At 60.7% G+C, this 56,215-nt stretch carries 55 protein-coding genes (1 of these 55 running past the window's edge); 38 read left to right on the top strand and 17 right to left on the bottom strand.

The window, feature by feature from the left end; translation table 11 throughout:
• Positions 1–386 precede the first annotated feature (386 nt).
• The 4 genes from rhtA to ACDZ94_RS14975 all read left to right on the top strand — a co-directional run bounded on the left by rhtA (position 387) and on the right by ACDZ94_RS14975 (position 3,207).
• Complete coding sequence (gene rhtA, locus ACDZ94_RS14960; RefSeq protein WP_259762787.1) at positions 387–1,274, top strand: threonine/homoserine exporter RhtA; 888 nt, start codon at positions 387–389, stop codon at positions 1,272–1,274.
• A 165-nt stretch (positions 1,275–1,439) separates the two neighbouring features.
• Entirely contained in the window at positions 1,440–1,721 is a 282-nt protein-coding gene (locus ACDZ94_RS14965) for a hypothetical protein (protein ID WP_064451705.1), read from the top strand.
• 114 nt (positions 1,722–1,835) lie between these two features.
• The gene (locus tag ACDZ94_RS14970) at positions 1,836–2,567 is read left to right on the top strand and encodes an SDR family oxidoreductase (RefSeq protein ID WP_432750384.1); all 732 of its coding nucleotides are present in this window, start codon (positions 1,836–1,838) and stop codon (positions 2,565–2,567) included.
• 49 nt (positions 2,568–2,616) lie between these two features.
• Positions 2,617–3,207 carry a 2-hydroxychromene-2-carboxylate isomerase gene (locus tag ACDZ94_RS14975; RefSeq protein ID WP_064451703.1) on the top strand — a complete coding sequence of 197 codons (591 nt, stop codon included), beginning with the start codon at positions 2,617–2,619 and terminating at the stop codon, positions 3,205–3,207.
• Positions 3,208–3,269: 62 nt separating this feature from the next.
• Here the strand turns inward: ACDZ94_RS14975 and ACDZ94_RS14980 are convergent, their stop codons facing one another.
• From ACDZ94_RS14980 to ACDZ94_RS14990, 3 genes are all read right to left on the bottom strand, one after another.
• Entirely contained in the window at positions 3,270–5,078 is a 1,809-nt protein-coding gene (locus ACDZ94_RS14980) for an aminopeptidase P family protein (RefSeq protein ID WP_064451702.1), read from the bottom strand.
• Positions 5,079–5,127: 49 nt separating this feature from the next.
• Positions 5,128–6,288, bottom strand: coding sequence for a cysteine desulfurase family protein (locus ACDZ94_RS14985; RefSeq protein WP_064451701.1), 1,161 nt, complete (start codon positions 6,286–6,288; stop codon positions 5,128–5,130).
• Positions 6,289–6,521: 233 nt separating this feature from the next.
• Positions 6,522–6,791 (bottom strand): hypothetical protein, encoded by a 270-nt coding sequence (locus tag ACDZ94_RS14990; protein WP_128590215.1) that lies wholly within the window; start codon positions 6,789–6,791, stop codon positions 6,522–6,524.
• Positions 6,792–7,188: 397 nt separating this feature from the next.
• Here ACDZ94_RS14990 and msuE point away from each other — a divergent pair, with 397 nt between their 5' ends.
• The 4 genes from msuE to ACDZ94_RS15010 all read left to right on the top strand — a co-directional run bounded on the left by msuE (position 7,189) and on the right by ACDZ94_RS15010 (position 11,354).
• Positions 7,189–7,752 carry an FMN reductase gene (msuE, locus tag ACDZ94_RS14995; RefSeq protein WP_262667469.1) on the top strand — a complete coding sequence of 188 codons (564 nt, stop codon included), beginning with the start codon at positions 7,189–7,191 and terminating at the stop codon, positions 7,750–7,752.
• Positions 7,753–7,761: 9 nt separating this feature from the next.
• Positions 7,762–8,904, top strand: coding sequence for an FMNH2-dependent alkanesulfonate monooxygenase (ssuD, locus tag ACDZ94_RS15000; protein WP_128590218.1), 1,143 nt, complete (start codon positions 7,762–7,764; stop codon positions 8,902–8,904).
• A gap of 147 nt (positions 8,905–9,051) precedes the next feature.
• On the top strand, positions 9,052–10,239 hold the full coding sequence (locus ACDZ94_RS15005) for an acyl-CoA dehydrogenase family protein (protein WP_064451698.1): 1,188 nt from the start codon (positions 9,052–9,054) through the stop codon (positions 10,237–10,239).
• Between the two features lie 11 nt (positions 10,240–10,250).
• Positions 10,251–11,354, top strand: a complete 1,104-nt coding sequence (locus ACDZ94_RS15010) for a sigma-54 interaction domain-containing protein (RefSeq protein WP_064451697.1) — start codon at positions 10,251–10,253, stop codon at positions 11,352–11,354.
• On the opposite strand, the gene ACDZ94_RS15015 is transcribed toward ACDZ94_RS15010, so the two are convergent.
• Complete coding sequence (locus ACDZ94_RS15015) at positions 11,343–11,708, bottom strand: antibiotic biosynthesis monooxygenase (RefSeq protein WP_221294357.1); 366 nt, start codon at positions 11,706–11,708, stop codon at positions 11,343–11,345. The two genes, ACDZ94_RS15010 and ACDZ94_RS15015, sit on opposite strands and share 12 nt — an antisense overlap.
• Positions 11,709–11,808: 100 nt before the next feature.
• Between ACDZ94_RS15015 and soxR the strand changes: the two genes are divergently transcribed.
• Complete coding sequence (gene soxR / locus ACDZ94_RS15020) at positions 11,809–12,258, top strand: redox-sensitive transcriptional activator SoxR (RefSeq protein ID WP_064451695.1); 450 nt, start codon at positions 11,809–11,811, stop codon at positions 12,256–12,258.
• Positions 12,259–12,290: 32 nt separating this feature from the next.
• On the opposite strand, the gene ACDZ94_RS15025 is transcribed toward soxR, so the two are convergent.
• The 3 genes from ACDZ94_RS15025 to ACDZ94_RS15035 are packed head-to-tail and all read right to left on the bottom strand — an operon-like array spanning position 12,291 to position 14,982.
• Positions 12,291–13,061 carry a MetQ/NlpA family ABC transporter substrate-binding protein gene (locus ACDZ94_RS15025; protein WP_221294356.1) on the bottom strand — a complete coding sequence of 257 codons (771 nt, stop codon included), beginning with the start codon at positions 13,059–13,061 and terminating at the stop codon, positions 12,291–12,293.
• Positions 13,062–13,089: 28 nt separating this feature from the next.
• The gene (locus tag ACDZ94_RS15030; RefSeq protein ID WP_064451693.1) at positions 13,090–13,755 is read right to left on the bottom strand and encodes a methionine ABC transporter permease; all 666 of its coding nucleotides are present in this window, start codon (positions 13,753–13,755) and stop codon (positions 13,090–13,092) included.
• 3 nt (positions 13,756–13,758) lie between these two features.
• Positions 13,759–14,982, bottom strand: a complete 1,224-nt coding sequence (locus ACDZ94_RS15035) for an SfnB family sulfur acquisition oxidoreductase (protein ID WP_432750385.1) — start codon at positions 14,980–14,982, stop codon at positions 13,759–13,761.
• A 225-nt stretch (positions 14,983–15,207) separates the two neighbouring features.
• Between ACDZ94_RS15035 and ACDZ94_RS15040 the strand changes: the two genes are divergently transcribed.
• The 4 genes from ACDZ94_RS15040 (at position 15,208) to ACDZ94_RS15055 (ending at position 19,185) form a co-directional block, all read left to right on the top strand.
• Positions 15,208–15,666 (top strand): VOC family protein, encoded by a 459-nt coding sequence (locus ACDZ94_RS15040; RefSeq protein ID WP_221294354.1) that lies wholly within the window; start codon positions 15,208–15,210, stop codon positions 15,664–15,666.
• Between the two features lie 250 nt (positions 15,667–15,916).
• The gene (locus ACDZ94_RS15045; protein WP_432750386.1) at positions 15,917–16,792 is read left to right on the top strand and encodes an alpha/beta fold hydrolase; all 876 of its coding nucleotides are present in this window, start codon (positions 15,917–15,919) and stop codon (positions 16,790–16,792) included.
• Positions 16,793–16,889: 97 nt separating this feature from the next.
• A complete protein-coding gene (locus ACDZ94_RS15050; RefSeq protein ID WP_064451690.1) occupies positions 16,890–18,191 on the top strand; it encodes a dicarboxylate/amino acid:cation symporter in 1,302 nt (433 codons plus the stop codon).
• A 79-nt stretch (positions 18,192–18,270) separates the two neighbouring features.
• A complete protein-coding gene (locus ACDZ94_RS15055) occupies positions 18,271–19,185 on the top strand; it encodes a LysR substrate-binding domain-containing protein (RefSeq protein ID WP_064451689.1) in 915 nt (304 codons plus the stop codon).
• On the opposite strand, the gene ACDZ94_RS15060 is transcribed toward ACDZ94_RS15055, so the two are convergent.
• The 3 genes from ACDZ94_RS15060 to leuC all read right to left on the bottom strand — a co-directional run bounded on the left by ACDZ94_RS15060 (position 19,166) and on the right by leuC (position 22,510).
• Positions 19,166–20,407: an MFS transporter gene (locus ACDZ94_RS15060; protein WP_432750387.1), complete on the bottom strand. Its 1,242-nt coding sequence runs from the start codon at positions 20,405–20,407 to the stop codon at positions 19,166–19,168. The two genes, ACDZ94_RS15055 and ACDZ94_RS15060, sit on opposite strands and share 20 nt — an antisense overlap.
• A 73-nt stretch (positions 20,408–20,480) precedes the next feature.
• Positions 20,481–21,095, bottom strand: coding sequence for a 3-isopropylmalate dehydratase small subunit (leuD, locus tag ACDZ94_RS15065; protein WP_064451687.1), 615 nt, complete (start codon positions 21,093–21,095; stop codon positions 20,481–20,483).
• The gene (leuC, locus tag ACDZ94_RS15070) at positions 21,092–22,510 is read right to left on the bottom strand and encodes a 3-isopropylmalate dehydratase large subunit (RefSeq protein WP_432750388.1); all 1,419 of its coding nucleotides are present in this window, start codon (positions 22,508–22,510) and stop codon (positions 21,092–21,094) included. Before leuC ends, leuD begins: the two co-directional genes overlap by 4 nt.
• Before the next feature lie 289 nt (positions 22,511–22,799).
• On the opposite strand from leuC, the gene ACDZ94_RS15075 reads away from it, so the two are divergent.
• Genes ACDZ94_RS15075 through ACDZ94_RS15110 form a run of 8 tightly spaced genes read left to right on the top strand, consistent with a single transcriptional unit; the run spans position 22,800 to position 28,953 of the window.
• Positions 22,800–24,002 (top strand): PepSY-associated TM helix domain-containing protein, encoded by a 1,203-nt coding sequence (locus ACDZ94_RS15075; RefSeq protein ID WP_432751505.1) that lies wholly within the window; start codon positions 22,800–22,802, stop codon positions 24,000–24,002.
• Positions 23,999–24,538, top strand: coding sequence for a hypothetical protein (locus ACDZ94_RS15080; protein WP_064451685.1), 540 nt, complete (start codon positions 23,999–24,001; stop codon positions 24,536–24,538). The genes ACDZ94_RS15075 and ACDZ94_RS15080 overlap by 4 nt, the downstream gene beginning before the upstream one ends.
• Complete coding sequence (locus ACDZ94_RS15085; RefSeq protein WP_432750389.1) at positions 24,535–24,864, top strand: hypothetical protein; 330 nt, start codon at positions 24,535–24,537, stop codon at positions 24,862–24,864. The genes ACDZ94_RS15080 and ACDZ94_RS15085 overlap by 4 nt, the downstream gene beginning before the upstream one ends.
• Entirely contained in the window at positions 24,861–25,421 is a 561-nt protein-coding gene (locus ACDZ94_RS15090; protein WP_064451683.1) for a DUF6162 family protein, read from the top strand. The genes ACDZ94_RS15085 and ACDZ94_RS15090 overlap by 4 nt, the downstream gene beginning before the upstream one ends.
• 19 nt (positions 25,422–25,440) lie before the next feature.
• The gene (locus ACDZ94_RS15095) at positions 25,441–26,361 is read left to right on the top strand and encodes a metal ABC transporter substrate-binding protein (protein WP_053255310.1); all 921 of its coding nucleotides are present in this window, start codon (positions 25,441–25,443) and stop codon (positions 26,359–26,361) included.
• Entirely contained in the window at positions 26,358–27,104 is a 747-nt protein-coding gene (locus ACDZ94_RS15100) for a metal ABC transporter ATP-binding protein (protein ID WP_432750390.1), read from the top strand. Before ACDZ94_RS15095 ends, ACDZ94_RS15100 begins: the two co-directional genes overlap by 4 nt.
• The gene (locus tag ACDZ94_RS15105) at positions 27,101–28,000 is read left to right on the top strand and encodes a metal ABC transporter permease (RefSeq protein WP_432750391.1); all 900 of its coding nucleotides are present in this window, start codon (positions 27,101–27,103) and stop codon (positions 27,998–28,000) included. The genes ACDZ94_RS15100 and ACDZ94_RS15105 overlap by 4 nt, the downstream gene beginning before the upstream one ends.
• On the top strand, positions 28,000–28,953 hold the full coding sequence (locus ACDZ94_RS15110) for a metal ABC transporter solute-binding protein, Zn/Mn family (RefSeq protein WP_262667465.1): 954 nt from the start codon (positions 28,000–28,002) through the stop codon (positions 28,951–28,953). Before ACDZ94_RS15105 ends, ACDZ94_RS15110 begins: the two co-directional genes overlap by 1 nt.
• A 170-nt stretch (positions 28,954–29,123) precedes the next feature.
• On the opposite strand, the gene ACDZ94_RS15115 is transcribed toward ACDZ94_RS15110, so the two are convergent.
• Positions 29,124–29,837, bottom strand: coding sequence for a UTRA domain-containing protein (locus ACDZ94_RS15115; RefSeq protein WP_262667464.1), 714 nt, complete (start codon positions 29,835–29,837; stop codon positions 29,124–29,126).
• A gap of 618 nt (positions 29,838–30,455) precedes the next feature.
• Between ACDZ94_RS15115 and ACDZ94_RS15120 the strand changes: the two genes are divergently transcribed.
• The 6 genes from ACDZ94_RS15120 to ACDZ94_RS15145 all read left to right on the top strand — a co-directional run bounded on the left by ACDZ94_RS15120 (position 30,456) and on the right by ACDZ94_RS15145 (position 35,832).
• Positions 30,456–31,523, top strand: a complete 1,068-nt coding sequence (locus ACDZ94_RS15120; protein WP_432750392.1) for an ABC transporter substrate-binding protein — start codon at positions 30,456–30,458, stop codon at positions 31,521–31,523.
• A gap of 203 nt (positions 31,524–31,726) precedes the next feature.
• Entirely contained in the window at positions 31,727–32,533 is an 807-nt protein-coding gene (locus ACDZ94_RS15125) for an alkaline phosphatase family protein (RefSeq protein ID WP_432750393.1), read from the top strand.
• Positions 32,512–33,375, top strand: a complete 864-nt coding sequence (locus tag ACDZ94_RS15130) for an ABC transporter permease (RefSeq protein WP_167353686.1) — start codon at positions 32,512–32,514, stop codon at positions 33,373–33,375. Before ACDZ94_RS15125 ends, ACDZ94_RS15130 begins: the two co-directional genes overlap by 22 nt.
• Positions 33,362–34,162, top strand: a complete 801-nt coding sequence (locus ACDZ94_RS15135; RefSeq protein ID WP_064451676.1) for an ABC transporter permease — start codon at positions 33,362–33,364, stop codon at positions 34,160–34,162. Before ACDZ94_RS15130 ends, ACDZ94_RS15135 begins: the two co-directional genes overlap by 14 nt.
• Positions 34,159–35,148: an ABC transporter ATP-binding protein gene (locus ACDZ94_RS15140; RefSeq protein WP_064451675.1), complete on the top strand. Its 990-nt coding sequence runs from the start codon at positions 34,159–34,161 to the stop codon at positions 35,146–35,148. Before ACDZ94_RS15135 ends, ACDZ94_RS15140 begins: the two co-directional genes overlap by 4 nt.
• Before the next feature lie 30 nt (positions 35,149–35,178).
• Entirely contained in the window at positions 35,179–35,832 is a 654-nt protein-coding gene (locus ACDZ94_RS15145; RefSeq protein ID WP_064451674.1) for an HAD family hydrolase, read from the top strand.
• Between the two features lie 144 nt (positions 35,833–35,976).
• Here the strand turns inward: ACDZ94_RS15145 and ACDZ94_RS15150 are convergent, their stop codons facing one another.
• Entirely contained in the window at positions 35,977–36,939 is a 963-nt protein-coding gene (locus ACDZ94_RS15150) for a zinc-binding dehydrogenase (protein ID WP_064451673.1), read from the bottom strand.
• Positions 36,940–37,077: 138 nt separating this feature from the next.
• On the opposite strand from ACDZ94_RS15150, the gene ACDZ94_RS15155 reads away from it, so the two are divergent.
• The gene (locus ACDZ94_RS15155) at positions 37,078–39,159 is read left to right on the top strand and encodes a carboxy terminal-processing peptidase (RefSeq protein ID WP_237140895.1); all 2,082 of its coding nucleotides are present in this window, start codon (positions 37,078–37,080) and stop codon (positions 39,157–39,159) included.
• Positions 39,160–39,276: 117 nt separating this feature from the next.
• Complete coding sequence (locus tag ACDZ94_RS15160; protein ID WP_221294344.1) at positions 39,277–41,046, top strand: bifunctional diguanylate cyclase/phosphodiesterase; 1,770 nt, start codon at positions 39,277–39,279, stop codon at positions 41,044–41,046.
• On the opposite strand, the gene ACDZ94_RS15165 is transcribed toward ACDZ94_RS15160, so the two are convergent.
• The 4 genes from ACDZ94_RS15165 to ACDZ94_RS15180 form a co-directional block, all read right to left on the bottom strand.
• Positions 41,043–41,414, bottom strand: coding sequence for a hypothetical protein (locus ACDZ94_RS15165; RefSeq protein WP_005786715.1), 372 nt, complete (start codon positions 41,412–41,414; stop codon positions 41,043–41,045). The genes ACDZ94_RS15160 and ACDZ94_RS15165 overlap by 4 nt on opposite strands.
• The gene (locus tag ACDZ94_RS15170; protein ID WP_064451671.1) at positions 41,411–41,749 is read right to left on the bottom strand and encodes a helix-turn-helix domain-containing protein; all 339 of its coding nucleotides are present in this window, start codon (positions 41,747–41,749) and stop codon (positions 41,411–41,413) included. Before ACDZ94_RS15170 ends, ACDZ94_RS15165 begins: the two co-directional genes overlap by 4 nt.
• Positions 41,750–41,844: 95 nt before the next feature.
• Positions 41,845–42,300: a YkvA family protein gene (locus ACDZ94_RS15175; protein ID WP_064451670.1), complete on the bottom strand. Its 456-nt coding sequence runs from the start codon at positions 42,298–42,300 to the stop codon at positions 41,845–41,847.
• A 323-nt stretch (positions 42,301–42,623) separates the two neighbouring features.
• A complete protein-coding gene (locus tag ACDZ94_RS15180; RefSeq protein WP_064451669.1) occupies positions 42,624–43,364 on the bottom strand; it encodes an FKBP-type peptidyl-prolyl cis-trans isomerase in 741 nt (246 codons plus the stop codon).
• A 246-nt stretch (positions 43,365–43,610) separates the two neighbouring features.
• Here ACDZ94_RS15180 and ACDZ94_RS15185 point away from each other — a divergent pair, with 246 nt between their 5' ends.
• The 8 genes from ACDZ94_RS15185 to ACDZ94_RS15220 all read left to right on the top strand — a co-directional run bounded on the left by ACDZ94_RS15185 (position 43,611) and on the right by ACDZ94_RS15220 (position 55,206).
• Positions 43,611–45,422 carry a di-heme-cytochrome C peroxidase gene (locus tag ACDZ94_RS15185; RefSeq protein ID WP_432750394.1) on the top strand — a complete coding sequence of 604 codons (1,812 nt, stop codon included), beginning with the start codon at positions 43,611–43,613 and terminating at the stop codon, positions 45,420–45,422.
• Positions 45,419–46,582, top strand: a complete 1,164-nt coding sequence (locus tag ACDZ94_RS15190) for a catalase family protein (RefSeq protein ID WP_082895855.1) — start codon at positions 45,419–45,421, stop codon at positions 46,580–46,582. The genes ACDZ94_RS15185 and ACDZ94_RS15190 overlap by 4 nt, the downstream gene beginning before the upstream one ends.
• A gap of 554 nt (positions 46,583–47,136) precedes the next feature.
• A complete protein-coding gene (gene kdpF / locus ACDZ94_RS15195; protein WP_053255293.1) occupies positions 47,137–47,235 on the top strand; it encodes a K(+)-transporting ATPase subunit F in 99 nt (32 codons plus the stop codon).
• 107 nt (positions 47,236–47,342) lie between these two features.
• Complete coding sequence (gene kdpA / locus ACDZ94_RS15200; RefSeq protein ID WP_064451667.1) at positions 47,343–49,049, top strand: potassium-transporting ATPase subunit KdpA; 1,707 nt, start codon at positions 47,343–47,345, stop codon at positions 49,047–49,049.
• Between the two features lie 10 nt (positions 49,050–49,059).
• Positions 49,060–49,707 (top strand): K(+)-transporting ATPase subunit C, encoded by a 648-nt coding sequence (gene kdpC / locus ACDZ94_RS15205; protein ID WP_432750395.1) that lies wholly within the window; start codon positions 49,060–49,062, stop codon positions 49,705–49,707.
• A gap of 12 nt (positions 49,708–49,719) precedes the next feature.
• On the top strand, positions 49,720–51,789 hold the full coding sequence (gene kdpB, locus ACDZ94_RS15210) for a potassium-transporting ATPase subunit KdpB (RefSeq protein WP_156526267.1): 2,070 nt from the start codon (positions 49,720–49,722) through the stop codon (positions 51,787–51,789).
• A 76-nt stretch (positions 51,790–51,865) separates the two neighbouring features.
• Entirely contained in the window at positions 51,866–54,517 is a 2,652-nt protein-coding gene (locus ACDZ94_RS15215; protein WP_432750396.1) for a DUF4118 domain-containing protein, read from the top strand.
• Positions 54,514–55,206: a response regulator gene (locus tag ACDZ94_RS15220; protein ID WP_221294338.1), complete on the top strand. Its 693-nt coding sequence runs from the start codon at positions 54,514–54,516 to the stop codon at positions 55,204–55,206. Before ACDZ94_RS15215 ends, ACDZ94_RS15220 begins: the two co-directional genes overlap by 4 nt.
• On the opposite strand, the gene ACDZ94_RS15225 is transcribed toward ACDZ94_RS15220, so the two are convergent.
• Complete coding sequence (locus tag ACDZ94_RS15225; protein WP_407017573.1) at positions 55,166–56,089, bottom strand: LysR family transcriptional regulator; 924 nt, start codon at positions 56,087–56,089, stop codon at positions 55,166–55,168. The genes ACDZ94_RS15220 and ACDZ94_RS15225 overlap by 41 nt on opposite strands.
• 106 nt (positions 56,090–56,195) lie before the next feature.
• On the opposite strand from ACDZ94_RS15225, the gene ACDZ94_RS15230 reads away from it, so the two are divergent.
• Positions 56,196–56,215, top strand: the start of a protein-coding gene (locus ACDZ94_RS15230; RefSeq protein WP_432750397.1) for an MFS transporter. Its footprint extends 1,492 nt past the window's final position; 20 of the gene's 1,512 nt are visible here — the first part of the coding sequence; it begins with the start codon at positions 56,196–56,198; its stop codon lies off the right edge, out of view.

Genomic DNA, 56,215 nt, shown 5'->3' on the forward strand with positions numbered 1-56,215 from the left:
TACAGCGTTACACGCTGCTGTCAACACCTCTTTTTCTCCGCTTTCGACCGAGAGGATCGAAACGTTAATAGAGCCAAACAACACTGCCCTACCAACTCCTTCTGGGCTTCGATGAACTGAAGCAACTCGCTGTCGAACTCCGCATAACTTCTTGTTTACCAAGGAGTTTTCCGTTTCGACTGCGCCGGAAGTGGGGCGAATTATAGACTTCCAGAATTTGCCGTCAACCCTTAATTTGGATTCTCTATCAAACAGTCGAAAAACCTACAAACCCCTTCTATATAGAGAGCCAAAACGAACAGCTGAGCAATATATTGCTCAAAGCAGGTCAGTTAAGCATCATACGCGTTCTGCTTCTCTACTATGACTTCGGACGAACACCCCCAATGAACACCCCACCGCGCAGCCTGGCCTCGGCATTGTTTCCAGTCGGCCTGCTGTTGATCGCCATGGCTTCCATCCAATCCGGTGCCTCGCTGGCCAAAAGCATGTTCCCCATCGTCGGCGCGCAGGGCACCACCACCCTGCGTCTGATTTTTGCCAGTGTCATCATGCTGCTTCTATTACGTCCATGGCGCGCCAAGCTGACGGCAAAGTCCCTGCGCACTGTCGTCGTCTATGGAATGGCGTTGGGCGGCATGAACTTCCTCTTCTATATGTCCTTGCGCACAGTCCCCCTGGGCATCGCCGTAGCGCTGGAATTCACAGGCCCACTCGCCGTCGCCATCTACGCCTCTCGCAGAGCTGTGGATTTTCTATGGATTGGCCTCGCGATTGCGGGCCTTCTGTTGCTGATCCCAACGGGGGAAGCCAGCAGCGGTATTGATTTGATCGGCGTCGCCTACGCACTGGGCGCAGGTGTCTGCTGGGCACTCTATATTCTGTTTGGTCAGAAGGCCGGCAACGACAACGGTGTGCAAACGGCAGCACTCGGGGTAATGATCGCCGCCTTGTTCGTTGCGCCGATCGGCATCGTGCATGCCGGTAGCGCATTACTGACGCCTGCGCTGATTCCCGTCGCCCTCGGTGTTGCCATTTTATCCACTGCCCTGCCCTATACCCTGGAAATGATCGCTCTCACCCGCCTTCCTGCCCGTACCTTCGGCACCTTGATGAGCATCGAGCCCGCATTCGGCGCGCTCTCCGGCCTGTTTTTCCTACAAGAATACTTGTCCCTCACGCAATGGATGGCGATCACTTGCATCATTCTGGCCTCCGTCGGCGCCACGCTGACCATGCGCAATGAATCCAAACCGCTGGTACCCGCGGATTGATCCTCATCGAAGGTAGCTCTGGCATTTGCCGCTCATTTAGGCCATGTTTAGGCCGTAAGCGAATGTCTTTCATGGAGAATTTCGACACGGACAGCTGAACGCTACAATCGAGAGCGCGTAAAGCCTGCATCGAGCCTTTTTGCGAAGCGGCTATTAAGGATAGTGATGAAACGAATTTTGATACTGTTAATGGTCGTGGGCATAGCTGGCTGTGCGGCGACCTCCAAGACAGAAGTGAAACGGGGCAAAAAAGGGCTGCATATCAACTGTTCAGGCCTGTCCTCTTCCTGGGACCAGTGCTACACCAGTGCAACCAATTCATGCGGTGCCAAGGGCTACCGGGTTATCGCCAAGTCCGGTGACAACTCCGAAGAGCCGGGGGACTATCCTTTCGGCATCAACCCTGCCGGCTACACCAGCCGCAGCATGATCGTCATCTGTAAATGACCGCCCGAGCAGTCCACGTCCGACTGCTCCACCCTCTTAAATTTCGCCCTCAACCCGGCCATTCGCGAAGCCGCGTCTACACTCCTGCTCGACAATCGAGCCAATGGAGTTTCCATGACACACAACAAGAAAATCGTATTGGTAGTGGGTGCCGGTGATGCAACCGGTGGCGCCATTGCCAAGCGCTTTGCCCGTGAAGGTTATGTGGCCTGCGTCACCCGTCGCAGTGCCGACAAGTTGCAGCCCTTGGTGGACAGTATCCAATCGGCGGGGGGCGAAGCTCATGGCTTTGCCTGTGATGCGCGTAAAGAGGAAGACGTGATCGCATTGATCGAACAGATCGAAACCGAACTGGGGCCCATCGAAGCATTCGTCTTTAACATCGGCGCCAACGTGCCTTGCAGCATCCTGGAAGAGACCGCCCGCAAATACTTCAAGATATGGGAGATGGCCTGCTTCTCCGGTTTCCTGAATGCTCGCGAAGTCGCCAAACGTATGGTGACCCGTAACCGAGGCACCATCCTGTTCACCGGCGCCACCGCCGGGCTGCGCGGTGCGGCAGGGTTTGCCGCATTTGCCGGCGCCAAGCACGGCATACGCGCCCTCTCACAAAGCATGGCGAGAGAATTGGGCCCCAGGAATATCCATGTCGCCCATGTGGTGGTTGACGGCGCTATCGACACCGACTTCATTCGCGACAATTTTCCGCAGAAATACGCCCTGAAAGATCAGGACGGCATCCTCAATCCCGAACACATCGCCGACAACTATTGGTACCTGCACAGCCAACCACGCGACGCCTGGACCTTTGAGTTGGACCTGCGCCCCTGGAATGAACCCTGGTAGGCGCGTCTACCGCCCAATAAAGAACAACAATAAGCAGCGAGTATCGACCATGAGTAAAACCCTGGAATTCTTCTTTGACCTCGGCAGCCCGGCCACTTACCTGGCCTACACCCAACTGCCGGCTTTATGCGCCGAAACCGGCACGCAACTGGTCTATCAGCCGATGCTGTTGGGTGGCGTGTTCAAGGCCACTGGCAACGCCTCGCCAATCACCGTGCCAGCCAAAGGTCGTTACATGTTCAATGACCTGGCGCGATACGCCAAACGCTACAACGTGCCGCTCAAGTTCAACCCGCACTTCCCCATCAACACCTTGGTGCTGATGCGAGCCGTTACCGGTATACAACTACGTCAGCCAGAACGCTTCCAGGCCTTCATCGACTGCCTTTTCCGCGCCCTTTGGGTCGAAGGTTGCAACCTGGGCGATCCGGCTGGCGTGGCTGCGGTTCTGACCGAAGCAGGTTTCGACCCTGAGGAAGTGCTGGCCCTGGCCAACGATGAAAGCGTAAAAACAGCCCTCAAGGACAAAACCGAAGAAGCCATTCAGCGCGGCGTTTTCGGGGCGCCCAGCATGTTTGTAGGCAATGACATGTTCTTCGGTCAGGACCGTCTGGAATTTGTGCGCGAAGCCCTAAGCTAGACATTGATAGCCAACCGACCTTGAACGCCGCTTGCGAGCAAATCGCAAGCGGCGCTTACCGATCAAATAGCCGCGGTACGCACCTGCAGCCACTCCAACGCAGCACCGCTGAGCAATGGGCTCAAACGCTCACGCACTTCGGCGTGGTAGGCGTTGAACCACTCGCGTTCGTCCACCGTCAGCAACGATGGCTCCAGGCAACGCGTGTCGATTGGGCACAAGGTCAGCGTTTCAAACTTGAGGAACTCACCAAACTCGGTCTTGCCGGCTTCACGGTTCAATACCAGGTTCTCAATGCGCACACCCCAACGACCTGGGCGATAAGTGCCCGGCTCAATCGAAGTAATCATCCCCGGCTGCATCGCCGTCTGCGGCGCAGTGGCGGCCTGGTAGGCGATCACCTGCGGGCCTTCATGCACATTCAAGAAATAGCCTACGCCGTGACCCGTACCATGGCCGTAGTCCACACCTTCAGCCCAGATCGGCGCACGCGCAATCGAATCCAGCAACGGCGACAGAATGCCCTTGGGGAAGTGTGCACGAGACAGCGCAATCACGCCCTTGAGGACCCGCGTGCAGTCGCGTTTCTGCTCCTCACTCGGCGTGCCGATCGGCACCATCCGCGTGATATCCGTGGTGCCGCCCAGGTATTGGCCGCCCGAGTCAATCAACAGCAAACCATCGCCTTCGATCAGCGCATGCTCTTCTTCAGTGGCGTGGTAATGCGGCATCGCACCGTTGGCATTGAATGCAGCAATGGTGTTGAAACTCAGCGATACATAATCAGGGCGACGGGTGCGTGCTGCCGTCAGGTGTTCATCGATGGTCAGCTCGGTGATGCGCTCGCGGCCCAACGCACTGTCCAACCAAGCGAAGAATTCGCACAACGCCGCACCATCCTGCTCCATGGCCCGGCGGATATGCTCCGCGTCAGCCAGGCTCTTGCGGGATTTGGCCAGCGTAGTCGGGTTCAGCCCCTCGACCAGTTTGACGCCCGCGTCGAGGTTCTCCAGCAACCCGGTGGTTACACGCGCCGGATCAACTTGCAAGCTGGCACCCGACGGCACGGCACGCAGCGCATCCGCCACTTCGCTATAGTCGCGCAAGGTCACGCCATCCTGCTCCAGTATCGCGCGCAGTTCGGCATCGACCTTGCTCAGCGCGACAAACAAAGTGGCCTGCTGCTGATTGATCAGGGCAAAGGACACGAACACCGGGTTGAACGACACATCACCGCCACGCAGGTTGAACAACCAGGCGATGTCATCCAGGGTGGCGATGAAATGCCAGTCGGCGCCCTTCTCTTTCAGGCTGGCGCGCAGGGCGCTGAGTTTTTCGCCACGGCTGACGGTGGCCTGCGGGGGCAGATGTTGATAGATCGGCTGGGCCGGCAACGCGGGGCGGTCGTGCCAGGCTTCATTCAGCACGTCGATATCGGTACGCAAGCGCGCGCCGCGCTCCGCCAGCTTGCCGCCCAGGGTACGCGCCGACGCCACGGCCATCACCGCACCATCCACCGCCACCACACCGCCTTCCGGGGTGTGTTCGGCCAGCCATTCCAGGGGGCCGGGCTGGCCCGGTTGCAACTTCACCAGCTCGATACCACTGCCCTTGAGTTCCTTGGTCGCCTGTTCCCAGTAACGGCTGTCGGCCCAAACACCGGCGAAATCTGCGGTGACAATCAACGTCCCTACCGAGCCATAAAAGCCGGACAACCATTGCCGCCCCTGCCAGTAACCCGGCAAGTACTCGGACAAATGCGGGTCGGCCGACGGCACCAACAGGGCGTTGATGCCCTCGCGGCTCATCAGTTCGCGGGTAAGCGCCAGGCGCTGGGGAACGGTTCCATGGGTCAAAGGCTGAGTGCTCATTGTGTCTCCTGCTAACCACTAATAATTGTTATGTACTGCGCATGACAAATCAGACGGCCCAGAACGCCGGTGCACTGGCGAGTGCGGCCTTGATCAATTGCACGGCCTGGTCGATGTCCTGCTCGGTGGTGAACCGACCCAGGCTCAAGCGAATGGTGCGGCCGGCGCTACGTGCGTCATGGCCAAGGGCAAGAAGCACGTGGGACGGCGCATTGCTCGCCGAGTTGCACGCCGAGGTTGCCGAAAAGGCGATGCCTGCGCTCAATGCGGAGGAATTGAATTCACCTTCACTGAACGTGAGGCTGAGCGTATGTGGAATGCGCTGCGTAGGGCTGCCATTGAGGCGCACACCCGCTACCGACTCCAACTGATCCAACAGGCGCTGACGCAAGGCGACGATAGTGGCCTTTTCTGCTGAGAACGACGCTGCCGCCAAAGCGAACGCGGTGCCCATACCCGCAATCTGGTGTGTCGCCAGCGTGCCGGAGCGCAACCCGCCCTCGTGGCCACCGCCGTGAATCTGCGCCAACACTTTCTGCTGGGCACGAGGGCCCACGTACAACGCACCGATGCCCTTGGGGCCGTAAAGCTTGTGCGCGGAAAACGACATCAAATCCACCGGCCACTCAGCCAGGTCGATCGCTACCTTGCCCGCACCTTGCGCCGCATCCACATGCAGCAACGCACCATGCTCACGCACCCGCGCGCCAATGGCGGGGATATCGTTCAGAGTGCCCAACTCATTGTTCACGAGCATCAAGGACACCAGAAAGGTGTCTTCGCGCAGCGCTTCGCTCACCGCTTCGGCGCTGATCAGCCCTTCGGCATCCGGCACCAGGTAGGTCACGGCCACCCCGGCTTCCTGCAGTTGCCGCGCAGTGTCCAGCGTGGCTTTGTGTTCGATCTGGCTGGTGATGACATGCCCACCTGCCACACCACGCGCCTGGGCCACGCCCTTGATCGCGAGGTTGTTGGATTCAGTGGCGCCGGACGTCCAGACGATCTGCTCGGGCTGGGCACCGACCAACTCGGCCACCTGGCGGCGCGACTGTTCAACCGTTTGCCGGGCCGCTTGGCCGAACGCATGGGAACTGGACGCAGGGTTACCAAAGTTGGCATTGAAGCCCAGGCACTCGACCATCACCTGGATGACCCGCTCATCCACCGGCGTGGTGGCGGCGTAGTCGAAATACAACGGACGTTTATTCATGACGTTTAAGACTCGCAGAGCGTATTCCCAAGAGCAGCGTCTCGGGGGCATGGACCGGAACAGAGGTCGTCAGGTTTAACCGATCGAATGCCATTAAAGAAGGACCACTTTATTTAAATGTGCGTAGGAACGCTCCTGAAATTCAGCTTAACAGGCTGAAGTAACCCCATGGCAAACAAAAAGCCCGAGGTTCCTTAAGGGAATCCTCGGGCTTTTTACCGCTCGGCGCGGGCTCAACTGGGACGACCATGCAACACCACACTGCGTTCAGCGTTCATTTCACCCTGGTGATCAAAGCCGAAGGGCTTCTGCGGCTGGCCGGTCAGTGCCGCGCGCTGCTGCTGATACTCATCAAAGGACAGGCCACGACGGCCCAAGGCCTCCAAAGCCAATTGCTTGGTTTCTTCTGCGGTGTAGGGGCGCGATTCTGGTGATGGATGGGTCGCACAACCGGCGAGGACGGAGCTGACAACTATTAAGGAAACAGCCAGAAAATGGTTCATGGTGAAGGCCCTGCGAAGGAGGTTTCGAGTCAATGAACACAGGCTACTCCCGCCCTCGCACGGTGAAAAATCACCGTCCGTGATAGTCGCTATCAACCGTTCAGACCCCTTCGATAGGGCGAAAGGCATATTCATTTAAGATCTATAAATATGGAAATACGTTCATTTACGGAATAACCGTAACCCTCTATAACTGGCTGCACACCGACTAACACTGTTCGCCACGCAACTGTTGCCCACGCAACAGTCATTCAACAAAACACCAGGCCGACAACAGCAGCTTTTTCAGCAGTGAGCTCGCAGCCCATGTAAATCAAGGCTTCCAGCCGTTGGTACAGCTCTTGCTCAGACGTTTCACTTCTCTTGCAATGAACCACTGTTGAAAAAGGAACTGTTCATGACCCGTCCCCTGAATGTCGTTGCCCTCTCCGGCGGAACCTGGCGCCCCTCCCGCACATTGGTGCTGACCCAAGCCGTGCTGGCCGAACTGGCGAGCCTGCTGCCAATCCAGACCACACTGATCGAACTGGGCGACATCGCCCGGCCATTGGGCGGTGCCCTGTCGCGTGACGAACTGCCGGCCGAGGTCGAATCCCAACTGTTGGCCATCGAACAGGCCGACCTGCTGATCGTCGCCGCACCGGTCTATCGCGGCTCCTACCCTGGCCTGCTCAAACACCTGTTCGATCTGGTCGGCCTGAACGCGTTGATCAACACACCGGTGTTGCTCGCGGCCACCGGCGGTAGCGAACGCCACGCACTGGTCCTCGAGCACCAACTGCGCCCGCTGTTCAGCTTCTTCCAAGCGCTGACCTTGCCGATCGGCGTGTACGCCACTGAAGCTGATTTCACCGACTACCAAATAACCAGCGAGCCCTTGAAGGGCCGCATCCGCCTTGCCGCAGAACGCGCAGCGCCACTGTTTGCCGCGCACTCTCCTTCTCTGCTGAAAATCGCTTAAGGATTTGTCATGGATGTTTTCTGGTTTCTGCCAACGCACGGCGACGGTCATTACCTGGGCACCACCCAAGGGGCACGGCCGGTCACCCTCAACTATCTGAAACAAGTCGCACAAGCAGCTGACAGCCTCGGTTACTACGGCGTGTTGATTCCTACCGGCCGCTCGTGCGAAGACTCCTGGGTTATCGCCTCAGCGCTGGTACCGCTGACTGAACGCCTGCGTTATCTGGTCGCCATTCGCCCGGGCATTATCTCGCCCACGGTCTCGGCGCGCATGGCCGCTACCCTGGATCGCCTGTCCAACGGCCGCTTGCTGATCAACGTGGTGACCGGCGGCGACCCCGACGAAAACCGGGGCGACGGCAGTTTCCTCGACCACAGCGAACGCTACGAAGTCTCAGACGAGTTCCTGCAGATCTGGCGCCGAGTGTTGCAGGGCGAATCGGTGGACTTCGAAGGCAAACACCTGCGCGTACAGAATGCCAAGGCCCTTTACCCACCGGTGCAGAAGCCGTATCCGCCGCTGTACTTCGGCGGTTCTTCCGACGCCGCCCACGACCTGGCCGCCGAACAGGTCGACGTATACCTGACCTGGGGCGAGCCGCCCGCCGCTGTTGCGGAAAAACTCGCGGATGTCCGCGAACGTGCCGCCCGCCACGGCCGTACCGTGAAGTTCGGCATCCGCCTGCACGTGATCGTGCGCGAGACCGAAGAAGACGCCTGGAAAGCCGCCGACAAACTGATCGAGCACATCAGCGACGAAACCATCGCCGCCGCGCAAAAATCCTTCTCGCGCTTTGACTCCGAAGGCCAGCGCCGTATGGCCGCCTTGCACGACGGGCGCCGCGACAACCTGGAAATCGCCCCCAACTTGTGGGCCGGCGTCGGCCTGGTACGCGGCGGTGCCGGCACGGCACTGGTCGGTAACCCGCAGCAGGTGGCCGAGCGCATCAAAGAGTACGCCGACCTGGGCATCGAGAGTTTCATCTTCTCCGGCTACCCACACCTGGAAGAAGCCTATCGCTTTGCCGAGTTGGTGTTCCCCCTGTTGCCGGAACCCTACGCCAGCCTTGCCGGGCGTGGCGTCACCAACCTCACGGGCCCGTTTGGCGAAATGATTGCCAATGATGTGCTGCCCACAACGAAGGCCTGAGCGCGCTGAATCTGCTTTATGGGGAGCGGGCTTGCTCGCGAATACGTCAGTTCAGTTAATTCATTTGCCATCTGACACACGGCTTTCGCGAGCAAGCCCGCTCCCACATTTGGCCTTCATCGCCAAACCGATATTGAGGAACATCGTGTGACAGCCAAACCCCACAGCGTCCTGCCATCGCCGTTGCAGACCGCCAAACTGCTGGCCGCCGAATTTGCCCTCACCGCCGTCGAGCGCGATGAGCGTGGCGGCACACCGAAAACCGAACGGGACGCCCTGCGCCAAAGCGGCCTGCTGGCCTTGAGCATTCCCACCCAATACGGTGGCCTCGGTGCACGCTGGAGCGAAACCCTGGGCATCGTTCGCGAGTTCGCCAAGGTCGACAGCTCCATCGCGCACGTCTTCGGTTTCCACCACCTGATGCTCGCCACCGTGCGCCTGTTTGCGCGTCCGGACCAATGGCAGCCCTGGTTCGAACAGACCGCACGCAAAAACTGGTTCTGGGGCAACGCCCTCAACCCGCTGGACACGCGCACGGTGGTCAAGGATTTTGGCGGCTGGCGTGAATTCTCCGGCAAGAAGAGCTTCTGCTCCGGTGCCAGCGATTCGGAAATGCTGATTGCCTCAGCCGTGGATGAAAGCGCTGGCGGCAAACTGCTGATTGCCGCCATTCCCAGCGGGCGCAGTGGCATCACCCTACATAACGACTGGAACAACATCGGCCAGCGTCAGACCGACAGCGGCAGCGCCAGCTTCGAACGGGTACGCGTCGAGGAGTCGGAATTGCTGCTCGACCCAGGCCCACTGAGCACGCCCTTCGCCTGCCTGCGCCCGCTGATCGCGCAACTGACCTTCACGCATATGTTTCTCGGCATTGCCGAGGGCGCATTTGAAGAAGCGCGCCATTACACCCTGACCGAAACCCGTTCATGGCATAAATCCTCGGCCGACAACGTGCGCCAGGACCCTTACGTCCTGCACCATTACGGCGAGTTCTGGGTAGCCTTGGAAGGCGTGCGCCTGCTGGTGGAACGCGCTGCCGAGCTGCTCGATCAGGCCTGGGCCAAAGGCCCCAACCTCAGTGAACACGAACGCGGCCAACTGGCCATTGCGATCGCCACCGCGAAAGTCGCCGCCACCCGCCAAGGCCTGGAGTTGTGCAGCCGTCTGTTTGAAGTCACCGGCGCGCGCTCCACCCACGCCTCGCTGCGCCTGGACCGCCACTGGCGCAATCTGCGCACGCAAACTTTGCACGACCCGGTGGACTACAAGCTCCACGAACTCGGGGACTGGGCGCTCAACCAGTCTCTGCCGATTCCAACGTTCTACTCTTAAGAGAGGTGCCCATGCAGCTTTTAACCTTACCGCCCTCGCCCGCCCTCGCGACGTCGATTCGCGCCACGGCCCAGGTCTTCGAAGACCCGAAATCCCAGGCGCTGCTCGATCACATCCAGCAAGTGGCACCCAGCGAAGCCAGCGTGCTGATCATCGGCGAGACCGGCACCGGTAAAGAGCTGGTGGCGCGCCATATTCATAACCTCAGCGCACGGCGCAACCGGCCGTTCGTGGCGGTGAATTGCGGGGCATTTTCCGAATCGCTGGTGGAGGCCGAACTGTTCGGCCATGAAAAGGGCGCCTTTACCGGCGCGCTCAGCGCCAAGGCCGGCTGGTTCGAAGAAGCCGATGGCGGCACTTTGTTCCTGGATGAGATCGGCGACTTGCCGATGGCGATCCAGGTCAAACTGTTGCGCGTATTACAGGAACGCGAGGTGGTGCGCCTGGGTTCGCGCAAAAGCATTCCCATCGACGTGCGCGTGCTGGCAGCGACCAACGTGCAACTGGAAAAGGCGATTAATGCCGGGCACTTTCGCGAAGACCTCTACTACCGCCTCGACGTGGTCAGCCTCGAGCTCAGCCCGCTGCGCGAGCGCCCCGGCGACATCCTGCCACTGACCCGGCATTTCATCGAAGCCTACAGCCAGCGCCTGGGCTATGGCCCGATCACCATCAGCCGCGAGGCCGAACACAAGCTCAAAAGCTACAGCTGGCCGGGCAATATTCGCGAGCTGGAAAACGTGATTCACCACACCCTGCTGATCTGCCGCAACGGCGTGATCGAACGCGATGATCTGCGCCTGTCGAACCTGCGCATCGAGCGCCAGGACGACAGCCAGCACGGCAGCGATAACAGCGCAGAAGCGTTGCTGGCGCGCGCCTTTCAAAAGCTGTTCGAGGAACAGGCCGGCGCCCTGCATGAAAAGGTCGAGGATGCGTTATTGCGCGCCGCCTACCGCTTCAGCCATTACAACCAGGTGCACACCGCCAGCCTGCTGGGCCTGAGCCGCAACGTCACGCGCACACGCCTGATCAAGATCGGCGAGTTGGCGGTGAACAAACGCCGCCCAGGGGAGAACGTGCAAGGCGAGCGGATGCTGCACTTATCCATTTAGGCGACAGTGCAACGCGTTGTCATGACTGCGCTCAAAGCTGCGCAGCACCTGGAACGAACCAAAGGTCACCGCCGTGGCCTGGTGGGCGCGAATCAGCGTCCAGAAATCTTCCTCGCCGTGCTCAAAACATTCAAACGCCGCCTCACCGTCCTCGCGGGAGCGCCATTGCAGGTAATTGAGCACCCGCCGCCCGTCTTCACTGACCTGCACACTCGCATTGATAAAGCCGCCGTGGCCTTGGGCCAGGCGCTCGCTTTGGGTAGACAAGGCCGCTACCAGGGCGAACTGCTGCCGGGGCTCGATCTGAAACTCGATCAATTGAGTGAAGCTGCGATTCTTCTCTGATACCTGCATGAACACTCCCCTTTCTCTGTAAGCAGAATCTTGCGATTCGATGCCACGCAGGGTAAAACCTCTAGTTAAGTCAAGGTCAAGCATTGATTCGGAGTTTTTCATGCTCACTAAAGAACTCACCGTCGGCCAACTGGCCGCCCGCAGTGGCGTAGCGGTCACGGCTCTGCACTTCTATGAATCCAAGGGCCTGATCAAGAGCAATCGCAATGCGGGCAACCAGCGGCGCTACCCACGGGATGTGTTGCGGCGGGTGGTGGTGATCAAGATTGCCCAGCGCTTGGGGATTGCGCTGGCGACCATTGGCGAGGCATTGCAGACCTTGCCGGATGAGCGCACTCCTACGAAGCAGGATTGGGAACGTTTGTCGGCGCTGTGGCGAGAGGACCTGGATGATCGCATCAACAAGTTGTTGCTGCTGCGCGACAAACTCAGTGGGTGCATTGGGTGTGGGTGCCTGTCGTTGGACGCGTGCCCCTTGCGTAATCAGGATGATCAACTCGGGGAGCGTGGGCCGGGTGCCCATTTGCTGGAGCCCACCACCGCATCTTGACTTGGGAATGCGATCAATGTGATTTGCCAGGCTCAGAAGCCTGGGGCAATCTGGCCTTTGTAGCGCGTCAAAATGAACTGGCGCACTGCCTCGGAATTCAACGCCTTGGCCAACTTCTGAATACCCGGGTCGTTGATATTGTCCGGTCGCGCAACCAGGTACTCGACGTACAGCGATTTACCCTTCTCCACAATCAACGCGCTGTTGGTATCGATCCCCGCTTCCAACGCGTAATTGGCAAACACAAATGCCAGGTCCACCTGGCTCACCGAGCGCGCGAGCAAGGCGCCTTCCAGTTCGCGGATTTTCAGGTGCTTGGGGTTCTGCGCGATATCGCGCGGTGTGCTCAAGGTGTTGCTTGGGTCCTTGAGTTTGATCAGCCCGGCTTCATCCAGCAGCACCAGCGCGCGCCCGGTGTTGACCGGATCGTTGGGGATCGACACGGTGGCGCCGTCCTTGAGCTCAGCAATGTTTTTGATCCGCGTCGAGTAAGCACCAAACGGTTCGATATGCACACCCACCACCGGCACCAGGTCGGTGTGGCGAGTCTTGTTGTAATCATCCAGAAACGGGCGGTACTGGTAATAGTTGGCGTCGATGTTTTTCAGCGCCAATTGCTGGTTGGGCTGGATAAAGTCGGTGAAGACTTTGATTTGCAAATCCACACCTTCCTTGGCCAATACCGGTTTGACGAACTCGAGGATTTCCGCGTGAGGTACAGGGGTCGCGCCCACCACCAATTTCTCGTTGGCGAACGCATTGAACGACAGGACAGCAGCCAAAATGGCCAGGGACTTTTTCATGCATGCTCCAAGGTTAGCTTTATAAGAATTAACGGCGGCTATAACGCGCTACCAAACGGTCACCCGTCATCTGCAGGGCCTGCACCAGCACCAGCAAAAGCACCACGGTGACCACCATTACGTCGGTCTGGAAACGCTGATAGCCATAGCGAATCGCCAGGTCACCGAGGCCACCCCCGCCGATCACCCCAGCCATGGCGGTGTAGTCCACCAGCACAATTGCGGTCACGGTCACCGCCGCCAGCAACCCACCGCGAGCCTCCGGCAACAGCGTGTGGCGGACTACCTGCCAGGTACTGGCGCCCATGGACTGGGTTGCCTCCACCACACCGCGGTCCACCTCGCGCAACGCGGTTTCCACCAGCCGCGCAAAAAACGGGGTGCAGCCCACCACCAGCGGCGGGATGGTGCCCGGCACGCCGAGGGACGTGCCGACCAGCAACGTGGTCAGCGGGATCAACACAATCAGCAGGATGATGAACGGCAGCGACCGCAGCACGTTGACCACCACTGACAGCAACCGATACACCACCAGCGCTTCGTGCAACTGGCGCTTGCCGGTGAGAAACAGCAGCACGCCGAGCGGCAACCCCAGCAGCACGGTAAAACCCAGCGCGGCGCCGAGCATGCTCAGGGTTTCCAGGCAGGCTTGGCCGATGTCAGCCCAATAGATGTTTTTAAATAACTCGGCCATGCGTTATGACCAGTCGTGACTTGGCGGCCGGGTGCCATTGAGCAACCAGTTGCCCACCACGTGGTATTTCCAGCGCACCGGGTCGTGCAGGGTGTGCACCCGCGCGTTGCGCCAGTGGCGGTCGAAGTTGTGCTTCTTCAGCGTCGAACGAGTACCGCCAAGTTCGAACAGTTTGTTGCTGGCTTCTATGGCGATTTCAGTCGTCAACACCTTGGCCCGAGCCACGGCCAGGGACGCGTGGGCGACGTTGTCTTCATTCGGTGCCGGGCGTGCGGCGTCCAGGGCAAACCCGGCGCGTTGCAACAGGGCTTCGGCGGCTTCCAGGCGAATATCCAGGGCGCCGACCTGAATGATGGTCAGCGGGTCTTCACTGGCTTTTTGCACCCCGGCGTCGATCCACGGCCGGGCAAATTGCTGCACGAACTGCACAGTGTCGCGCAACGCGGCACGGGCAATTCCGGCGTCGATGGCGGCGGTGGTCAGTTGTGCGAAAGGACCGGCAAGGGTCGGGGAATCGTAGGATTTATGCGTAGGAAACAGATTGAAAGCCGACACCCGCAGGTTTTCCGCGAGCACGCTGCCGCTGCTGGTAGTGCGCTGGCCCATGCTGTCCCAGTCGTCGACGACCACCAGCCCTTCTGTGCCACGCTTGACGAAGGCCAGTTGCGCATTTTGCTGCTCATCCAGCGCCAACACCGCCAACCAGTGGGCGTACAGCGAACCGGTGCAGTAACCTTTGCGGCCGTTGATCACATAACCGTCGCCTTCGCGTCGAATCGTGGCCTGGATGTCCTGCACGTGCTTGCCGCCGGTTTCCGACAGCGCATTGGCAAAACGATGGCCTTGCAGCGCCAGGCCGAAGAAATGCGCCTGCTGCTCGGGCGTGCCTTGCAGGCGAATATCCTCCAGCAGGCAGTAGTGGTTCTGCGGGATCTGCCCCAGCGATGGGTCGGCCGCCGAGATAATCGCAATCACCTGGGCCAGCACCGCATAGGAGACTTGGGCGCCACCAAACTCGCGCGGCACGCTGATGCCCCACAGGCCGCTGTTGGAATACAGGTCGACCACCTCGGCGGGGACCTGGCGGGTGCGGTCGCGTTCGGCGTCCTGCTCCAGCAGCACGGCGGCAACGCGATGGGCGACGGCAACCGCCTGGGCTTCATCGCGGATCAGTTCGGCATGGGGTGCGTGAATGGGGTAATCGGCAGACACAGGCAGTACAGACATACAACGCTCTCGGGCGAATGGTTTGTCTGCTCTATTGCAGCTTCTGTGCCGTGCCCCGAAACAGGCGCCCTGGCCACCAAACCGAGATCGAAAACCGCCTTTGGCGCAGCAATCTGCCTGTTCACTGTTGCCTGGCCAACACCTCGTCGGCTGCCCGCAAGCCGCGCGATACGTGGCCTATAGTAAATAGCCCGTACCTCCATAACCACAATCAAGGAGAACGACATGAGTGCCAAACCTATCCCCGAGGGTTATCACAGCGTTACGCCTTATATGGGCATCGACAACGCCGCCGAAGCCATCGAGTTCTACAAGAAAGCCTTTGGTGCCACGCAAGTCATGCGCCTGGACATGCCCGACGGCAAGGTCGGCCACGCCGAACTGCGCATCGGTGACTCGGCGATCATGCTGGGCTCGCCCTGCGCTGAAATGGCATTGCGCAATCCGGACGAACACACCAGTGTCGGCTTGCACCTGTATGTGAACGACGTGGATGCGCAATTCGAGCAAGCCGTTGCGGCAGGCGCCAGTGTGGTATCAGAGCCCAAGGATCAGTTCTACGGCGACCGGTCGGCGAGCGTGAAAGATCCATTCGGCCATCTGTGGTTCCTGGCCACACGCAAGGAAGACCTGACCGAAGCACAGATCCGCCAGCGCGCCGAAGCGATGTTCAAGCAAGGCTGAGCGCGCGCCTGTAATACACATCAAATGTGGGCGCTGGCTTGCCTGCGATGCAGACAGCTCGGTGTTTCAGGTACATCGCGTCGATACCATCGCAGGCAAGCCAGCGCCCACAGGGGTCCTCATTGTCTGAGCGATCGGGGCAGGCCGGCAGGCTCCTACACACTTCATGAACAACCCCTACACGCTTTCCCCCTTGCCCCGAACGCTGCGTGATTCCAGGATGCAGGCAATCATCACAAGGAGTCATTCCATGTTCGCCGGATTCCAAAAAGACCAGTGCCACGTCAACGGCGTGGACATCAGTTACCGCAAAGGCGGTACAGGTCCCGGTCTGCTCCTGTTGCACGGGCACCCGCAAACCCACGTCATCTGGCACAAAGTCGCCGAACAGTTGGCCGAGCATTTCACCGTGGTGGCCGCCGACCTGCGCGGCTACGGTGACAGCAGCAAGCCGCCGGCCAACGATCACCACAGCAACTACTCGAAGCGGGAAATGGCCCGCGACGGCGTCGAACTGATGAAGGCCCTGGGCTTTGACACGTTCTCGGTACTGGCCCACGACCGCGGTGCCCGGGTCGCCCATCGCCTGGCGTTGGACCATCCGAACGCCGTGCAACGCATGGTGCTGTTGGATATCGCGCCAACCCTGGCGATGTACGCCCAGACCGACGAAGCCTTCGCCCGCGCCTACTGGCACTGGTTCTTCCTGATCCGCCCGGCGCCGCTGCCGGAGGCTTTGATCGAGAGCAACCCCGAGCTGTACCTGCGCAGCGTGATGGGCAGCCGCAGTGCCGGGCTCAAGCCGTTTACCGATGAAGCCTTCGCCGAATACCTGCGCTGCCTGCAACTGCCAGGTACGGCTCGCGGTATCTGCGAAGACTACCGCGCTGCCGCCGGTATCGACCTTGAGCACGACCAGGCGGATATCGACGCCGGCAACCACCTGAACCTGCCGTTGCTGGTGATGTGGGGCGCCGAAGGCACTGTCGGCCGCTGTTTCGAACCGCTTGAGGAATGGCAGAAAGTCGCCACCGATGTCCGTGGCAAAGCCCTGCCCGCCGGCCACTACATCGCCGAAGAAGTCCCTGAACTGTTGCTTGGCGAAGTCCTGACCTTCCTGCGCTGAGCCGTATGACCCCGTGACCTGACGGACCCGCCTCGCCGGCTGAAAATGTCTGCGACGGGTTCGCTTTGCCCAAAAAAAGCCCCTCGAGATAATAACAATGACAATCCGAAAACTGCTGGGAACCCTGTACGTGCAGGTGCTCATCGCTATCGCGCTGGGTGTGTTGATCGGCCACGTATGGCCGCAAATCGGTATCGACCTCAAGCCTCTTGGCGACGGGTTTATCAAGCTGATCAAGATGATCATCGGCCCGATCATCTTCTGCACCGTGGTTTCCGGCATCACCAGCATGCACGATGTGAAACAGGTCGGCCGGGTGGGTGGCAAGGCGCTGCTGTACTTCGAGATCGTCTCGACCATCGCGCTGCTGATCGGCATTCTCGCTGCGCACCTGCTGCACCCGGGCGTCGGTTTCAATATCGACGTGAAGACCCTCGACAGTTCGGCCATCGCCGGCTTTGTCGGCCAGGCGCAGCACAGTGAAGGCGTGACCGGGTTTCTGCTGAATGTCATCCCAGCGACCTTTTTTGATGCCTTCGCCAAAGGTGAAATTCTGCCGGTACTGTTTATTTCCGTGCTGTTCGGCCTCGGCCTGGTGATGGTCGGTGAGAAAGCGCGGCCGCTGGTGAGCGTCATCAACCAGGCCAGCGAGGTATTTTTCCGCATCGTAGCGATGATCAGCCGTGTAGCGCCTATCGGCGCCTTCGGCGCGATTGCTTTCACCATCGGCAAGTACGGCGTGGGCTCATTGCTACCGCTGCTGAAACTGGTCGGCACCTTCTATATCACCGCGTTGTTTTTTGTCGCGGTGGTACTGGGTAGCATCGCCCGTTACGCCGGCTTCAGCATTTTCAAGTTGATGGCTTACATCAAGTCGGAACTGCTGATCGTGCTGGGCACCAGTTCGTCGGAGTCGGCGCTGCCGCAACTGATCCAGAAACTCGAAAGCCTCGGCGCGTCCAAAGGCGTGGTGGGCATCGTGGTGCCGACCGGCTACACCTTCAATCTGGACGGCACCAACATTTATATGACGTTGGCGGTGTTGTTCCTGGCCCAGGCCACCAATATCGACCTGCCGCTGGAGCAACAACTGACGTTGCTGGCCGTGGCCATGCTCACCTCCAAAGGCGCCGGTGCGGTGGTCGGTGCAGGCTTTGTGGCATTGGCTGCGAGCCTGGCGGTGGTGCCGACTGTCCCCGTGGCGGCAATGGTGCTGATCCTTGGCGTCGACCGCTTCATGGCTGAATGCCGCTCGCTGACCAATATCATCGGCAACGCCGTCGCCACGCTGGTGGTGGCCGCCTGGGAAGGTGAGCTGGATCGCGACAAGATGGCGCCGATTGCCCTCAAACATGGCCGGCATGCGCGTGCCGCGCAAGCGAAGATCGCTGCCGAATAAGCATTCACGCCCAGGCGCGCCGGAAGGTGCGCGCATCCGGTGCTATGCTGGCGGCTCATGCCGCCACGCTTGTTTTCTGATGACTAACAAGAAAGATAACGTGCCCCTACCCGAAGACCTGCGGGTGTTCCTGACCGTGATTCGCAAGGCGGGTTTCGCTGCCGCCGCCGATGAGTTGGGCCTGTCGCCTGCGTATGTCAGCAAGCGCATCCAGATCCTCGAAACTACCCTGGCCACTCGCCTGCTGCACCGCACCAGCCGGCGCATCGCCCTGACCGAAGACGGTGAACGGGTGCAGCGCTGGGCCGTGCGCATCCTCGAAGATTTCCAGCAACTTTCCGATGAGCTCTGCGACGCCCACGACAGCCCCCGTGGGCATCTTCATTTGTGCAGCAGCTTCGGCTTTGGCCGCAACCATGTGGCGCCGGCCCTGTCGTTGCTGGCCGAACAATACCCGGACCTGGAAATCCGCCTGGACCTGTTCGACCGCGTGGTGGACATCGTCAGCGAAGGCTTCGACCTGGAGATTCGCGTGGGCGATGACATTCCCGGTCAACACATCGGCCGACGCTTGGTGAGCAACCGCCGGGTGCTTTGCGCGGCGCCGGCTTACCTGAAGCGCCGGGGCACGCCGCAACAGTTGAGTGACCTGGAGCAGCACGACTGCCTGGTGCTCAAGGAGCGTGACAACGCCTTTGGCATCTGGAACCTGGAGCGTGATGGCAGCGCGCAAAGTGTTCGCGTACGCGGGCCACTGTCCTCCAACAATGGCGAGATCGTGTTGCAGTGGGCCCTGGACGGACGCGGGGTGTTGCTGCGCTCGATGTGGGATGTGAAGCCGCTGCTGGAACAAGGCAAGCTGGTGCAGGTGCTGCACGACTACACCCAGAGTGCCAACGTGTGGGCGGTGTACCCGACGCGGTTGGCGTACTCCGGAAAATTAAGAGCGTGTGTGGAATTTTTGCAGGAGCACTTCAAGGGGTTGTCGATCTGACGCCCCGATTGGCGCTGTAACCCAGCCATAAGCCCATGACCACCAGGGCGGTCAACGGCAGCCCGTGGAACAACACGATCACTTGGGACGGTGCCCACGTCAGGTAGAACGGCCCGACCACGAGCATGCCTACGCCAAAGCCGGCCATCTGGATCAGGGTCAATAAGCTGAACAGCGGCAGGCGCAGGCTATCGGGCTCGCTTTGCGCGCGGGACACCAACGCCACCTCGGACACGCCATCACCCAGCCCCGCCCACACCACCAGCAGCAATGCCAGCCACAGTTCGGTTTGCTGGAAGGTCAGGATAAAGCCGCTGGACATCAGCGCCACGCCCAGCATGAACAAGCGCTCCATGGCTTGGGTGCCACGGCCTTTGAGCAGCGCACTGGCGATTCGCGCGCCAACGAACTTGCCACACGCCCACACCGCCAGCAAATAGCCCATGACGGTCTTGGCCGTGTCCGGCGAAATGTACTGCGACAGCACCGGCCAGCCGACGTTATGCGCCGCGCTGCCAAGGGTGTCGAGCATGCTGATCAACAACATCGCCGCCAGCACCGGCGCCCCACGCAGCCCTTGGGTCAGCTCGCGCCACTCAGCCGAAAGCCCGCGATGCGCGGCGACGGCCACTGTGTACAACACACGCAATGGCAAGATCAGGCAGGCCGCCAGGATATAGGTGCCGATATTCACGGCAAACACCGCCTCGAAGCCTCCCGTGGCAATCAGCAACCCCGACAGCAAACTGCCGAACACCGCGCCGGTCGCCGCCGCCGACGTGATCCACGCATTGGTGCTCACCCGCTGCTCAAGCGCCACCCATGTCGGTAACTGGCTGTTCAGGCCAATGGCGAACAACGAATTGCACAGGCCAATGCCAAACGCGATAAAGGGCAGCACGCTGAGCTGATGCGCCGGTATCAACACCAGCAGCGGCATCAGCAGTAATGCTCGGGCAAGGTCCAGCCCGGCCAACGTGCCACGCCCGGCAAAGCGCCTGAAAAAAGGAATACCGAACAGGCTCGCAATAATCCCACCGGTGACGCGGCACGCCAGGAAAACACTGACAAACACCACGCTTTGGCTGAGCCAGTAGACGTAAGTGGACAACGCCACCATGTTGAGGAACGCGCCGAAATCCGACACCCCGCGGGCGAAGATGATCAAGCGTGCATTGCGGGTCGACCGCGTTGATTCAGGATCAACGTTCAGCACGTCCATGTCAGACACTTCCTTTTCTTATAATGAGCCGACTTCCTTGTCGGTCCCACTTAAGTCTACGGCGCCCGGTGTGTCAACCGAGCCAGGGGTTGGCCGCCAGGTGCCTGCGCTCGAACGCCTGGATCTGTTCACTGCGCTGCAAGGTGCTGCCAATCGCATCCAGGCCGAGCAGCAACGCGGTCTTGCGCAAGGTGTCGATCTGGAAGGGGATCACCTCGCCGTCCGCCAAACGAATCTGCTGCGCCTGCAGATCCACACTGATCTGCGCCTGTTCAGGCTGGCTTACAGTCTGCCCGAGCGCCTGCAGCACCGCCTCGTCCAGGGTGATCAACAACACGCCGTTACGCTGGCAGTTGTCATAGAAGATGCCGGCAAAGCGGCTGCCGATCAGCGCGCGAATACCCATTTGCTTCAAGCCCCACACCGCATGCTCACGGCTGGAGCCACAGCCGAAGTTCGGCCCGACCACCATAAAGCGCGCGCCCTGCCAGGCCGGCTGGTTGAGCACGAATGCCGGGTTGGGCTCGCCTGACGCGAGGAAGCGCAGGTCGAAGAACAACCCACGGTCGAGGCCGCTGCGGTCGATACCCTTGAGAAACTGCTTGGGCATGATCACATCGGTGTCGATATTCGCCGCAAGCATCGGCGCGGCCTTGCCGGTAACCAGGGTGAACGGTTGCAGGCTCATGCGCGGTCTCCAAAGTGACGAATATCGGTGAGGCGGCCGGTGATGGCGGCAGCGGCGACCATGGCCGGGCTCATCAGGTGAGTGCGGGCGCCGGCGCCCTGGCGGCCTTCGAAGTTGCGGTTGGTGCTGGAAGCGCAGCGGTCGCCGGGGGCCAGCACATCGTCGTTCATCGCCAGGCACATCGAGCAGCCTGACTGGCGCCATTCGAAACCAGCGTCGATAAAGATCGCCGCCAGCCCTTCGGCTTCGGCCTGGTCGCGCACTTCGGTGGAGCCGGGGACGATCATCGCCCGTACGTGGTCGGCCACGTGTTTACCGCGCACGACACTGGCGGCGTCGCGCAGGTCTTCGATGCGGGCATTGGTGCAGGAGCCGATAAACGCATGGCTGATCACGATATCGCTCAGTGGCATCCCGGCTTCCAGGCCCATGTAATTAAGCGCGCGGCGCATGTCCTGGCGCAGGATCAGGTCGCTCACGTCTTGCGGGTCGGGCACGCGGGCGCCGATGGGCGCGGCCTGGTCGGGGCTGGTGCCCCAGGTGACCATGGGTTCCAGGGTGTTGGCATCCAGATGTACTTCTTGGTCGAACACCGCATCGGCGTCCGAATACAGTTGGCGCCAACTCACCAATGCCTGCTCCCACACCTCGCCCTTGGGCGCGCGGGGCTTGCCCTTGAGGTAGGCGAAGACTTTTTCGTCCGGTGCCATAAATGCGCCGCGCGCACCGGCTTCCACGGCCATGTTGCAGATAGTCATGCGTGCTTCGACGCTCAGTGCATCAATAGTGGAGCCGCGAAACTCGATGGCATAGCCGGTGGCGCCGGACGCGCCGATCTTGCCGATCAGCGCCATGATCACGTCCTTGGAGGTCAGGCCGCGCGCCAGTTCGCCGTCAACGGTCACGCGCATGCTTTTCAGGCGTTTGTAAACCAGGGTCTGCGAGGCCAGCAGGTGCTCGATTTCCGAAGTGCCGATACCAAAACCGAGAGCGCCCAACGCACCATAGGTGGTGGTGTGGCTGTCACCGGCGGCGATCACCATGCCCGGCAGGATAAAGCCCTGCTCCGGCGCGATCACGTGTTCGATGCCCTGGCGCTTGTCGAGGATATCCAGCAGCTCGATGCCGAAGTCCCGGCAGTTTTCCGCCAGGTACGAAACCTGCCGCGCGCCGCCCGCATCGGGCATCGCCGCAATACGCGTGGGCGTGGTGGGGTTTACATGGTCAACCACTGCCAGCGCCGTGCCGGGGCGCCAAACCTTACGCCCGGCCTCGCGCAAGCCGCTGAATGCCTGGGGGCTGGTGTATTCGTTGATCACCTGGCGGTCGATGTATAGAAGGACATGGCCCTGATCGTCCAGGGGGCACACCGTATGGGAATCGATGTGTTTGTCGTAGAGGGTTCTGGCAGTCATTTTTTCTTCGGGCTCACTCAACGGTATGCCCCCATCCTACGCAGCCCCCCGGCCCCATCAATGGCACCTGGGTGATGGCTTGGAACATGTTTCGTGTTCGATCAACGCCTGAAAGCACTGCGAATGTGAACCTGAAACATTTTCTTTCATATGCGGCCTGGGGATTTCTCATCCTCATCCGTCTTAACTTAGATACAGCCCGTCGCGTCAGCAAAAGCTACGACCGGCCTTTTCCGGGCCTCCATCGCCCTCCTCCGCTCAAGACCGTATTCACATGTCAAACGTTCACCTGTCAAAGAAGTCACGTTCAAAGCTTTGGTTTCTTGTGCACAGCTGGCTGGCGTTGCCCATCTGGTTTTTTGTACTGATCGTCTGCGTCACCGGCACCCTGGCGGTGGTCAGCCAGGAAATCGTATGGCTGGCCAACCCGGATATCCGTGCAAGCAAGCCGTCGGAGGATGCCCGGATGCTGAGCTTTGACCAGGTGATCGCCGCGATCAAACGCCAAGAGCCCCAGGTGATCGTGCAGTCGATCATCCGCCCGGACGAAACGCACTTCGCCCTCAGTGTCGACCTCAGCTACCCGGATGGGCGTTCCGTTGAGGTCTACGTCAACCCCTACACCGGGGCGATCCAGGGCATCAGCCCAGCCTTCAACTTCAAGCAATTTACCCGCGCCCTGCACGGCTGGTGGCTGGTGCCGTTCACCAATGGCTTCAGTTGGGGCTGGTACCTGGTCTCGGCGCTCGGCCTGCCGTTGCTGGCGTCACTGGTGACCGGGCTGGTGGTCTACAAGCGTTTCTGGAAGGGTTTTCTGCGACCGACCCTGCGTATCCGTCACGGTGCGCGAATCTTCTGGGGGGACTTCCACCGCCTGAGCGGGATCTGGTCAATCTGGTTTATCGCGGTGATTTCCATCACCGGCACCTGGTTCCTGATCCAGGCGATCCTGGGGGACAACCAGATTTCCATCTCCAGCGAACCGATCGTCCCGGTGATCGCCCGTGAAAAGGTGCCGTTGTCCGCGCCCGGCGTGCCGGCACCGATGATCCCACTGGACGACGCCATCGGCATTGCCACCCAACGCATTCCCGGGCTGGATGCCACGTTCGTGTTCCTGCCGCTCAACGCCTATAGCCACCTGCAAATCGGCGGGCGCGGCTGGTACCCGTTGATGTTCCAGACGGCCCAACTCAACCCGTACAGCGGCGAAATCGCGGTGTCGCACTTGCTGTCCGACCGCTCGACGCTGGAGTTCGTCACCGAGTCCATGCGCCCGCTGCACACCGGCGACTTTGGTGGGCTGTGGATCAAGCTGATCTGGGCATTCTTCGGCCTGGTGCTGAGCATGATGGTGTTGAGCGGCCTGCTGATCTGGATCAAGCGCACCGCCCTGGCCACCCTCAATGCGCTCAAGCGCGAAGCCAAGACGCAACGTGCGCCGGCCGCCGCCCTCGCCATGCAGGCTGAAACCTCGGAGGCCAACTCATGAGCAAGGTCGCTCGCGCTACGCCGCCTTCGCCGCTGCGCGCTTTTTGGCTGAAATGGCGGTTCCATATCAACATCCTGCTGTTGCTGGTGCCCCTGGGGTTCATGCCCAAATACTTCGCCGACGCCGCGTTGTTTCGCGGGGATACCGGCATTGGCGAGCGGGTCGTCGGCGACGTGCAGGTCGGCCCCTGGAGCCTGAAACTCGCCGAATTCCGCAACGAAGGCCCGAGCCCGGACCCGGCCGGCCCGATGAAATTCTTCAACGCCGCCCTGTGTGACACCTGCGCCGAGCAGGTCAAGGCCACCTACCTGCGTATCGGCAAACCGCGCAGCTTGCGCGCCGCCGGGGTGATCTTCTTCGGTACGCCCTACCGCATGGGCGCCGCATTACCAGTGCCTGAACGCACGCCGGTCGACGCCGAACTGTGGGTCACCATGGAAGGCTGGGACGGCACGATGCACCAGGGTTCCATCCCGCTGAGCCAGGCCTCGCCTGCCACCATTGCCTGGCTGAACAAGCAAGGAGTTAAACCATGACGTTCAAGCGTCTGACCCGCACCGCTGCGGCGCTGTTACTTTGCGCAGGTTTCAGTACCACCGCCCTGGCGCACAACCCGATGTGCGAATGCAAGGAAATACCCGGCGAGCAGATCCAGTGCACCGGCGGTTTCTCCGACGGCAGCGGCGCCCCGGGCGTGACCCTGGACGTCATCGGCTACGACGAAACCATCCTGCTGCCCGGCAAACTCGGCCAGGACTCAACCCTGACTTTCAAGAAGCCCGCGGCCGAGTTCTATATGCTGTTTGACGCGGGCCCCGGCCACGTCGTTGAAATCGACCAAGCGGATATCCAGCCTCAATGAGCACGACACAGGTTGTACGCCCCGCCGGTGCCGGCCACGAAACCCTCTACGTGCTCCTGCTGTGCCTGATCATCCTCGCGGTGGCCGGTTCGGTGGTGGCCCTGCACGGTGAAACTCAGGAAGTCGCGGCGCTGCCCAGCCACCAGTTGGACGCCCGTCGCGACCTCAGCGCATCCGAACAAGGCATCTATGCCGACCTGCGGGTGACCCTGGATGAAATCCAGCTGCTGCAACAGGAGCAAAGCGCCCTGCCGACGCCTGCGCAACTGGCCGAAGAAGGTTTCGCACCGTTTGCCCAGGACGCCAGTTCGGTCAGCCGTGGCGACCACCGCTGGGCGTTGCTGGCGCCTGCTGCCTATTTGGGCTTGAGCCAGACGCCGAGCACCAGCGGCTCGCTGCTGATGCGCGTGCACGGTGCCGAACCGGATATCTGGCTCAACCGCCAACCCCACCTCGCCGCCCCTTCCGACCTCACTGACCAGGCGCTGATCGCTGCCGGCTGGCAGCAGGTGGTCGCGCAATTCGATGCCGGCGTTACGCGCCAGCACCGTCACTGAACGAGAAGACCAAGTGCCCATGTCTATTTCATCTCCCTTGTTGCGCCTGTTGCTGGTTAGCCTGTTCAGCCTGATGCTGGCGCCCTTGGCAAATGCCGAGGCGGCCAAACGCCTGCGTATCGGCATCACCCTGCACCCTTACTACAGCTACGTGGCTAACATTGTCGGCGACAAGGCCGACGTGGTCCCGCTGATTCCGGCCGGCTTCAACCCGCACGCCTATGAGCCCCGCGCCGAAGACATCAAGCGCATCGGCACCCTCGACGTGATCGTGCTCAACGGCGTCGGCCATGACGATTTCGCCGACCGTATGATCGCCACCAGTGAGCGCCCGGACATCCCGGTGATCGAGGCCAACGCCAACGTGCCGTTGCTCGCCGCCACGGGCAATGCCGCGCGTGGCGCGGGCAAGGTGGTCAACCCGCACACCTTCCTGTCGATCAGCGCGTCGATTGCCCAAGTCAACAACATCGCCCGCGAGTTGGGCAAGCTTGACCCGGACAATGCCAAGGCCTACACCCAGAACGCCCGTGCCTACGGCAAACGCCTGCGCCAGATGCGCGCCGACGCCCTGGCCAAGCTGACCAGCGCACCCAACCCCGACCTGCGCGTGGCCACCGTGCACGCCGCCTACGACTACCTGCTGCGCGAGTTCGGCCTGGAAGTCACCGCCGTGGTCGAGCCCGCCCACGGCATCGAGCCAAGCCCCAGCCAGTTGAAAAAAACCATCGACGAACTGCGCGCCCTGGATGTGAAGGTGATCTTCTCGGAGATGGATTTCCCGTCCACCTACGTCGAGACCATCCAGCGTGAATCCGGGGTCAAGCTGTACCCGCTGTCGCATATCTCCTACGGCGAATACACCCCTGAAAAGTACGAAGTGGAAATGACCGGCAACCTCAACACCGTGGTGCGGGCGATTCAGGAGTCGGGGGCATGACAGCCGCGGAACAACTCAAAGTGGCCAGCATCGGCCCAACCCTCGACTTCGACAAGGTGTCGTTGACCCTGGGCCGCACGGTGATTCTTGACGCTGTCAGTTTCCAGGTAGAACCGGGCAGCATCCATGCGTTGGTCGGCCCGAACGGCGGCGGCAAAAGTTCGCTGATCAAGACCCTGCTGGGGCAAACGCCGCACCACGGTCAATTGCGCCTGCAGTGGCCAAATACGCCCGGCACCATCGGTTACGTGCCCCAGGCGCTGGAATTCGACCGCGGCTTGCCGATGACGGTGGACGATTTCATGGCCGCCATGTGTCAACGGCGCCCGGCGTTTCTGGGCCTGTCCAAACACTACGCCGCCGCGATTGGTGAGGCGCTGGAACGGGTGGGCATGCAGGACAAACGCAAACGCCGCATGGGCGCGTTATCCGGCGGTGAGCGTCAGCGTGTCTTGCTGGCCCAGGGCCTGATCCCGGCGCCACACCTGCTGGTGCTGGATGAACCGATGTCGGCCCTTGATGAAGCGGGCATCCAGGTATTCGAGCGACTGCTGCATGACTGGCGGCTGGCCGGGATCACCGTGCTATGGATCGAACATGACCTGGACGCCGTCGGCCGTCTCGCCGACCGCGTCACCGGCCTGAACCGCCGCGTGCTGTTCGACGCCACGCCCAAAGAGGCATTGACCCCGGACCGCTTGCTGACCCTGTTCTCCACCCATCCTCGGAGCTCGGCGCCATGAGTTATGAAGCGTTTCGTTTGATGGTCCAGGGCTGGGCCTCGTCCGGGTACCTGCCGGAGGCGCTGGCCTATGGGTTTGTGGTCAATGCCTTGCTCGCCGGTTTGCTGATCGGCCCGGTACTTGGCGGCCTGGGGACGCTGGTGGTGGTCAAGCGCTTTGCGTTTTTCTCCGAGGCTGTCGGGCATGCTGCACTGACCGGCGTGGCCGTGGGCATTCTGCTCGGCGAACCCTACACCGGGCCCTATGGCGCACTGTTCGGCTACTGCCTGCTGTTTGGCATTCTGCTCAATTACCTGCGCAACCGCACAGGGTTGGCGCCAGACACCTTGATCGGCGTGTTCCTGTCGGTGTCGCTGGCGTTGGGCGCGAGCCTGCTGTTGATCCTGGCAGGCAAGATCAACGTGCATATCCTGGAAAACGTGCTGTTTGGCTCGGTGTTGACGGTTAACGGCAATGACTTGCTGGTAATCGCAATTGTCGGTTCGCTGGTGATGGCCCTGGCGCTGCCACTGTACAACCGCATCATGCTGGCCAGCTTCAACCCACAGCTGGCAGCGGTGCGCGGTGTGGCCGTGAAGACGTTGGACTACCTGTTCGTGATCCTGGTGACGCTGATTACTGTGGCGGCCGTCAAGGTGATCGGCGCCATCCTGGTGGGCGCGCTGCTGGTGATTCCGGCCGCTGCGGCGCGCCTGCTGAGCCAGTCGCTCAAGGGGTTTTTCTGGGTATCCGTGATGATTGCCACGGTCAGCACGCTGTGCGGCATCCTGTTGCCGATCATCTTCGACCTGCCCATCCCCTCCGGCGCCGCGATCATTCTGGTGGCCGGTATCGCCTTCGCCTTCGCCGCCATCGCGCGCGGCACTGTGCCCAGCCTCAAAGGGAATCTTGGATAATGCGCCCTGTCTTTCGCCCACTGGCCCTGGCCATCGCTTGTTTGCTCAGCACCTCGGCGCTGGCCGTTGACGGCCTCGACCCCAAGGAATTCAAAGTCAACCAAGGCCTCGGCCATGCCGCCCTGACCCAAACCAAAAAAACGGTCAAGGTCCTGGCGTCGTTGCCCATCACCTACGGGCTGGCCGAGGTGCTGCTCAAGGGCACCGACGTGCAGCTTGAGCGTGCTGCGCCGGCCAACCTGCCCGGCTCGCGCCAGGTGTCCTACTTCACGGGCCGTGGCGCCCCGGCGCTGAATACCCTGGCGCAGGATGCCGACGCCGCCATCGGCCTGCGCTCGCTGTGGGCGGACGACCCGCTGTACCCGGTGGCGCGGCGCAGCAATATCCGTATCGTCGAAGTCGACGCCGCGCGCCCGGTGGACGGCGGCTTGCCAGGCATCGCCGTGCAACCGGGCAGTGCCGATGGCTTGAACAGCCAGCCCTGGCAGTCGGGCAACAATATGGGGCGCATGGCCGATGTGATGGCCGCCGACCTTGGTCGCCTGGCGCCCAACGCCAAACCGAAGATCGACGCCAACCTGGCGGCCCTCAAGCAACGCCTGCTCAAGCTCAGCGCCGACAGCGAAGCGCGGCTGGCCAAGGCGGACAACCTGAGCGTGGTCAGCCTGAGCGATCACTTCGCGTACCTGGTCAGCAGCCTGAACCTGGAAGTGGCCGGTACCGATGCACGGCCGGATGCGGACTGGACGCCACAAGCGTTGCAGGCATTAAGTGCCCGCTTGAAGGACAGCGACGTGGCGGTGGTGCTGCATCATCGTCAGCCAAGTGAAGCGATTAAAGCGGCGGTGACGGCAGGGGGTGCGCAACTGTTGGTATTGAATGTCGACGGAGCGGACCCGGTGGCAGAGCTGGAAACCAATGTGGATCAGGTCATTAAAACCCTGATGCCATAGGCGAGCGACTCTTCAAGTCGAGATCGATTCAAGTGTGGGGGCTGGCTTGCCTGCGAAAGCAACAACGTGGTCTGTGTGATGTACCGAGGCGCCCGCATCGCAGGCAAGCCAGCTCCCACATTAAGCTCGCGGTGCATCGGCTGATGGTCAGCCAGCCCGGCACCCGACTGTCAAACCACATCGACGCCGACATGAATCGCATCATGCCGCCAAAACTCCAGGTCGCAGTCGATCAACCGCTGATGCTGGTCATAGTTCACCCGTGCGATGCGCAAGCCCGGGCTGCCCACCGACACGCGCAATGCGCCGGCGGCTTCCACCGGCAATGACGTCGGTACGATTTCGAAGCGCACACGGCCGTAATGCAAGTCGTACTTGCGCGCATACAGCTCGGTCATTGATTGATTCAGGTCGCATTCCAGAATGCCCGGAAAATACTGCGGGTTCAGGTAGTGCTCCACATACAACACCAGGCGCCCATCAATCCTTCGGCCCCGGCAAATCTGGATCACACTCGACAGCGCCGGCAATTGCAGCCATGCACACACCGCCGCCGACGCCGGTTGCAGGCGCGCAGAAATCACCTCGGTCGACGCCACCCGCCCCTGGTCGCTGACCATCGCGTGAAAGTGGCTGCGTTGCATCAGGTTGTAAGCCAGCCGTGGCGGCGAAACAAACCACCCGCGGCGTTCCTCGCGATAAATCTGCCCTTGGGCCTCCAGTTGTAACAAGGCTTCCCGCACAGTAATTCGAGTGGTACCAAACAACTCGCTGAGCTTGCGCTCGGCGGGCAATTTACTCGCAGGCGTTAACAGGCCGTGGTCGATCTGCTCTTGCAGCGCCAGGCCGATGGAGGTCACCGCCTTGATTGCCTCATCACGCATCAACATTACCTATCTGGACTAGACCAGCACCGTTCAAGTGCACAAACCGCGCTTTATTTGGGCTTCTGCTATTGCCTGCCAGCCTAGGCATTACAGATGACCGACAGATGACAGTCCCTGTCCAGGCCCTGCACCACACCCTGCAATACATCGGCCAAGTCCAGGGCCTGCGGGTACTTGAGCATGGTCTACGCTGAGTCTGCACTGAGCGACAAAAGCGATTTAAAAACGACACAGACATGAAACTGTCATCCATCGAGCCTAGATTGGCTCAGGTATTGCTCTGACCTAGACCAAAGGGGCGATTCATCACTGATTTCTTGGGGCGCGCCGGACCTGATTTTGTGCAGGGCAAGGCGCGAGGAGCGTGGTTTGGTTGTTCCAAATAAGCGACGAGTAACGCAGCCCTGCGCAAAATCAGGCCCGGCCCTTCGGGTTGCGCCTGAAAGCCGGCCAGGCTGTGTTGCAGTCCTTGGCAAGGAAACGACCCTTACCTGCGGACTGCGCCTAGCCCGGCCGGCTTTCAGGCGCAACGCGCCACAAGAAATCAGTGATGAACCGCCCCCCCCGCAAACGTTCTTAAAAACGCCGCGTTGAAAACGCCCAAAGGAGCTTCGGATGAAAAAGCTTTTCCTGGCATCACTGTTAGGCTCGACCATTGCCATATGCACCGCCGCCATGGCCGCTGATACCGATCTGAAAACGCTGGAAGCCGCCGCGAAAGCGGAAGGCGCCGTCAACAGCGTCGGCATGCCCGATGACTGGGCCAACTGGAAAGGCACCTGGGAAGACCTGGCCAAGACCTATGGCCTCAAGCACATCGACACCGACATGAGCTCGGCCCAGGAAATCGCCAAGTTCGCCGCCGAAAAAGACAACGCCAGCGCCGATATCGGTGATGTCGGCGCGGCCTTCGGCCCGATCGCGGTGAAACAGGGCGTTGCGCAGCCGTACAAGCCGAGCACCTGGGCGCAAGTCCCGGATTGGGCGAAAGATAAAGACGGCAATTGGGCCCTGGCCTACACCGGCACCATCGCCTTTATCGTCAACAAAAAGCTGCTGCACGGCTCCGAAGCCCCAAAAAGCTGGGCTGACCTGAAGACCGGCAAATACAAGGTTTCCATCGGTGACGTGAGCACCGCTGCACAAGCCGCCAACGGCGTGCTCGCAGCAGCCCTGGCCAATGGTGGCGACGAGAAGAACATTCAGCCTGCCCTGCTGATGTTTGCCGAGATCGCCAAGCAAGGCCGCCTGTCACTGGCCAACCCGACCATCGCCACCATGGAAAAAGGCGAAGTGGAAGTGGGTGTGGTCTGGGACTTCAACGGCTTGAGCTATAAAGCCAAGATGGCCAACCCGGATGACTACGTCGTGCTGATCCCATCGGACGGCTCGGTGATTTCCGGCTACACCACCATCATCAACAAATACGCCAAGCACCCGAACGCCGCCAAGCTGACCCGTGAATACATCTTCAGCGACGCCGGCCAGACCAACCTGGCGCGCGGCAACGCCCGTCCGATCCGTGCCGAGCACCTGACCTTGCCTGCCGACGTCCAGGCCAAGCTGCTGCCTAACGAGCAGTACAAGAAAGTCACGCCGATCAAAGATGCCGATGCTTGGGAAAAGACCTCCAAGGCACTGCCGCAGAAGTGGCAGGAAGAAGTCATCATCAATATGCAGTAAGGCCTGAGCTGTAAACACGGTCAGTGTGGGAACTGGCTTGTGTGGGAGCCGGGCTTGCCCGCGATGCAAACGACTCGGTGTGTCATGTAAGCCGAGGTGATGCTATCGCAGGCAAGCCAGCTCCCACATAAGCAAGCGCCCACATTTGATCCGGTTCCAGGATGAAACCGAGCCAAACCAGCCGTTGCGGAGCGTCTCCCCCTATGAAGCACAACGTCATCCTTGTGGTGCTCGACGGCCTGAACTACGAGGTTGCCCGACATGCCATGGGGCATCTCCAGGCCTATATCGGCGCAGGACGCGCAGCGCTTTACAAACTGGACTGTGAACTGCCGGCTCTGTCCCGGCCGTTGTATGAATGCATCCTCACCGGCGTGCCACCGATCGACAGCGGCATCGTCCACAACAATGTCTCGCGCCTGTCCAACCAGCGCAGCATTTTCCATTACGCCACCGACGCAGGTCTCACTACAGCGGCGGCGGCTTATCACTGGGTCAGCGAGTTGTATAACCGCACGCCCTTTATTGCCGCGCGTGATCGTCATACCGACGACAAGACGCTGGCGATCCAACACGGGCATTTCTACTGGAATGACCACTACCCGGATTCGCACCTGTTCGCGGACGCCGAAAGCCTGCGCCGCAAACACGCGCCGAATTTCCTGGTGGTGCACCCGATGAACATTGATGACGCCGGCCACAAGCATGGCCTCGATACGCCGCAATACCGCAACAGCGCGCGCTCGGCCGATATCATCCTCGCCGACTACCTGCAAGGCTGGCTCGATGCCGGTTACCAGGTGTTGGTGACTGCGGACCACGGCATGAACAACGATCGCTCCCACAACGGCCTGCTGCCGGAAGAACGTGAAGTGCCGCTGTTCGTGCTGGGCTCGGCCTTCAACTTCGACCCTTCTGCCAGCCCCAAGCAAACCGAACTGTGCGGCACCGTCTGCGAACTGCTCGGCGTACCCCACGACAAACCTGTATGCCGGGAGCTGCTGAAGTGAACTCCATCATCCGTGGCAAATGGCTGGCGATCCTCTGCCTGGTACCGTTTGCGCTGTTCTTTATCGTGTTTGAAATCGCCCCGCTGGTGTGGGTGATGATCAACAGCCTGCAATCGGAGGAGTTCGGCTGGGGCCTGGCCAACTTCACCAGGATCTTCAGTTCGAAGTTCTACCTGCAGGCCATCCAGTACAGCCTGGAGATCAGCTTCTATTCCAGCGTGTTCGGCATCATCATCTCGGTGCTCGGCAGCTACTCGTTGCGCCGTGTGGACGGGCCGCTGCGCAACTTCGTGACCGCCTTTGCCAACATGACCAGCAACTTTGCCGGCGTGCCCCTGGCCTTCGCGTTCATCATCCTGCTGGGTTTCAACGGCAGCATCACCATCATGCTCAAGCAGGCCGGGATCATTCAGGACTTCAACCTGTACTCCAAGACCGGGCTGATCATTCTCTATACCTACTTCCAGATTCCACTGGGCGTGCTGCTGCTTTACCCCGCCTTCGACGCGTTGCGTGAAGACTGGCGGGAGTCGGCCTCGCTGCTCGGCGCCAACGGCTGGCAGTTCTGGCGGCACATTGGTCTGCCGGTGCTCACCCCTGCCCTGCTCGGCACCTTCGTGATCCTGCTGGCCAACGCCCTTGGCGCCTATGCCACGGTGTACGCGCTGACCACCGGCAACTTCAACGTGCTGCCGATTCGCATCGCGGCAATGGTCTCCGGCGACATCTCCCTTGACCCGAACATGGCCAGTGCCCTGGCCGTGGTGCTGGTGGCGCTGATGACGGTGGTCACCGTGGTCCATCAACTGCTGCTCAAGAGGAGCTACCATGTCTCGCGCTGAAGCCGGCTCGGCCTCCCTCTACCATCGGGTAGTGGTGTATGTGTTATTCGCGATCCTGGTGTTGCCGCTGGTGGGCACCTTTGTCTACTCCATTGCCAGCAGTTGGTCGGCGACGATCTTGCCAGCCGGTTTCACCGTCAAATGGTACGTGCAGCTCTGGAGCGACCCACGCTTCCTGGCTGCCTTCGGCCAGTCGCTGCTGGTGTGCGTGGGCGCACTGATCCTGTCGGTGGTGCTGATTTTGCCGCTGCTGTTCGTGGTGCATTACCACTTCCCCAAACTCGACGCGCTGATGAACATTTTGATCCTGCTGCCCTTCGCGGTGCCGCCGGTGGTGTCATCTGTGGGCTTGCTGCAATTGTATGGCTCCGGGCCATTTGCAATGGTGGGCACGCCGTGGATTCTGATCGGCTGCTACTTCACCGTGGCTCTACCGTTCATGTACCGCGCGATCACCAACAACCTTCAAGCGATCAACCTGCGCGACCTGATGGACGCCTCGCAACTGCTGGGTGCCAGCACTTGGCAGGCGGCGATCCTGGTGGTGCTGCCAAACCTGCGCAAAGGCCTGATGGTGGCGCTGCTGCTGTCGTTCTCGTTTCTGTTCGGTGAGTTCGTGTTTGCCAATATTCTGGTGGGCACCCGCTATGAAACCCTGCAGGTCTACCTGAACAACATGCGCAACACGAGCGGCCACTTCACCAGTGCCATCGTCATTTCCTATTTCTTCTTTGTGCTGGTGCTGACCTGGGCCGCCAATATCTTGAACAAGGACAAAAGCCAATGAGCTTCGTCAGCGTCCAACACCTGCAAAAAGGCTACGCCGGCACCCCGGTGTTCAGCGACATCAACTGCGAGATCGCCAAGGGCGAGTTCGTCACCCTGCTCGGCCCGTCCGGCTGCGGCAAGTCGACCTTGCTGCGCTGCATCGCCGGGCTTACGTCGGTGGACAGTGGGAAAATTCTGCTGGATGGCCAGGACATCGTCCCCCTGAGCCCGCAGAAACGGCATATCGGCATGGTATTCCAGAGCTATGCGCTGTTCCCCAACATGACCGTGGAACAGAACGTCGCCTTCGGCCTGCGCATGCAAAAGGTCAACGCCGACGACAGCCACAAGCGTGTGCAGGAAGTGCTGCAACTGGTGGAACTCAAGGAACTCGCCGGTCGCTACCCGCACCAGATGTCCGGCGGCCAGTGCCAGCGTGTGGCACTCGCCCGCTCCCTGGTGACCCGCCCGCGCCTGTTGCTGCTGGATGAGCCGCTGTCGGCGCTGGACGCACGGATCCGCAAGCATCTGCGCGAACAGATCCGCCAGATCCAGCGTGAACTGGGGCTGACCACGATCTTCGTGACCCATGACCAGGAAGAAGCCCTGACCATGTCGGACCGCATCTTCCTGATGAACCAGGGCAAGATTGTGCAGAGCGGCGATGCCGAGACCCTCTACACTGCGCCGGTGGATGTATTCGCCGCCGGGTTTATCGGCAACTACAACCTGCTCGACGCCGACAAGGCCAGCCAATTGCTGCAACGCCCGATCAGCGGGCGCATCGCGATTCGCCCGGAAGCCATCGAACTGAGCCGCAGCGGCGAGCTGGACGCCCTGGTGCGTAGCCACAGCCTGCTGGGCAACGTGATTCGCTACCGCGTTGAAGCGCGCGGCGTGGAGTTGGTGGTCGACGTGCTCAACCGTTCCGCCGACGACCTGCACCCGGATGGGCAGCGCCTGGCACTTTCCATCGACCCGAGTGCGTTGTGTGAAGTAGCCTGACGCAACGATTTAATTGAGAGAGCATGACGGATGGCATTGGTAATTTTTGATCTGGACGACACCTTGATCCACGGCGACTGCGCCACGCTGTGGAGCGAGCAGATGGGTCGCCTGGGCTGGGTCGACCCTGAGTCGTTCATGCGCAAGAACAACGAACTGATGGACGCCTACAGCCAGGGCAAGCTGTTGATGGAAGACTTCATGGACTTCAGCCTGGAGCCGATGATCGGGCGCACGCCGGAAGAAATCGACCACTTGGTAGAGCCATGGGTCGAGGATGTGATTGAGCCGCTGATCTACAGCGACGCCACCAAAACCATCGCCCGGCACCGCGCGAATGGCGACCGGATTCTGGTGATTTCCGCCTCGGGTACTCACTTGGTTACGCCGATTGCCGCACGTATCGGTATCGATGAAGTGCTGGGGATTGATCTGGACGTCAGCCATGGCGCTTACAGCGGCCGTACCGTGGGTGTGCTGACTTACCGTGAAGGCAAGATCACACGGTTGCTGGAATGGTTGGAGCAGGAAGGTGAATCACTGGAGGGGGCGTATTTCTACTCGGATTCGCGCAATGATTTGCCATTGCTGCTGAAGGTCGATCACCCGCAGGTGGTGAACCCGGACCCGGTGTTGCGCGAGCATGCTGAAAAAGCCGGCTGGCCGATTCATCAGTGGGTGTGACCCCAACCTCTTGAATTGAAATCCTATCAAAATGTGGGAGGGGGCTTGCTCCCGACAGCGGTATGACAGTGAAGAATTCTTCATCTGACACACTGCGATCGGGAGCAAGCCCCCTCCCACACTAGATTGCATCTCAACTTGAGATCAGACCAAGCTCTCGTCAATCACCAACACCAATTTCCCGGAAATCTGGTTGCTCGCCAACGCGGCAAAGGCCGCCTCGGCATCCCTGATCGAGAAGGTCTTGGCCAGTTGCGGGTTCAAGCGCCCCTCTGCAAACAGCGGCCACACCTGCTGGCTCAAATCACTCAACAGGTCCGCCTTGAACTCATCGCTGCGGCTGCGCAAGGTCGAGCCGAGTAACTGGATGCGCTTGCCCAGCACCTGAGCCAGGTCGAGCTGAGCGTCACGCCCGCCCATCAAGCCAATCAACACCCAACGACCATCCAGGGCCAACAGCTTCAGGTCCAGGGCCGCGTAGTTGCCGCCAACCGGGTCGAGGATCACATCGAACGGCCCAAAATCGCGCAGCCCTTCAATACCGTCGGTACGTACCACGCCGCCCTGAGCGCCGAGCGCCTCGCAGTAGGCCAGCCGTTCCGCCGAGCCGACACTGACCCAGCAGGGGCTGCCAAATGCCTTGCACAACTGGATTGCCGCCGAGCCCACGCCGCTGGCGCCGGCATGCAACAAGACTTTTTCACCGGGTTTAAGGCCCGCCAACTGGAACAGATTCAGCCACGCCGTGCTGTACACCTCTGGCAACGCCGCGGCTTCGGCCAGCGACAAACCTTCCGGCACCGGCAGCACGTGGCGGGCGTCCACCACCACTTCTTCGGCCATGCCACCCCCGGCCAGCAGCGCGCAGACGCGATCACCGACTTGCCAGGACGAACCTGCACCCACTTCGCTGATTACCCCGGAACACTCCAGGCCGAGTACATGGCTGGCACCCGGAGGGGGCGGATAGAGCCCCGCGCGCTGTAACAAATCGGCGCGATTAAGGCCAGCAGCCGCCACACGAATGCGAACTTGGCCTACATCGCAGGTAGGACTGGGCTCTTCCAACCACTCCACATGACCTTCAACGCCTTGCAATGCTTTCACAGTGCCTCCATAGTGAGTCTGGACTGAGCCCGTAGCTGTAGCGCCGGGCTTTTTGCATTATGCGACCGGATCATATGGAACCGGCTCCCTCAAAGACGGCCTAATATGCGTTATCAATTGCCCCCGCGTCGAATCAGCATGAAGCATCTGTTCCCCAGCACCGCCCTCGCTTTTTTCATTGGTCTCGGCTTCGCGTCGATGTCGACCAATACGTTCGCAGCCAATAGCTGGGACAATCTTCAGCCTGATCGCGATGAGGTGATTGCCAGCCTTAACGTTGTCGAGTTGCTAAAGCGCCATCACTACAGCAAGCCGCCGCTGGACGACGCTCGCTCGGTGATCATCTATGACAGCTACCTCAAGCTGCTGGACCCGTCGCGCAGCTACTTCCTGGCCAGCGATATCGCTGAGTTCGACAAGTGGAAGACTCAGTTCGACGACTTCCTCAAGAGTGGCGACCTGCAGCCAGCGTTCACCATCTACAAGCGTTACCTGGACCGCGTCAAAGCGCGTCTGGACTTCGCCTTGGGTGAGCTGAACAAGGGCGTCGACAAGCTCGACTTCACGCAGAAGGAAACCCTTCTGGTGGACCGCAAGGACGCACCTTGGCTGACCAGCACCGCCGCGTTGGATGACCTGTGGCGCAAACGCGTCAAGGACGAAGTGCTGCGCTTGAAGATCGCCGGCAAAGAGCCGAAGGCCATTCAAGAGCTGTTGACCAAGCGCTACAAGAATCAGTTGGCACGTCTGGACCAGACCCGTGCCGAAGACATCTTCCAGGCCTACATCAACACCTTCGCGATGTCTTACGACCCGCACACCAATTATCTGTCGCCAGATAACGCGGAAAACTTTGATATCAACATGAGTCTGTCGCTGGAAGGCATTGGTGCCGTCCTGCAAAGCGACAATGACCAGGTCAAGATCGTGCGTCTGGTACCGGCAGGTCCTGCCGACAAGACCAAGCAGGTCGCCCCGGCGGACAAGATCATCGGCGTGGCCCAGGCCGACAAAGAGATGGTCGATGTGGTCGGCTGGCGCCTGGACGAAGTGGTCAAGCTGATCCGTGGGCCGAAAGGCAGCGTGGTGCGCCTGGAAGTGATTCCGCACACCAATGCGCCGAACGACCAGACCAGCAAGATCGTGTCCATCACCCGTGAAGCGGTGAAGCTCGAAGACCAGGCTGTGCAGAAGCAAGTCCTCAACCTCAAGCAGGATGGCAAGGATTACAAACTGGGCGTGGTGGTGATCCCGGCGTTCTACCTGGACTTCAAGGCGTTCCGCGCCGGTGACCCGGACTACAAGAGCACCACCCGCGACGTTAAGAAAATCCTGACAGAGCTGCAGAAGGAAAAAGTCGACGGCGTGGTCATCGACCTGCGCAACAACGGCGGCGGCTCCCTGCAGGAAGCCACCGAGCTGACCAGCCTGTTTATCGACAAAGGCCCGACCGTGTTGGTACGCAACGCTGACGGCCGTGTCGACGTGCTCGAAGACGAGAACCCGGGCGCGTTCTACAAAGGTCCGATGGCGTTGCTGGTCAACCGCCTCTCGGCCTCGGCTTCGGAGATTTTCGCCGGCGCCATGCAGGACTACCACCGCGCGTTGATCGTCGGCGGCCAGACCTTCGGTAAAGGCACCGTGCAGACCATTCAGCCGCTGAACCATGGCGAACTGAAGCTGACCATTGCCAAGTTCTACCGGGTTTCCGGGCAGAGCACCCAGCATCAGGGCGTACTGCCGGATGTTGATTTCCCGTCGATCATCGACACCAAGGAAATCGGCGAAAGCGCGCTGCCCGAAGCGATGCCGTGGGACACCATTCGCCCTGCGATCAAACCCGCTTCGGACCCGTTCAAGCCGTACCTGACGCAGCTCAAGGCTGACCATGACGCTCGCTCCGCCAAGGATGCCGAGTTCGTGTTTATCCGCGACAAACTGGCCCTGGCCAAGAAGCTGATGGAAGAAAAAACCGTCAGCCTTAACGAAGCGGATCGCCGTGCGCAGCACACCGACATCGAGAATCAGCAGCTTGTGCTGGAAAACGCCCGCCGCAAGGCCAAGGGCGAAGACCCGCTCAAAGAGCTGAAGAAAGAAGATGAGGATGCCCTGCCGACCGAGCCTGAAAAAACCAAGCCGGAAGACGACGCCTACCTGTCCGAGACAGGCCGGGTACTGCTGGACTACCTGAAAATCAGCAAGCAGGTGGCCAAGCAATAAATGAAGTCAATTTAATGTGAGCGCTCCCAAGAGTGTCATCATATAGACATCATTCTGTCGTGAAATGAAGGACCGCAGGCTTAATGCCTGCGGTCCTTTTTTTTGATCGAGATCGCCATGACCATGACCGAACAGCTGAATGCATTGGGTTCAATCCTGGCTCAAGGCAGTTTGCACAGCTTGTTCCAACCGATCATTTGCCTGTCCGAGCGGCGCATCCTCGGCTACGAAGCCCTCAGCCGTGGCCCGTCCAATAGCCCGCTGCACTCCCCCGTCGCCCTGTTCTCGGTAGCCAGCCATGCCGGGCGCCTCAGTGAACTGGAAATCGCCTGCCGTGAAAGCGCATGCCGGCGCTTCAGTGAACAGAAACTGCCGGGCAAACTGTTCCTGAACATCTCGCCGGAATCCCTGATGGAGACGGCGCACCAGCCGGGCCGCACGCTGCAACTGTTGCGCGACTTCGGTATCCCACCCAGCCAGGTGGTGATCGAGCTCACCGAGCAGACGCCAACCGACGATTTCGACTTGCTGCAAACCGCGCTGCATCATTACCGCAACATGGGCTTCGCCATCGCTCTGGATGACTTGGGCGCCGGCTATTCCAGCCTGCGTTTATGGTCGGAACTGCGCCCGGATTACGTGAAGATCGACCGGCATTTTATCGACGGCATCCACCAGGACGCGCTCAAGCGCGAATTCGTCGGCTCCATCTTGCAGATCGCCAGGGCATCCCGCGCCCAAGTCATTGCCGAAGGTATTGAGCTGCCCGAAGAATTGGCGGTGTTGACCGAAATGGGCGTTGATCTGGTCCAGGGCTACCTGCTCTGCCGTCCACAGGAACAGCCTCCCCAGGAAGCACGCCTGATGCTGCCCAAACAGGACAACGCCAACCTCGCCCTCAGCGAAGAAAGCAGCGACCTCAGCGCCCTGCTCAACGAACAACCAGCAGTGGATCAGGACACCGCCACGGCCCTGGTCCTGGAATCCTTCCGCCGCCAGGCCAACCTCAACTCCCTGGCCGTGCTGGATGGGCGCGGCCACCCGGTCGGCATCGTGCACCGGCATTCCTTGTCGGACGCGCTGCTCAAGCCGTTCGCCACTGACCTGTTCGCGCGCAAGCCCATCAGCCGCTTGATGAGCGATGACTTTCTGGCGGTGGAGTTGAGCCAATCCCTGCAGCAAGTCAGCCGCTTGTTGACCAGCCGCGCACGCCAGCGAATTGAAGAAGATTTCATCATCACCCTCAATGGCGATTACCTCGGCCTGGGTCGGGTCATTGATGTGCTCAAGCTGATCACCGAACTGAAGATCCAACAAGCGCGTTACGCCAACCCACTGACACTGCTACCCGGCAATGTGCCGATTCAGCAATGCCTGACGCGCCTGCTGCAACAACGGCGCGAGTCGGTGATCTGCTACGTGGATATCGACAGCTTCAAGCCGTTCAACGATATCTATGGCTACGGGCGCGGGGATGAGGTGTTGCTGTGCCTGGCGCAGTGCCTGAACGACCGGGTCGACCCGAGCCGCGACTTTGTCGGGCATATCGGAGGGGATGATTTTTTGCTGGTGCTCGGCCCGCAGGATTGGCGCAAGCGGCTCAACCAGTTGCTGGATGACTTCCACACGCAATGCCGACGCTTCTATCGCGCCGAACACCTCGACGCCGGCTGCTTCGTGGCGTTGAACCGCCAGGGCGCGCGCCAGGAGTTCGCCTTGCTGTCGCTGTCGATCGGCGTAGTGCATTTGTATCCACAGGCCTGTGGACAACTGGATGCCAGCCAGTTGGCGGAGATGGCCTCACAGGCCAAGCACCACGCCAAGGATGTGGCCGGTTACAGCATTCATGTCATCGACAGCATGGACAGCCTGCCCCAGGCGCTCTAAGCCTCGGCGGATTCCGGATACTCGTATTCAAACACTCGCACCACTTCCGAGGCATGCCAGGATGCGGCGGCCACACCATCGGATGGCCCGCTGAAACGCCCCAGGCGCTCTACACACTCAAAGAAACCGGTACGCGGCAAGCGGCTGGCGCCCTGGCTGATGACCAGAGAGCTGCGCAAGGGTTGCTCGGCCTTCGCGTCCAGTGCGGCCAGGTGTTCAAGGGCTGCGGCCAGCGTCTGCATCGCCGGTGTGGGGAACTGCAGGCGCTCAAGCAGCGCGCGGTAGGTCAGCAGGTGGCGCTGGCGGCGCGCCTGGTCCAGTTCGTTGAGTAACCCATCCCAGTGTTGACGACTGATTCGTAGGCTCAAGATTCATCCCTCCAACCTGCAACGCCCAATTCCCAGGCCAGGCTGCGGCGTATGGCGGCATCCGGCTGGCGTTCACCACGTTCAATCAATCCAAGATATGACGGGCTGATACCCACCGTGCGGGCCAGGGTTTCGATGGCCAGGCCCTTGGCTTCACGCAGGCCGCTCAGGTCCGCGAGCGGGCGCAGGTCCTGGTCAATCGTGATGGGTGCGGCGGGGGAAGAAGCGGCTGTGGGTTGCGGCTGACCGGCGGCTTTTAGCAGCGCCTGGTACTGGTCCCATGGCAACACCGCATACTCGGGCTCGCCATTGCGTAAAATTATCTGAATATCCATGACTGCCCCGTAGGATAACAACACTTACTAAGTAAGTTCTTTCCTTAGAAGTGTAATCCTAACAGCCCCGAAGGTCGCAGGGGATATAAGAGTCATCAGTTTTTTTGTGGGTTTTCCTGGGCCAGGAGTGCAGCCGTCGCAGGCAGTCGCTCAACCACGGCGAGTTTTTCCGGGCGCTGGGCGTCGCGCCAGGCGCGAAAAGCGCTCAGCTCGCCGTTCAAGGTCTTCATGACCCATGCCAGCACAGCGATGTCATCGAGCATGCCGAATACCGGGATAAAGTCCGGGATCGCATCAATCGGGCTGAGGAAATACATCAACCCCGCCACCACCGAGATCAGCGCCTTGGGGCTGATCGCCCGGTATTCTCCGCGCCAGTAAGCCAGGCACAGGGCCTGGAGCAATTTGAGATCATCCTTGAACTTACCCAGCCGGTTGCCCTGGTTTGAGCCTTTGGCGGCAACGGCAAACAGCAGGGTAGGTAAACGCCCACGGCCCAGCAAGCGCGCAGCCATGGGCAGGAAACGGGTGAAATTGAAAGGTGGTTTCATGCGTCACTCCAGTTCCAGGCGACATAAAAGGTTATCCACACAAATTGTGGATAACCTTGTGAACAGAGCCTGTTTTATCGGCTGAAAGCCACGGACTACAAGGCTTTCAGTCAGATCGGGCGTTTTTTGCGCACATAAAAAAAACCCAAGATTTCATTGACTTGGCGCTTCGGTGCGGCTACCCGTGCTCGAGTCTAATATCAGACTGTTTCAGATTGCAGGGGTTCGTTTGGATTTGCATCGGGTTTGGCTGGCGAGGTTTTGCCATACCCCAGATACGACAACGCCCCGTCGAAACGGGGCGTCGTGTGTTCAGCTGCCGATTACTTCTTGGCAGCCGGAGCAGCAGGAGCGTCAGGGGCTTCAGCCTTGGCTGGGTCCTTGATGGCCAGCAGTTCCAGATCGAATACCAGCACGGAGTTGGCTGGAATCGCTGGGCTCGGGCTCTGCGCGCCGTAGGCCAGGTCGGACGGGATGTACAACTCGACCTTCTCGCCCACGTGCATCAGTTGCAGGCCTTCGACCCAACCCGGGATCACGCCGCTGACCGGCAGGTCAATCGGGCTACCGCGATCTACGGAGCTGTCAAAGGTAGTGCCGTTGGTGAGCTTGCCGGTGTAGTGAACAGTCACCACGTCGGTCGGCTTAGGCTGAGCGCCATCGGCCTTCTTCACGATCTTGTACTGCAGACCGGAAGCCGTGGTCACTACGCCGTCTTTCTTGGCGTTTTCTTCAAGGAATTTCTTGCCGGCGGTTGCCGACTCCTCGCTCATTTTGGTCATGCGTTCTTCAGCACGCTTCTGCAGTGCGGCAAACGCTTCAACCAGCTCGTCGTCTTTGAGCTTCTGTTCTTTCTTGCCAACGGCATCTTCGATGCCCTGGGCTACTGCTTTGGAATCCAGGTCATCCATGCCTTCTTGAGCAAGGCTTTTGCCCATGTTCAGGCCGATGCCGTAGGAAGCTTTCTGCGCCGGGGTTTTCAGCTCTACGCTGGTCTGCGAATCACAACCCGCAAGTACCAGGCTAACCAGGGCCACCGCCGCCGCCAACCGATGCTGTTTCATGCTATTTCCTTGTTCGTGCGCCAAAAGGGCATTCGAGTAAAGTCGCGAGCTTATCAGGCGGCCACGACCAATGGCTACCGGCATCTGAGCAGGAAACTTCTGATAAGTTCACGTGTTTAAAAGCATTTTCATTCATTATGGAGGTCCGCGAAGGATCGCGGACTGCCGCCAACCAGCCTACTGGCCACTTGCCGCACCTGTGGCGCAATGGCATAAGAACGCTACAACTCGACAAGGATAGTTATCTTGCGCATTTTTTCCCGTGTTTTACTCCTGATACTTGCAGTACTGGGCATTGCCCTCACCGTGGTGCTCTATTACACCGCCAACCCCAAGCTGCCGGACTACGTGCCTGTGGAGCAGGTGCACTACCAGGACCAATGGAGTGCGGCTGATCGCCAAACATATTACTTCACGCCTCAGGGCACCCAGGTAAAAGGCCTGCATTACAACTGGTTCACCGCTCTGGAACTGCCGTTTTCGGAGCAACGTTTTGCCACGCCCGAATACCTCGCGCGCTTTGGTTTCCTGGTCGATCCCAAGCAAGTCCCTACCGCGCAGAACCCCGGCAACCTGCCGGTAGGTTTCGCCCGGCATCAGAACGCCGGCAGCAATGTTGAATACCTGGATATCACCTGCGGCGCCTGCCATACCGGCGAATTGCACTTCAAAAACCAGGCCCTGCGCATCGACGGCGGCTCGGCCCAGCATGTGCTGCCCTCCAGCGTGCCGACCCTGCGTGGCGGCAGTTTCGGCCAAGCCCTGGTGGCCAGTCTTGCCGCCACCTATTACCTGCCGTGGAAGTTCGACCGTTTCTCCCGCAGCGTGCTCGGTCACGACTATGACGAGCACAACAAGCAACAATTGCGTCAGGACTTCAAAGCGTCGCTGAACCAGTTCCTCAGCGTTGCCTGGAACGACACCCACCGCGGCCTCTACCCCACCGAAGAAGGGCCGGGGCGCACCGATGCGTTTGGCCGCATCGCCAATGCGAGTTTCGGCGACGCCATTTCAGCGGAGAATTATCGCGTCGCCAATGCGCCGGTGGACTACCCACACCTGTGGGATATCTGGACCTTCGACTGGGTGCAGTGGAACGGCTCAGCCCAGCAACCCATGGCGCGCAATATCGGTGAAGCCCTTGGCGTTGGCGCCACCCTGGATTTCTTCGACAGCGCCGGCCAGCCCCTTCAGGGCGTTGCGCGCTACCCATCGAGCGTACGGGTGCGTGACCTCAACCGAATCGAGGAGACCCTGCAACGCCTCAAACCACCCGCCTGGCCGGAAGACCTGTTCGGTGCCGTCGACAAGCCCCTCGCCGCCCAAGGCCGTGCACTGTTCGCCGAGAACTGTGCCGGCTGCCACGTGCCCGCCGTCAATCAGGTCAATGGTCGCCCGGTGCAGCAACTGAAGATGCTGCCTGTGGAATACATCGGCACCGACCCCAGCGCCGCCACTAACATCGCCGATCAGCGCTACGACCTCAGCGCCCTGCAATGGGACGCGGCGGAATTGGCCACGCTCAACGTCGAGTTGCACCCCAAGCCGAGCGCCCCGCTGGATCTGCACAAAATGTCGGTTGCCCAGGGCCTCGCCTACGTCACCGCCTTCGTCGAGGACCACGCCTACCGTGCGGCCGGCGTGACCCCAGCCGAACGCCCAAGCCTGGACGGGTTCGGCCTGCCCATTGGCGTGCGCGAGTTGCGCGCCTACAAGGCGCGGCCATTGGCCGGCGTGTGGGCCACCCCGCCGTTCCTGCATAACGGCTCAGTACCCACGATCTTCCAATTGCTCTCGCCTCAGGACGAGCGCAGCACCACCTTCTACAAAGGCACGTTCAACTACGACCCGCGCCACCTGGGCTTTGAGACTGGCGCCTTCAAAAATGCCTTTGTGTTCGATACCACAATCACCGGCAACCACAACAGCGGTCACGAATTCCGTGACGGCAAGCGTGGCAATGGCGTGATCGGCCGCGCCCTGCTGCCGCAGGAACGTTGGGCGCTGCTGGAATACCTCAAAGTGCTGGGCGGCCCGCTGGAGCAACAACTGCCATGATGATCCGATCTCAATACAAGCAACCTTCGATGCTCGCACGTCTGTGGCTGCGCCTCGGCGCATTTCTGGGTAAAACCCTGTTGTGGCTGGTGGGCCTGGGACTGCTGGGCTGGCTGGTGGCAACGGCCTGGTTTGCCTGGCAACACAGTGGCCCGGTTTCACCGGACGAGCAGGTCCCGCCCGGTGAAGCGACCATGAGCCAGGGCATCATTCAGACGGCGGTGCGTATCGTCGACCAGCATCGCGAAGGCACCCGCTACCTGCGTGATGCGCACGCCAAGGCGCATGGCTGTGTGAAGGCCGAAGTCAGTGTGTTGAAGGACCTTGATCCGGCCTTGCGCCAGGGCGTTTTCGCCGAGCCGGGCAGAACCTGGCAAGCGCTGATGCGCTTGTCCAACGGCAACGCCTATCCGCAGTTCGACAGCATCCGTGATGCGCGGGGCATGGCAATCAAGCTGCTGGATGTACCGGGCAAACAGCTGATGGCGGACCAGCAAACACGCACCGAGCAAGACTTTGTGATGTTCAGCCACCCGAACTTCTTTGTCAGCGACGTAGCGGAGTACGCGCAAAACATCGGCGCCCAGGCCGATGGCAAGAAAGTCCTGGCGTTCTTCCCCAACGTCGACCCACGCAGCTGGCAGGTGCGCCACTTGTTTATCGCCCTGGCGACCCTGGCGCCGCCACCGGCCAGCCCGACGCAGACCACGTACTTTTCAGTTTCGCCCTACAAATTTGGTGCGGCGAATGCCAAGTTTCGCGTCGCACCCGATCCGCAAAACTGCCCGGACTATGTGCTGCCAAAACAGAATCAGGACCTGCCGAATTTCCTGCGCAGCGCCTTGAATCAGCAACTGTCCACCGACCGAGTGCCGGCGTGTTTTGTGTTGCAGATTCAGCGGCAGAACCCGCAGAAGTTCATGCCGATCGAAGACACCAGTATCGAATGGAAGGAAAGCGACGCGCCTTATGAAACGGTGGCCAAGGTGAACATCCCCGCGCAGGATTTCGACACGCCGGCCTTGAACCTCGCCTGCGACAACCAATCGTTCAACCCTTGGTTCGGGCTGGAGGCGCATCGACCGATTGGCGGAATCAACCGACTGCGCAAAGCGGTGTATGAGGCTATCAGCGACTATCGGCATAGTCGTAACTTGTAATCGATGGGCGCTGGCTTGCCGGCAATGCCAGCACCTCGGTGTATCAGCCACACTGAGTGGCTGCCCTCGCAGGCACGCCAACTCCCACCTCTGGACCGCGTTCGATATAAAAGATGCAGTGACCCATTTCGCGTAAAGAAGGCGTATAGATTGCCTATTCGCCATAACGATTACGTCGTCCCTATTGAGCAACTAAGGCTGCACACTTTACCGTCACTTCCTACCCCCAAAACCCGTAGGAAGTCATCGTGGAAAGTTCAACTTTAGGCATGGTCGTCCTGTCAATGATTGCGCTCTTCGGCACCGCCGCGTTTTGCTTCGAGCACCTTGCTACCCGCGGCGAGAAGAAAAAGAAAGCCAAATAAGCTGATCACTGAAATCAGCAGAACCCCAGACTTTCAAGGGATACCCCGGCATCGGGCTATCCCTTGTTTTCGTTCGTCGGCGCAAAAACCTTCTATATACCGTCTTAATACCGCCGCCCGTAATCAGTGCCCGAGCTTGATACGCCAACGCTTAACCTCGCCGGCTTATTCAACAAGGGGAGTTTCACCGTGCTTACACTGACCTTCATCTATGTCGCCAGCGGTTTATGTGCCGTCGGGCTGTTCGCTTACTTGGGCTACGCCCTCATTCGCGCCGAAAAGTTCTAGGGAGTTCGCCATGTACGACGTGATGTTCATGGGGCTTTCCCTGGTGTTTTTTGTTGCGACTGCCATGGCCATTGTTGCCATGGGCAAGATTTGAACGGAGCCACGACATGTTAAGCACTTTGCTGGAATTTGCGCTGGTCCTGGGGTTGATGACCGCGCTTGCCGTGCTGATGGGCAAGTGGCTGACCCGGGTGTTCACCGGGGCCCGCCATGCCTTACCGGAACGTTTTACCTATCGCCTGCTGGGCGTCGACCCACTGGAGACCATGGGCTGGGCCCGCTACGGTTCGGCCCTGCTGCTGTCGAACGCGGCGATGATGCTGCTGGGCTATATCGTCCTGCGCTTGCAGGCGGTGCTGCCGATCAACCCATTGGGGTTGGCGGCGCAAACCCCGGACCTGGCGTTCAACACTGCCGCCTCCTTTATTACCAACACCAACTGGCAGGCGTACTCGGGTGAAACCAGTCTGTCGAACTTCAGCCAGATGGCCGTCATCACCTTTCTGATGTTTGTCGGCGCCACTTCAGGCGTCGTTGCCGCCGCGGGTTTTATTCGCGGATTGAGCCGCTCAAGTGCGGCCGATATCGGCAACTTCTGGGTCGACTTCACGCGCACGCTGTACCGGGTAATGCTGCCGCTGTGCGTGGGCATGGCGCTGGTGTATGTGTGGCAAGGCATGCCACAGACCTTCGCCTCCCAAGCCTTGGCCACGACGCTGGAAGGCGCGCAGCAACAGTTGATTGTCGGTGCGGTCGCCAGCTTTGAATCGATCAAGCATATCGGCACCAACGGCGGCGGTTTCTTCAGCATGAATGCTGCGCACCCGTTCGAAAACCCGACACCACTGACCAACATCCTGCACATCCTCAGCATGCTGTTGATCCCGTCGGCGCTGACCTACACCTTCGGCAGCATGCTGTTGCAACGCCGTCAGGGCTGGGTGTTTTTCGGCACGTTCCTGGTGATGTTTATCGGCTTCCTGGCGCTGGTGTATGGCGCCGAACAGACCGGCAACCCGCTGCTGACCCAGGCGGGCGCCAACCAGACGCTGTCGATTGAGCAAAGCGGCGGCAATATGGAGGGCAAGGAACTGCGCTTCGGCATCGCCGACAGCAGCCTGTTTATCGCCACCACCACGGCGGCGACCACCGGCTCCGTCAATACCATGCATGACTCGCTGACCCCCATGGGCGGCTTCGTGCCCTTGGCGCAGATGATGCTCAACTGCGTATTCGGCGGTGACGGCGTGGGCTTCATCAACCTGATCCAGTACGCGCTGCTCACGGTGTTCCTGGTGGGCATGATGATCGGTCGCAGCCCGGAATTCCTCGGCAAGAAAATCGAGGCCCGAGAGATGAAACTGGTGATGCTCTCGGTGCTCGCACACCCGATCAGCATCCTTGGTTTCACCGCCCTCGCCGCCCTGTGGCCAGACACGATGGCCAGCCTGAACAACCTCGGCCCCCACGGTTTCAGTGAGGTGCTGTACGCCTACACCTCCGGCACCGCCAACAACGGTTCGGCCTTCGCCGGCCTGAACGCCAACACGCCGTTTTTCAACACCACCATCGGTCTTGCGATGTTGATCGGACGCTTCTTCACCATGCTGCCGATGCTCGCTGTGGCCGGCTCCCTGGCGATGAAAAAGACCGTGCCTGCCGGCGCCGGCACCATCCCTACTGCGACCCCGCTGTTCATGCTGCTGGTGGTGTTCGTGGTGCTGGTGGTCGGTGGCTTGACCTTCTTGCCGGCGCTCGCGCTCGGCCCACTGGTGGAGCAACTGCAGTTGCTGTCCGGCCAGACGTACAACTAAGGACATGTTGATGACGACTCAATCGATATTCAAAGGGCTGTTGCGCCCGGTGCTGGTTTCGGCGGTGTTTTTCATGCTGCTGACAGGGCTGGCGTACCCGGCCTTCACCACACTGGCGGCGCAACTGTTGTTCCCGTTTCAGGCGCAGGGTTCGCTGATTGAACGCGACGGGCTGGTGATCGGCTCCGCGCTGATCGGCCAGGATTTCACCAAGCCCGCGTACTTCCATGGCCGCCCGAGCATGACCCTCGGTACCGACCCGCAAGACCCGAGCAAAAGCGTTTCGCAGCCCTACAACGCAGGCGCAAGCGGCGCCAGCAACCTGGGGCCGACCAGCCAGAAACTGGTGGACCAGGTCAGCGCACGCGCCAAAGCCTATCGCCAGGACAACGGCCTGCCCGCCGACGCACCGGTACCGGTGGACGCGGTCACCGCTTCCGCATCGGGCCTGGACCCGCACATCTCGGTGGCCAACGCCCGGCTGCAACTGGCGCGGGTGGCGCGCTTGCGGCAGATCCCCGAAACCGAACTGCTGCAACTGCTCAACGACAACACCGCCGCCCGCACCCTTGGTTTGCTCGGCGAGCCACGGGTGAATGTGCTGCAACTCAACTTGGCGCTGGATGCGCGTCAGCCCTCTATTGCGGTCAGTGAGTAAGAGATGTCCCTCATGAAGAATGCTCGTTTACCCCTGTTTGATCGGCGCATCGTGCTCACTGCCGGCGTCGATGCGCTGAAGAAATTACTGCCCCAGGCCCAGTGGAAAAACCCGGTGATGTTCGTGGTTTACCTGGGCAGCATCCTCACGACCTTGCTGTGGTTCCAGTCCCTGGGTGGCAAGGGTGAGGCGCCCAGCGGCTTTATCCTCAGCATCACCTTGTGGCTGTGGTTCACCGTGCTGTTCGCCAACTTCGCCGAAGCCCTGGCCGAAGGTCGCAGCCGCGCCCAGGCTGCGAGCCTGCGCGGCATGAAACGCCAGACCCTGGCCAAGTTGCTGCAGCAACCGCGTCATGGCGCAGCCTGGCTGCCAATGGAAGCCAGCTTGTTGCGCAAGGACAACGTGGTGCTAATCGAAGCCGGCGACCTGGTGCCGCTGGACGGTGTAGTGATTGAAGGCGTGGCCTCGGTGGATGAGAGCGCGATCACCGGTGAATCGGCGCCCGTGATTCGCGAGGCCGGTGGCGACTTCTCCTCGGTCACCGGCGGCACGCGCGTGCTGTCCGATTGGCTGGTGGTGCGCATCAGCGTCAACCCGGGCGAATCGTTCCTGGACCGCATGATCTCGATGGTCGAATCGGCCAAGCGCCAGAAGACGCCCAACGAAGTCGCGCTGACAATTTTGCTGGTGGGCCTGACCTTGCTGTTCCTGCTGGTCATCGCCACCTTGAGCCCCTACTCGATCTTCGCCGTGGCCATGAGCGGCAGCGGCAGCGTGATCAGTGCCACGGTGTTGGTGGCGTTGCTGGTGTGCCTGATCCCCACCACCATCGGCGGCCTGCTTTCGGCCATCGGCGTGGCAGGCATGAGCCGGATGATGTCGGCCAATGTAATTGCCACCTCCGGCCGTGCCGTCGAGGCGGCAGGCGATGTGGATGTGTTGCTGCTGGACAAGACCGGCACCATCACCTTGGGCAACCGCCAGGCCAGCAGCTTTTTGCCGGCACCGGGCGTGAAGGAAGCCGAGTTGGCCGATGCCGCGCAACTGGCGTCTCTGGCCGACGAAACCCCGGAAGGTCGCAGCATCGTGGTGCTGGCCAAGCAGAAGTTCGACATCCGCGCGCGCGATATCAACGCCCTGGGCGCCAGCTTCGTGCACTTCACCGCGCAAACGCGCATGAGCGGCGTCGACCTGCCGGAAGGCCGGGCGATTCGCAAGGGCGCAGCGGACGCGATTCGCAGCCACATCGAGGCCTTGGGCGGCAGTTTCCCGGCCGCGCTGCAGGCCAAAGTCGATGAAGTGTCACGGCGTGGCAGCACACCGCTGGTGGTGTCCGACGGTGCCAAAGCCTTGGGCGTGGTTGAGCTTAAGGACGTCGTCAAAGGCGGCATCAAGGAACGCTTTGCCGAACTGCGGCGCATGGGCATCAAGACCGTGATGATCACCGGCGACAACCGCCTGACGGCCGCCGCGATTGCGGTGGAAGCCGGGGTGGATGATTTCCTCGCCGAGGCTCGCCCGGAAGACAAGTTGCAACTGATCCGCGACTACCAGGCCCAGGGCAAGCTCGTGGCCATGACCGGCGACGGCACCAACGACGCGCCGGCGCTGGCCCAGGCCGACGTAGCGGTGGCGATGAACAGCGGCACCCAGGCCGCCAAAGAGGCCGGCAACATGGTCGATCTCGACAGCAACCCGACCAAGTTGATCGAAGTGGTCGAGGTCGGCAAACAGATGCTCATGACCCGCGGCGCCCTCACCACGTTCAGCGTGGCAAATGACGTGGCCAAGTATTTCGCGATCATCCCGGCCGCGTTTGTCGCGACCTACCCACAGCTCGGCGCCTTGAACGTGATGCACCTGAGCAGCCCCAACTCGGCGATTCTCAGCGCGGTGATTTTTAACGCGCTGATCATTGTCGCGTTGATCCCCTTGGCCTTGCGCGGCGTGACTTACCGGGCCATCGGCGCGGCGGCGTTGCTCAATCGCAACCTGTTGATCTACGGCGTGGGCGGTGTGCTGGTGCCGTTCGCCGGGATCAAGTTGATCGACATGCTGCTCAGCGGGTTGGGCTTGGTGTAAGCCACACCGTCACTCAACTGTGGGAGCTGGCTTGCCAGCTCCCACCGTTAAATGTGTTGTATTCAACAGGAATGACATGCCCGCATTAAACGACGAACGCCCCGACCCCGACGCCCTATTGGCCCGGGTACAGCTGGAAGAACAGGCCGCCTTGCGCGGCAAATTGCGTATCTACTTCGGCTCAAATGCTGGGGTGGGCAAGACCTGTGCGATGCTCGCAGCGGCGCAACGCGAAGTCGCCCTGGGCCGTGACGTACTCGCCGGCGTGGTGGAAACCCATGGCCGCGCGGAAACCGCGGCGCTGCTCGATGGCCTCGAACAACTGCCGCGCGCCGCCCTGCTGCACCGCGACTTCGCGCTCAGCGAATTCGACCTCGACGCCGCCTTGCACAGGCACCCCGCCGTGGTGCTGGTGGACGAACTGGCCCACAGCAACGTGCCCGGCTCGCGTCACCCCAAACGCTGGCAAGACGTAGAAGAATTGCTCGGCGCCGGTATCGACGTGTGGACCAGCCTCAACGTCCAGCACCTGGAAAGCCTGAATGATCTGGTCAGTGGAATCATCGGCATCCGCGTGCGTGAAACCGTGCCCGATCACGTCTTCGATAACGCCCACGAAGTGGTGGTGATCGACCTGCCGCCCGATGATCTGCTGCAACGCCTCAAGGACGGCAAGGTCTACCTCGGCCCACACGCCGAACGGGCCTCAAAACATTTCTTCCGTAAGGGCAACCTGCTGGCCCTGCGTGAACTGACGCTGCGGCGCACAGCGGACCGGGTCGACACGCAGATGCGCGTATACCGCCGCGAACAGTCAATCAAAGCCTTATGGCCAGCGCGCGAACGGCTGCTGGTGGGTGTAGCGGGCGACGCGGGCGATGAGCGCCTGGTGCGCGAAGCCGCGCGCCTGGCGCAAAAACTCGAAGCGGACTGGATCGTGGTGCATGTCGCATCAGCCCAGGGCCGCGGCGCCAAGCGCTATCTGACGGCCATGAAAACCCTGACCCTGGCCAGCGAATTCGGCGCCGACACGGCAACACTGCCGGGCATGGACGTCGCCGACGCGCTGGTCGCCTGTGCCCGTGAGCACAACGCCAATCGCCTGGTGCTCGGCCACCATCCGCGCCAGGCGTGGCGGTTCTGGCATCAGTCGGTCAGCGACCGGATCAGCCGCCATCACCCGCAGATTGATCAGATCGTGATAGCCCACGGTGCAGTGCCGGGGCCTGCGCCTGCCATCGAAAAACCGACACCTGCACCGGGCAGAGTCCTGGCCTATCTGTGGGCCACACTCGCCTGTTTCGCCGCCAGCGCCATTGCTGCATTGCTGCTGCAAGTGTTCGACCTGGCCAACGTCGTCATGCTGTTTTTGCTCACCGTGGTGTTGGTGGCCCTGCGTTACGGACGTGGCCCGGGCGTCTGGGCCGCGATGCTGGCGGTGCTGTGTTTCGACTTCTTTTTCGTGCAGCCGCGCTACTCGTTTACCGTCACTGACACCCAGTATTTCTTCACCTTTGCACTGATGCTCGGCATCGCCCTGATCACCGGGCAACTCACTGCGCGGCTGCGCCACGAAGCACGCACCGCCGCCGCGCGCGAACGGCGCGCCACCTCATTGGCGCGACTGGCTCGCGACCTGTCGGCGGCGCTGACGGTGGAGCAAATCAGTGAAGTCGCGCTGCGCACCTTCAGCGGTGTATTCGAAGCACGCGTAGGCCTGGCGCTGCCGGACGCCGCCGACGGCGTGCACAGCGTGGGCGCGGGCGGGTTGCCGATTGACGAGAGCATCGCCCAATGGACCTACGACCACGGCCAGGCCGCCGGTCACGGCACCGACACCTTGTCGGCGGCCAAAGGGTGTTACTTGCCGCTCAAGGCACCGATGCGCGTACGCGGCGTGCTGGTGCTGGAGCTGGCCCAGAGCGAACGCTTGAGCGATCCGCAGGAGCGCCGCCTGCTGGAAGCCTGCATGAGCCAGTTGGCGATTGCGCTGGAGCGGGTGCATTTCGTCGAAGTCGCGCAAAGCACGCTGGTGCAGATGGAAGGCGAAAAGATGCGCAACACCCTGCTCGCGGCAATATCCCACGACCTGCGTACCCCTTTGACCACCCTGATCGGTGCCGCCGACACCGCCCTGCCCCACGCCCCACCAGGCCCGCTGACCGAGTTGCTGCACGGCATCCATGAACAAGCGACGTCAATGCAGCGGCTGATCGAAAACCTGCTGGACATGGCCCGCATGCAGGAACGCGGTGTGCGCCTGAACCGGCAGTGGCATTCGCTGGAAGAAATCGTCGGCAGCGCACTGCGCCAGTTACGTGAACCTCTGGCGCAACACTGCGTGCACACCGCACTGGACCCGCGGTTGCCACTGGTGGAAATCGACGCGCTGTTGATCGAACGGGTGCTGGTCAACCTGTTGGACAACGCCGCCAAATACACCCCGCCAGGCAGCAGCATTACCGTCGCCGCCCGCTCTGCTGCGGACACCATTGTGCTGGACGTCAGCGACAACGGCCCGGGCCGGGCGCCGGCCAACCTGTTCGAACCCTTCACACGCGGCCAGCAGGAATCATCCGTCGCCGGCATCGGCCTGGGCCTGGCACTGGCCAAACGCATCGTCGAAGCCCACGGCGGGCGCATCGAAGCCAACGCCATTGAGGCATGCGGCATGCACTTCATCATCACTTTACCGGCGGGCACACCCCCGCCCATGGAAGCCTTATGAGCACCGCACGCATTTTGATTGTTGAAGACGAAGCCAATATCCGCCGCTTCGTCGGGATCGCCCTGCAAGATGAAGGTTTTCAGGTGTTCGAGGCCGACAGCGTCAAACGCGCGCTGATCCATGCCGCCAGCCGTCAACCGGACCTGGTGATCGTCGACCTCGGCCTGCCGGATGGCGATGGCAAACAACTGATCAGTGAACTGCGCGGTTGGTTGGCAGTGCCGATTCTGGTGTTGTCGGCGCGTGATCGCGAAGAAGAGAAAGTTGCCGCCCTGGACGCAGGTGCCGATGATTACCTGACCAAGCCGTTCGGTGTGCCCGAGCTGCTCGCACGCATCCGCGCCCAGCTGCGCAGGCATGGTCAGACCGGCACCGTGGCAGCGACCAGCAAGGTCGCGTTTGGCGATATTGAAGTCGACCTGTCGACCCACGAGGTATGGCGCCAGGGCCAGCCTGTGCATCTCACCCCCATCGAATACCGCCTGCTCTGCGCGATGATTCGCGGCCAGAGCCGGGTACTGACCCACCGGCAATTATTGCTGGAAGTGTGGGGCCTGGATTACGTGGACCGCGCCCACTATTTGCGGGTGCACATGGCGCACTTACGGCAAAAGCTGGAAGAGGACCCGGCGCAGCCGCAGCATTTCATTACCGAGTTGCAGGTGGGGTATCGGTTGATGGGGTTGTAAAAAGGCGTTCGGCGACAAAGTCCACAAATACGCGGATTTTTGGCGAGAGATGCCGGCTCGAGGGCCACAGCGCCCAGAACTGGCCCTGGTCATCGGAATGCCCGTCCAGCACGGTTTCCAGCTGTGCCTGCGCCAGCGCGTCCCGGGCCAGAAAGTCCGGCACGTAGGCTATGCCATGCCCATCGGTGGCGGCCATGAGCATGGCTTCCATGTTGTTCAAGGTCAGCGCAGTAGGAAGGCGTAATTGGGTGATCGCCGGGTTGGCGGACAAGGTCCATTCCATGACTTTGCCGGTGGTTGCAAAGCGATAACGCAGGCACTGATGGCGCTCAAGATCACCGAGGGTTTCCGGACGCCCGTTAGCACGCAAGTATTTGGGTGATGCGCACAGTAAAAAGCGAAAAGGTCCGAGTTTACGGGCCATCAACGTCGAATCGGCGAGGCCGCCGCTGCGAATCACCACGTCGAAGCCCTCCTCGATCACATCCACCAGGAGGTCGTTGAAATCCAGCTCCAATTCAATCTCCGGATAGGCTTGCCTGAACGCGAGCAGGTGGGGAAAGAGGAAGCGATAGCCGATGGTGGGCAGGCTGACCCGCAATTTGCCGCGCGGGGCCTGCATGGCATGGGAAAGCATGGCGCGGGCGTCCTGCAGGTCATCGAGAATTTTCCGACAACGATCGTAGAACAATTGACCTTCGGCAGTCAGGCTGACCTTACGCGTGCTGCGGTGCAACAGCCGGACATTCAACGATGCCTCCAGCTTGACCACATTTTTGCCCACCGCCGAGGCGGAAATCCCCATCGCCCGCGCCGCGCCTGTGAAGCTGAGTGCTTCTGCGGTTTTCACGAAGGCGATCACACCACTGAGATTATCGGTCACACCATTACATCCTTATCGTCCGCTATGAACGGAATGTAGGCCTGTTTATCGGTAATTACATCCTGATTAGAGTCTTTATCTTCATAGAACGTTAGGAATGTACGCGATGAACACAGTCGAACCCGC

It is taken from the genome of Pseudomonas sp. UBT (assembly GCF_050915955.1).
Taxonomy (GTDB): Bacteria; Pseudomonadota; Gammaproteobacteria; order Pseudomonadales; family Pseudomonadaceae; genus Aquipseudomonas; species Aquipseudomonas antarctica_A.

Excerpts from the sequence above, each read along its gene's own strand:
- rhtA (WP_259762787.1), top strand. The coding sequence starts at position 387 with ATGAACACCCCACCGCGCAGCCTGGCCTCGGCATTGTTTCCAGTCGGC.
- ACDZ94_RS14965 (WP_064451705.1), top strand. The coding sequence starts at position 1,440 with ATGAAACGAATTTTGATACTGTTAATGGTCGTGGGCATAGCTGGCTGT.
- ACDZ94_RS14970 (WP_432750384.1), top strand. The coding sequence starts at position 1,836 with ATGACACACAACAAGAAAATCGTATTGGTAGTGGGTGCCGGTGATGCA.
- ACDZ94_RS14975 (WP_064451703.1), top strand. The coding sequence starts at position 2,617 with ATGAGTAAAACCCTGGAATTCTTCTTTGACCTCGGCAGCCCGGCCACT.
- ACDZ94_RS14980 (WP_064451702.1), bottom strand. The coding sequence starts at position 5,078 with ATGAGCACTCAGCCTTTGACCCATGGAACCGTTCCCCAGCGCCTGGCG.
- ACDZ94_RS14985 (WP_064451701.1), bottom strand. The coding sequence starts at position 6,288 with ATGAATAAACGTCCGTTGTATTTCGACTACGCCGCCACCACGCCGGTG.
- ACDZ94_RS14990 (WP_128590215.1), bottom strand. The coding sequence starts at position 6,791 with ATGAACCATTTTCTGGCTGTTTCCTTAATAGTTGTCAGCTCCGTCCTC.
- msuE (WP_262667469.1), top strand. The coding sequence starts at position 7,189 with ATGACCCGTCCCCTGAATGTCGTTGCCCTCTCCGGCGGAACCTGGCGC.
- ssuD (WP_128590218.1), top strand. The coding sequence starts at position 7,762 with ATGGATGTTTTCTGGTTTCTGCCAACGCACGGCGACGGTCATTACCTG.
- ACDZ94_RS15010 (WP_064451697.1), top strand. The coding sequence starts at position 10,251 with ATGCAGCTTTTAACCTTACCGCCCTCGCCCGCCCTCGCGACGTCGATT.
- ACDZ94_RS15015 (WP_221294357.1), bottom strand. The coding sequence starts at position 11,708 with ATGCAGGTATCAGAGAAGAATCGCAGCTTCACTCAATTGATCGAGTTT.
- soxR (WP_064451695.1), top strand. The coding sequence starts at position 11,809 with ATGCTCACTAAAGAACTCACCGTCGGCCAACTGGCCGCCCGCAGTGGC.
- ACDZ94_RS15025 (WP_221294356.1), bottom strand. The coding sequence starts at position 13,061 with ATGAAAAAGTCCCTGGCCATTTTGGCTGCTGTCCTGTCGTTCAATGCG.
- ACDZ94_RS15030 (WP_064451693.1), bottom strand. The coding sequence starts at position 13,755 with ATGGCCGAGTTATTTAAAAACATCTATTGGGCTGACATCGGCCAAGCC.
- ACDZ94_RS15035 (WP_432750385.1), bottom strand. The coding sequence starts at position 14,982 with ATGTCTGTACTGCCTGTGTCTGCCGATTACCCCATTCACGCACCCCAT.
- ACDZ94_RS15040 (WP_221294354.1), top strand. The coding sequence starts at position 15,208 with ATGAGTGCCAAACCTATCCCCGAGGGTTATCACAGCGTTACGCCTTAT.
- ACDZ94_RS15045 (WP_432750386.1), top strand. The coding sequence starts at position 15,917 with ATGTTCGCCGGATTCCAAAAAGACCAGTGCCACGTCAACGGCGTGGAC.
- ACDZ94_RS15050 (WP_064451690.1), top strand. The coding sequence starts at position 16,890 with ATGACAATCCGAAAACTGCTGGGAACCCTGTACGTGCAGGTGCTCATC.
- ACDZ94_RS15055 (WP_064451689.1), top strand. The coding sequence starts at position 18,271 with ATGACTAACAAGAAAGATAACGTGCCCCTACCCGAAGACCTGCGGGTG.
- ACDZ94_RS15060 (WP_432750387.1), bottom strand. The coding sequence starts at position 20,407 with ATGGACGTGCTGAACGTTGATCCTGAATCAACGCGGTCGACCCGCAAT.
- leuD (WP_064451687.1), bottom strand. The coding sequence starts at position 21,095 with ATGAGCCTGCAACCGTTCACCCTGGTTACCGGCAAGGCCGCGCCGATG.
- leuC (WP_432750388.1), bottom strand. The coding sequence starts at position 22,510 with ATGACTGCCAGAACCCTCTACGACAAACACATCGATTCCCATACGGTG.
- ACDZ94_RS15080 (WP_064451685.1), top strand. The coding sequence starts at position 23,999 with ATGAGCAAGGTCGCTCGCGCTACGCCGCCTTCGCCGCTGCGCGCTTTT.
- ACDZ94_RS15085 (WP_432750389.1), top strand. The coding sequence starts at position 24,535 with ATGACGTTCAAGCGTCTGACCCGCACCGCTGCGGCGCTGTTACTTTGC.
- ACDZ94_RS15090 (WP_064451683.1), top strand. The coding sequence starts at position 24,861 with ATGAGCACGACACAGGTTGTACGCCCCGCCGGTGCCGGCCACGAAACC.
- ACDZ94_RS15095 (WP_053255310.1), top strand. The coding sequence starts at position 25,441 with ATGTCTATTTCATCTCCCTTGTTGCGCCTGTTGCTGGTTAGCCTGTTC.
- ACDZ94_RS15100 (WP_432750390.1), top strand. The coding sequence starts at position 26,358 with ATGACAGCCGCGGAACAACTCAAAGTGGCCAGCATCGGCCCAACCCTC.
- ACDZ94_RS15105 (WP_432750391.1), top strand. The coding sequence starts at position 27,101 with ATGAGTTATGAAGCGTTTCGTTTGATGGTCCAGGGCTGGGCCTCGTCC.
- ACDZ94_RS15110 (WP_262667465.1), top strand. The coding sequence starts at position 28,000 with ATGCGCCCTGTCTTTCGCCCACTGGCCCTGGCCATCGCTTGTTTGCTC.
- ACDZ94_RS15115 (WP_262667464.1), bottom strand. The coding sequence starts at position 29,837 with ATGCGTGATGAGGCAATCAAGGCGGTGACCTCCATCGGCCTGGCGCTG.
- ACDZ94_RS15120 (WP_432750392.1), top strand. The coding sequence starts at position 30,456 with ATGAAAAAGCTTTTCCTGGCATCACTGTTAGGCTCGACCATTGCCATA.
- ACDZ94_RS15125 (WP_432750393.1), top strand. The coding sequence starts at position 31,727 with ATGAAGCACAACGTCATCCTTGTGGTGCTCGACGGCCTGAACTACGAG.
- ACDZ94_RS15130 (WP_167353686.1), top strand. The coding sequence starts at position 32,512 with ATGCCGGGAGCTGCTGAAGTGAACTCCATCATCCGTGGCAAATGGCTG.
- ACDZ94_RS15135 (WP_064451676.1), top strand. The coding sequence starts at position 33,362 with ATGTCTCGCGCTGAAGCCGGCTCGGCCTCCCTCTACCATCGGGTAGTG.
- ACDZ94_RS15140 (WP_064451675.1), top strand. The coding sequence starts at position 34,159 with ATGAGCTTCGTCAGCGTCCAACACCTGCAAAAAGGCTACGCCGGCACC.
- ACDZ94_RS15145 (WP_064451674.1), top strand. The coding sequence starts at position 35,179 with ATGGCATTGGTAATTTTTGATCTGGACGACACCTTGATCCACGGCGAC.
- ACDZ94_RS15155 (WP_237140895.1), top strand. The coding sequence starts at position 37,078 with ATGAAGCATCTGTTCCCCAGCACCGCCCTCGCTTTTTTCATTGGTCTC.
- ACDZ94_RS15160 (WP_221294344.1), top strand. The coding sequence starts at position 39,277 with ATGACCATGACCGAACAGCTGAATGCATTGGGTTCAATCCTGGCTCAA.
- ACDZ94_RS15170 (WP_064451671.1), bottom strand. The coding sequence starts at position 41,749 with ATGGATATTCAGATAATTTTACGCAATGGCGAGCCCGAGTATGCGGTG.
- ACDZ94_RS15175 (WP_064451670.1), bottom strand. The coding sequence starts at position 42,300 with ATGAAACCACCTTTCAATTTCACCCGTTTCCTGCCCATGGCTGCGCGC.
- ACDZ94_RS15180 (WP_064451669.1), bottom strand. The coding sequence starts at position 43,364 with ATGAAACAGCATCGGTTGGCGGCGGCGGTGGCCCTGGTTAGCCTGGTA.
- ACDZ94_RS15190 (WP_082895855.1), top strand. The coding sequence starts at position 45,419 with ATGATGATCCGATCTCAATACAAGCAACCTTCGATGCTCGCACGTCTG.
- kdpA (WP_064451667.1), top strand. The coding sequence starts at position 47,343 with ATGTTAAGCACTTTGCTGGAATTTGCGCTGGTCCTGGGGTTGATGACC.
- kdpC (WP_432750395.1), top strand. The coding sequence starts at position 49,060 with ATGACGACTCAATCGATATTCAAAGGGCTGTTGCGCCCGGTGCTGGTT.
- kdpB (WP_156526267.1), top strand. The coding sequence starts at position 49,720 with ATGAAGAATGCTCGTTTACCCCTGTTTGATCGGCGCATCGTGCTCACT.
- ACDZ94_RS15215 (WP_432750396.1), top strand. The coding sequence starts at position 51,866 with ATGCCCGCATTAAACGACGAACGCCCCGACCCCGACGCCCTATTGGCC.
- ACDZ94_RS15220 (WP_221294338.1), top strand. The coding sequence starts at position 54,514 with ATGAGCACCGCACGCATTTTGATTGTTGAAGACGAAGCCAATATCCGC.